The sequence below is a fragment of the Octadecabacter sp. B2R22 genome (assembly GCF_018861045.1).
GTDB lineage: Bacteria > Pseudomonadota > Alphaproteobacteria > Rhodobacterales > Rhodobacteraceae > Octadecabacter.
This window is the reverse complement of sequence record NZ_JAHKQJ010000007.1, coordinates 1-57,671: the sequence shown is the minus strand read 5'-3', so window position 1 is coordinate 57,671 and position 57,671 is coordinate 1. Positions and strand designations below refer to the sequence as shown.

Genomic DNA, 57,671 nt, shown 5'->3' with positions numbered 1-57,671 from the left:
CCATTTGTATCCGCAGCAGCAAAGCGTTCAGCCGCAAGTGTCTGCATTGCTGTTTCGATTTCTTCGAGCGTTACGCCGCCGTCTGCATTAACGTCGAGCTGTTCGAATGTTGGCATTTCCATACGCTGGCCACGGTCGTTGTCACGTGCATCTGCGGTTGCTGCTACTGTCGCGCCTGCTGCGATTGCTGCCACAAGAATAAAGGTCTTCATTTTTTAGTTCCAATCTTTGGTTTGTATAGAGCGACGTCTTGGCCGCTGATGTAAGTGAAACGGGTCAGCTCAGAGTTTCCGTCGCTTTTACGCAAAAAAATTGTGCAGCCTGTGAACCGCGACACTATCGCCCATAGTCTCTGGCGTTAGAAACAGGCCACAAAGAAGCAGATTTTGTTTTATGAGGTGACCAGATGTCCCAAGACGTCGCACAGACTGCCGAACGCCCGACCAAGCCCGCAATCTTGCGTGGGTTGCGTCGGCGCTGCCCGAATTGCGGCGAAGGGAATATTTTTGACGGGTATTTGAAGGTCGTAGATCACTGCCCTGTCTGCAACGAAGATTTGTCCCATAACCGAGCAGATGATGGCCCTGCCTACCTGACTATTCTTGTCGTCGGCCATGTTCTGGCGATCTTGATGCACCTCGGGTTCTCTCAGTTCCGACCTGATCCGCTGTTATTTGCTTCTGTGTTGACGGTGATCTGTGTTGGGTTGTCGCTCTTTCTATTGCCGCGCTTTAAGGGCATGATCGTCGCAATCCAATGGTCCCGCAGAATGCATGGGTTTGGCGGCACCACATAAGCCGAGAAAGCAAACTATTTGATGAGCGATCAAATCGACAAAACAGCGGTGCGCGATGCGGCAACCGTTATTGTGCTGCGTGATCGTGAGACAAAACCGCGTGTTTTGATGGGGCAACGTGGGGCATCTGCGGCCTTTATGCCCAACAAATATGTCTTTCCGGGCGGCGCGGTTGATACCGTAGACGGCGCGATAGACCTCTCGTTGCCAGCCACCACGCAGGCCAATCTAAGCGAAGACAGCACACGACCTGCGACAGCCCTTGCCGCCGCCGCGATACGGGAATTGTGGGAAGAAACGGGGCAGATATTGGGTCGAGCCGCCAATTGGCCAGACCCGCCCAAAGGCTGGCGTGGGTTTGCAGCATCAGGCCATTTGCCTGACGCATCTGCGCTTGATTTCGTCTTTCGAGCGGTCACGCCACAGGGCCGCCCCCGTCGTTTCGATGCTCGGTTCTTTGCGGTTGATGCGTCCCGTCTGGCCAGTGATCCCGATGATTTCACCCATGCAGAAGATGAATTGAGCCATCTGCACTGGGTTCCTTTGGATGAAGCCCGCGCCCTCGACCTGCCGTTCATCACGGAAGTTGTCTTGGCTGAAATTTCGGCATCTTTGCGGCGCGGTCCGGCGCCCAGTGTGCCGTTCTTTCGCAACGATGATGAGGCGCATTTGGTGACGCGGCTCGGCGGACGTAGCCCGCTGGACGTCTAGGTCACTAGGATCAACGCCAGAACCGATAGCATCAACAAGGCACCGCCCCAAAGTTCTCTCGCTGTGATCTTTTCTTTGAAAAAGAAAAGCGAAACCAACAGCGAAAACAACAGTTCCACCTGCCCCAAGGCCTTAACGTAGGCCACGGTTTGCAATGTGAACGCGACAAACCAACTGGCTGATCCGATCATACTGGTGATCCCCACCAGCCCCGCGATACGCCAATTCGCCACAACGCGGCTGATTTCCCCCACTTCACGCAGACGTAGATAGACGGCCATCGCGATGGTCTGCGCGGTCGTCACACAAGCCAGCGTCAACGTCGCGCGCAAAAACACATCCCCCGTTTCCAGCGAAAGCGACGCGCCGCGATAGCCAACCCCGGAACATGCAAACAATAAACCAGACGCCAGACCTAACCCCGTCGCACGATTTACGATCCGCTTGCGCCATGGATCACTGGATTCCGTTGGCGGATCAGACAGCAGCAACACACCAGCCACACCGATCAAGATGACTGCAAAACCCCAGCTCGAGACACCTTCGCCCAACACGATAAGGCCGACAAGAACAGCCAAAAGGGCTTCTGTCTTTTTGAACGTAATACCAACTGCAAAGTTACGGTGCGCGAACAGCGCCACGACGCACATCGTCGCCAAGATTTGCGCCAATCCACCTGCCAACGCAAAAGGCCAAAAACGCGCAGGAATTTCGGGCAGGTCTTGCCCCGTGAGGGCAGCGTAAATCAGGACGCCAATCGCGATCAAGGGCGCGGAATAGACAAACCGCGCAAACGTCGCACCCGCCGTGCTCAGCCGTGTGGCACGCAGTTGTTTTTGCAGCCCGAAACGGGCCGTCTGGGCCAAAGCGGCTAAAATCGTGACGTAAATCCAAGCGTCCATTCGCTACTCATGACGATTTTGACCACCAAAAGCCAGATAGGATTGGCCATAGCCATATAGGGACTATGTGTTGTTACGGCTTTGGATCGGGGTTTTCGGTATGGCCATCAACTGAAATCACCTGCCCTGAAACCCGCCCCGCGCCACTGGACGCCAAAAAGACAGCCATATCCGCGATGTCGGATGCACGAACAAAGGTCTTCATCGAGGTGCCTGCTGCGTAGCCATCATAGACAGCATCACGCGACATGCCCTTTGCAGCAGCTTCGCGTTCGAGCACGCCTTCCATGCGCGGACCTTCGACAGCCCCCGGGCAAATCGCATTCGCCCGAATACCAAACGGGCCAAGCTCCATCGCCAATGTCTTCATCAATCCAATAACGCCCCACTTGGCCGCCGCATAAGGGGCTCGGTTGGGATAGCCAAAGACACCAGCCGTGGATGACGTGAGCAAGATCGCCCCTGCCCCCGCCGTTTTCATGATGGGGGCCGCGTATTTCGCCGTGAGGAACGCGCCACCGAGAGTAACATCAACACAGGATTTCCAATCGTCCCACGCCACGTCTTCGACCTTCGCAGTTGGTCCTGCGACACCCGCATTTGCACACACGACGTCTAACGGCCCCGTGGCTGAAACCTCCGCAAACAGGGCCGACATGTCGCTTTCGGATGCCGCATCCACACGCCGCGTCGTCCAGTTATCCGGACACGCCGCGAGCGCCGCTTCATCAACATCGGTGACCCAAACGTCATAGCCAGCCGCCTCAAACGCCTGCCCCATCGCATACCCGATGCCAGACGCGCCTGCGGTGATCAAAACACGCATCAGCGTTTGCCGACAGCCGCGCCAGCCCCGTTTGGAAGCGCTAATTCAGCGTGTGCCGTCGCAAGTTCCGTAAGCGCCGCGGCCACCTGCGGTGCAGGATTGCTGGCCGCGCGCGTTTTCAGATCAACGTGGATAAGCATATGCTCACCCGTGGCCAAAGCGCGGTCCCCTTCATACATCGTATGGAACAGCTGCATTTTCTTACCCTCGCCAAGCAAAACCTGCGTCTCGACCCTGATCCGCGCCCCTGCGTGCACTTCATCCAGATGACGGATGTGCGTTTCGGCGGTGAAATAGCTCCCGCCCGACGCGATATAGTCTGGCGTGCAGCCCACAATCAGCATCAAACGATCTGTGGCGTCGCCAAACGCCTGCAGATAACGCGCTTCGTTCATGTGACCATTGTAATCGGTCCAATCCAGCGGCACTGCACGATCCACCGTTTTGACGGGCCGTGTGATATCCGCGACATCGGTCAGACAGTTGGGGATTACATTGTGCTCGTTCATGGTCTTGTCGTGGCCATTCAACACGGCACCTGCGCCCCAATCGCGTGCTTTTAGCGTGCGCATCATACCAACCAAGTTGGCGTCACGATGGCGTTCCAATTCGCGAATGCTGTACATGCCGGACTGAGCGTCCGACTGGTCCGCGATTTGGTCGATCAGCTCATCGGTAAGCTCGGGCACATCCATCAATTTGGTCCACGGCCAAGACAGGCACGGGCCGAATTGTTCGATGAAATGGCGCATTCCGGCCTCTCCGCCCGCGATACGGTAGGTTTCGAACAACCCCATCTGCGCCCAGCGCAACCCGAATCCCATGCGGATGGCTTCGTCGATTTCGCTTGTTGTGGCGACCCCGTCCTTGATCAGCCAAAGCGCCTCGCGCCAGACGGCTTCGAGGAAACGGTCCGCGATATGCGCATCGATCTCTTTTTTGACCACAAGGGGGAACATACCGATCTGTTCCAGTACCGTCTTTGCCCAATCCACGGCACGCGGGTCATTATTATCGCCCGGCACCAGTTCGATCAGCGGCAAAAGGTATACTGGGTTAAACGGGTGCGTGACCATGATCTGCGTCGGATCTTTGGCCCCTTGCTGAAGCTCGGAAGGTTTGAACCCAGATGTCGAAGACCCGATGACGGCCTCGGGATCAAGATGTGCCTGAATTTCGGCGAATACTTTGTGCTTTAGCTCAAGGCGTTCTGGCACGCTTTCTTGCACCCAAGACGCGTCTGACACGCACTCCGCAAGAGTATCGCAAAACGACAACTGGCCCTCGGCAGGCATCGGCATGTCATACAAGCCCGGCAAGGACGCCCGCGCGTTTTCAAGAACTTCACCGATCTTGCGCTGCGCCTCTGGGTCAGGGTCAAAAACCTTTACGTCCCAACCGTTTAACAGGAACCTTGCGGCCCAGCCGCCCCCGATTACGCCACCGCCGATGATTGCCGCTACTTGTGCCAAAGTCTGCCCCTTTAATGTCAAAAGCCCCGCTCATGCGAGGCTTTTTTAGGGGAGGCGTCAAGCCAAATAACGACCTATTGTGGCGTTAACCGTCTACGGCCTCAGCGACGTTGGCAGTCTGGGGAACTGGACTGTCTGGATGATCAAATTCATTGGCCGGAACAGGTTCGCGGCGCACACGCGGATCACATGCAATCATCGGACTGCCACTGTCGCGGATGATGATCCCACCACGAGAACGGCATTCCTCGAAGCCCATTGTGGACCCAAGCACGAGGAATTCCATCCGCCCGTTACTACCGCCAGTTGCCGCGCTCGCCATCGGGAACCCTGCGCCGCCGCCTGTTGGCATTGCGATCTCGTCACAGCCCATCAACGCCAAAGCGCACCCTAATCCTACAAATACACGATTCATCTTCTTACCTCTTGGAGTCGTGACACATCATAACCAAACCAATCCATAATGTCCCGCGCCGCAGTGATGCGATCCCCCCCTCCGGTCGGATTTTTATCCATGATCCAGCCAAATTCCCCCGTCGGAATGCCAATCGCCACCGTTCGGGTGTCAAAATCCATCCACATCACCCAGATTTCTCCATCAAACAAAACCGTTTGATCCCCTGCCGGCTTCCAACGACCAGGGCCAGCGGCTTCAAGTAAAACAAGGGATTCAACGTCTGCGCAGACACCATCGGCACAGCGAAACGATACCACATTCATCTGCAAAGCACCTTGCGGCAATGTGCTGATGGAAATCTCATGGGACGGCCCGGGTTGGCCAGCAAATCTTTGCCGAATGACCCAATCACCCGCCATTCTGTCAGGTGTTACGTCCGTTTGGGATGCAATTTGCGCGGATTGATCCCTGAACCGTTCTGTGACGATCGCACCTTCGGGAACCTGCGGTTCTTCAGCCAAACAAGCCGCCAAAGCGACAAACGGCAACGCCTTAATAATTCGCTTCATTTCACCCCTCGTCAGGGATCCATCAAGCAAAACGCGCCATCCGATCCCATCACAATACGCCCACCCAACCCGTTACAGGTGGTTTCCTCAACCATTGTCACACCAAAGGGTTCAGGCAAAGGGTCACCTGCGGGAACAGCTGTGCAGGCGGACATTCCCGCAAGCACGCTGACCCAAATAGCACAGATGACAGGTTTCAAGGGTGTTACCCTCGGGGCGCTTGCTTCACCAAGCCAAGGTTCTCACGGACTTCCGCTGGGCCAATGACCCGCGCACCAAGGTTTTCAATGATCCCATGAGCCCGTTCAACGAGTTGCGCATTGGTCGCCAGTACGCCCTTATCGAGCATCAAGTTATCCTCAAGCCCCACACGCACATTGCCACCCGCCAACACGGACGCCGCAACGAACGGCATTTGGCTGCGGCCAAGACCGAAGGCGCTGAAGGTCCATTCGTCCGGCACGTTATTCACCATTGCCATGAAGGTGTTCAGGTCATCCGGCGCGCCCCACGGCACACCCATGCAAAGCTGCACGAGCGCGTCCGGCTTTAGGATACCTTCGGCGACCAGTTGTTTGGCGAACCAAAGGTGGCCTGTATCAAAAGCTTCGATTTCGGGCTTCACCCCGAGGTCCGTCATCATCTGGCCCATCGCACGCAGCATGCCGGGCGTGTTGGTCATCACGTAGTCAGCCTCGGCAAAGTTCATCGTTCCGCAATCAAGCGTACAGATTTCCGGCAAGCACTCGGCAACGTGGGCAACCCGTTCGGTCGCGCCGACCATATCGGTCCCTGCGACGGTGGGCAGCGGGTTTTCAACGCCACCAAACACCATGTCTCCGCCCATGCCCGCCGTCAGGTTCAACACGACATCAACATCAGCGGCCCGAATCCGATCCGTGAGTTCGCGGTAAAGATCCAAGCGGCGGCTTGGCACACCACTTTCAGGATCGCGCACGTGACAATGGACCACGGCAGCCCCTGCCTTGGCGGCATCAATCGCTGACGCGGCAATCTGTTCAGGAGAACGCGGCACATGTGGGCTGCGATCTTGCGTACTGCCTGATCCGGTGATGGCAGCAGTGATGAAAACGTCGCGGTTCATGGTCAAAGGCATTGGGAATCTCCTGTATTTGCCAGAACCCTAGCCCCACCATCTTGACACGCAAGCCCTCAAAACGCCTCTTATGGCTCATGAACGACATCGCCCTCGCCACCCGTGACGACCTGCCTGCGCTCTATAACATGATCTGTGCGCTTTCGGCCTTTCATGGGGATGAATCGCAGGTCACGTTAGACCATTTGGATGACATCTTTTTTGGCCCTGCCCCGATGGGCATTGCGTTGATCGCCAAACAGGGCGGATCGCCCGTGGGTTATGCGGGTCTTACGCCAACAATGGTTCTGCACGAAGGCAAAATCCGCCTCGATATTCACCACCTGTTCGTCGTTGAAACCCACCGCAGCGCAGGGGTCGGCACCGCGCTGATCCTTGCCGCGAAATCCCACGCAAAAAAGATCGGCGCGACCCGATTAACCATCGGGACGGACCCGAGTAACAAGACCGCAATTGCGGCTTACCGCGCGATGGACATCCTCAAAGACATCACAGGCGCAGGCCCACGGTTCAGCGTTGATCTGACGACCTAATACGGCATCGGGTGCAGACGGTGCACGGCGTCAATATCGGCCTTTGCTTCTGCGGAGAGTTCAATGTCTTTACCGCCCAACAAAGACGCCAATTGCTCGGAAGTCGTTGCGCCGAAGATCGCGCTGACTTTGAACGGTCGTGATCGTTGAAATGCCATCGCCATATGTTCCAGTTTCATGCCGTATTTGTTGGCCACGTCTTGGTAGGCGTCTACGGCTTCAAAAGCACGAGGTGTGACCCGCCCGCCGAGTTTCGGCCCATGGGTCATGCGCGACCCTTCTGGAACCGCACCATTTTGGTACTTCCCGGTCAAAAGACCTGTGGCGAGCGGCGAATAAGAGAAACAAACGACGTCTTCGTTGACCGACATTTCAGCCATGTCGGTGTCGTAAAGACGGTGCAGAAGCGAATATTCGTTTTGCACGGACGCCATGCGCGGCGCACCGATATCTTCGGCAATATCAATCCACTTGGTCGATCCCCACGCGGATTCATTGGACATGCCGAACGCACGGATTTTACCATCCTGCTGCGCCTGTTTCAGCTTTTCCAGAACGCCGCCCATATGGTCGATCGTCTGCTGGCGGTTCTGTTTGCTCGGGTCGAACGACCAATTTTGACGAAACGCATAAGACCCACGCATCGGCCAGTGCAGTTGGTAAAGGTCAATGTAATCAGTCCCGAGACGTTGCAGATTGCCGTCCAAGATCGAGAGAATATTTTCGGGGCTATATCCTTCACCACCACGGATCATCTGGCTATCGCCGCCTGCTTTGGTTGCGATAATAGCATCCTTGCGGCGGCCTGTTTTGGCGATCCAGTTGGCGATGCATTTTTCGGAATCTCCGACGGTCGCTTTGCGGATCGGGTTCACTGGATACATTTCCGCGGTATCCATGAAATTGATCCCCGCATCGAGACACATGTCGATCTGGCGATGCGCGTCCTCTTCGGGCGTTTGGGTGGAAAATGTCATCGTGCCAAGGCACCAATCGCTGACGTTAATGCCTGTGCGGCCAAGTTCGATCTGTTTCATAGCGCCCTCACGTTTTCTAAGCGGAAACATAACCTTGGAACGGCGCTGCACAACCCGTAGTTCCCGAGATTTGGTCATGCCGGTGATAAATTCAACCGATACGACCTCCACGACACAATATGTCGAATTAACCCTAGCGCTGGCCCGCAGTTCTAGCGTTTATGGCCTTATGCGGATGTTCATCTCTTTTGCGGCCCTGTTCTTGGCGGCCCTTCTCTTACAGCTCTCTTCGGGGGCTGTTGGGCCACTGGATGCGTTGACCGGATTGGGAAGCGGTTTCAGCACGGGTGAAGTCGGATTTCTTGGCTCCATGCACTTTGTCGGGTTCTTTGTCGGCTGCTGGTGGGCGCCGCGTTTGATGGGCGACGTCGGGCATTCGCGCGCCTTTGCGGTTTTCACGTCCATGGGCGCGATTGGTATGGCGGGCCATATCCTTGTGTTTGATCCGACAGCTTGGGCTTTTTTACGTGTGATGTCAGGTGCTTGCATCGCGGGTTGCTACACCGTGGTCGAAAGCTGGCTGCAGGCGAAAGTCACCAATGAAAACCGTGGTCGCGCCATGGGGATGTATCGTGTTGTCGATATGGGGGGCAGTTTGATGGCGCAACTTCTGATCGGGAGCTTGGCCAGCATGGAAACCTATGTGGCGTACAATCTGCTGACGATCCTGTGCTGCGCGTCCCTTTTGCCGCTCGCTTTGACCCGCGTACCCCAGCCTGACACGCCAAAGGCACCGCGCCTACGCCCGGGCCTTGCGTGGCGTATGTCGCCGCTTGCGGTGGCTGGGGTTCTTGTGGCGGCCTTATCCGGTGCGTCGTTTCGTATGGTCGGCCCGATCTACGGTCAGGAAGTCGGCCTCGCGGCGAGCCAGATCGGCCTGTTCCTTGCGGCCTTTGTTGCGGGCGGTGCGGCAGCGCAGTATCCGGCAGGCTGGCTCGCGGACAAATTTGATCGCCGCTGGGTGTTGATCTGGCTGTCGGCGGCGTCCGTGCTGTCATGTGGCGTGACGGTCGCGGCATCGGGGCTTGGCACTATCGGCGTCATGGCCAGTGCGGCCTTCTTCGGGTTTACGACGTTCCCTGTTTTTTCGGTTGCTGCATCCCACGCTCATGACTTTGCGACCTCCGAAGAACGGATCGAATTGTCGGCCGCATTGATGTTCTTTTACGCAGTTGGCGCAATCGCGGCGCCGTGGGTGACGTCATTGTTAATCGAAAGCTTCGGCCCTTCCGCACTGTTCTACTTTATCTCAGCGGGACACATCCTGTTGCTGATCTTCGGTCTGAACCGGATGCGTGTGCGCGAAACACGAGAAGACAGAACCCCCTACGTTTACGCTCCGCGCACATCGTTTACGATCGGGCGACTGGTGGGACGCAGCCGCGATAAACGTTAAAGGATGAAATCATCCGAGGTCAGACCATCGACGCCGGACACAAGGATACGCATGTCCGCCGCCCCGTTGCCATCTGTATCAAGATACAAGTTCGTGTCGCCAGTGGCCCCAACCACCGCGCGGATTTCGGGTGCCGAACCAGAGAACCCTGACGACCCGATGAAATCAAACGCTGGGCTGCTCAGCTGCGATACGTTGATAAGATCCTCGCCTTGGGTGAAATCCCGAATGATATCGCGTGCAGCACTGTCCGGGCTTTCCAAAACATCGCTGAAAATAAACGTGTCGTTCCCAAGACCGCCATAAAACTGGTCCGTTCCCAGCCCCCCATAAAGCGCATCATCGCCCGCATCCCCGCGCAAGATGTCGTCACCGTCGCCACCAAACAGGATGTCATTTCCGTCCTTGCCATAAAGCTTGTCGTTTTGGGCTTCACCATACAGGACATCTTCGCCAAGACCGCCATCTAGGATGTCGTCGCCAGTGCCGCCAAACAATACGTCCTCTCCGTCCTTGCCGAAAATTCTGTCGTTGTCTGCGTGGCCACGCATGACATCATCACCCGAGCCACCGTCTAGTACATCGTCGCCCGAACCGCCGAACAGGGCATCGTTGCGTTCGCCACCACGCAGCACGTCATCGCCGTCATCGCCAATGAGTTCGTCTTCACCAATACCGCCGCTAATAATGTCATTACCGTCACCCCCTTCAATCGCGCCAGCCACAACGCCATTTACAATAGATCTGTAAATGTCAGCATCATCGCCAAGGAAAATATCACCATCAATCGCGCCAAAGTTACGAACCACATCCGCACCGCCACTCAGCGAAATATCCCCCAAAATGGTCCCAGTGTTCACGATCGTATCTTCAGCACTTGTACCTGACGACGTGATTTCACCATCCACTGTCCCTGAATTTTTCAAGGTCAAGTTGCCACTTGAAGACGTGATTGCATCTGCATTGGTTTGGATCAGTCCACTGTTTGAAATCGTAACGCTCTCCCCCACCGATGTATTAAGATCAAACCCGTTACTCACCCCAATAAGCGAACCGCTGTTCGAAATCGTAGCATTATTAGAGATCTGGAAAATATCGCTCGACACGGAGGTCACGGTACCGGAATTCATGAAAGAAAAATTATCACCGCTTCCGTTTATCGCGGCAATGGTTGATATATCAGTAAATAATCCTGTGATCGTGCCCGTATTGATAATTTCGGCGTTCTCACCTGCGAAATACAGCTGTCCTGAACTGATCGTTCCGAGATTGGTCAGATGCACGTCGTCGCCATTGGAATAGATGCCGAATTGGCTTTCGACAGCTGTAACGCTCCCTGTTGTGCCAATCAGGACGTGCACGTCAGTCGCATCGTCTAAACCCAAAGCCCGAGATGTACCAACGATCGCACCCAACACCGAGATATCAACACCTGCAGACCCCGAAGTTAAATCAATAACACTGCCAATAGTGCTGTAGTGCGAAACACCTGGAAGTAGATAGTATTCGTCGCCGGACCCTAGGTCGAGATTCGTCGTTTGATTGGTGTCGTAAATATAGGTCGTCATATCAATTCCCTTTTAGAAAAATCATTGGTGGTAAAGTTTTTGGCGCGTCAAGATAGTTGGTCGTTACGAATAGATGTCAGCCTCACAGGCGCATAAATTTCGCCTAAATCGACACTGGATATGGGGACTATCCAGCACCGGAACGCTCTTTGCAAGTTCTGCGGTGTTCCATTGCCGACGTAACCCCTTGGAACGACAAACCAATTGGCTGTTCGCACCCCACATCACACGCCGCTTAGTTCCTCAACGATTGGGCGGCTGCTGAGGCGCAGTCGCGACCGAAACTCATGAAAAAGGTATTGTTTCAAATACCGGGGGGGGTGTCCTTCCGCCGATGCCCTATGCCCCCCTTCTCTTGGCGAGATAAAATCCGCGGCTCGATACGGTTCATGCCCTAGCAAGGCGTCCCGCACGCCTTTTGGCCCTTGCGGAAAGTGTTGGAAGGTCTGGTAAGGTCCATGCACCCCTGATAAAGCGAAATTTCATTCAGATAATAGACGGTTTACATGGCGCGCCACCTTATCACCTCCGCAATTCCCTACATCAACGGGATCAAACATCTTGGTAACCTCGTGGGCAGCCAACTGCCCGCCGACCTGTATGCCCGCTACCTGCGTGGACGGGGGGATGAGGTTTTGTTTCTCTGTGCGACCGATGAACACGGCACCCCAGCAGAATTGGCAGCGGCCAAAGCAGGTAAACCCGTTGCAGATTACTGCGCTGAGATGTGGACCGTTCAGGCGGAACTCGCCGAGGGGTTCTCGCTGTCCTTTGATCACTACGGACGCTCCAGCAGCGAACAGAACCGCAAGCTGACTCAGCATTTCGCGGGCGTCTTGGCCGACAACGGGTTGATCGAAGAACGCATGGAAACGCAGATGTATTCCCATGCTGACGGCCGCTACCTGCCGGATCGCTATATTGAGGGCACCTGCCCCAACTGCGGATATGAAGACGCCCGCGGCGATCAATGCGACAATTGCGGCAAGCTGCTCGATCCGGTTGATCTGATCGAACCGCACTCCACGATCTCTGGGTCCACTGATCTGGAAATGCGCGAAACCAAGCACCTTTATCTGCTGCAATCCAAACTGAAAGACGACATCGACGCATGGATCGACAGCCAAGATGGCTGGCCGGTTTTGACGACGTCCATCGCCAAGAAGTGGCTCCATGATGGTGACGGGCTGCAAGACCGTGGCATTACGCGTGACCTCGATTGGGGCGTTCCTGTCAAAAAAGGCGACGAGGATTGGCCTGGGATGGAAGGCAAGGTTTTCTACGTCTGGTTTGATGCGCCCATCGAATACATCGCGTGTTCGCAAGAATGGGTCGATGCAGGCAAAGGCGACGATTGGGCGCGCTGGTGGCGCACCGACAAAGGCGCCGACGATGTGCGTTACACCCAGTTTATGGGCAAGGATAACGTGCCATTCCATACGCTGTCCTTCCCCGCGACCATCATTGGGTCGGGCGAACCATGGAAGCGCGTCGATTACCTCAAGTCGTTTAACTACCTGAACTATGATGGCGGCCAGTTCTCGACGTCGCGCGGACGCGGCGTGTTTATGGACCAGGCGTTGGAAATCCTGCCCGCCGATTACTGGCGCTGGTGGTTGCTCAGCCGTGCGCCAGAAACGTCGGATTCCGAATTCACGTGGGACCAGTTCCAAACGGACTGCAACAAAGACCTTGCCGATGTTCTGGGCAATTTCGTCAGCCGCGTCACCAAATTCTGCCGTTCTAAGTTCTCAGAGAACGTCCCATCGGGCGGAACCTATGGCGACGCCGAAACCCAGCTGATTGCCGATCTTCAGACCCGATTGACCAGCTATCAAGACGCAATGGACAAGATCGAAATCCGCAAGGCCGCCGCTGAACTACGCGCGATTTGGGCTGCGGGGAATGAATACCTGCAAGCCGCCGCGCCTTGGGCCGTGTTCAAAGAAGACCCAGACCAAGCTGCCGCGCAAATTCGCCTCGCGCTAAACCTGATCCGCATCTACGCGGTGCTGTCCGCGCCGTTCATCCCATCAGCATCCGCTAAATTGCTGTCTGCGATGAACACTCTGGACACGGAATGGCCGACGGATATGGCGGTGGCGATTGCCGCTCTTCCAGAAGGTCACGAATTCACGGTGCCTGACAACTTGTTTGCGAAAATCACAGATGATCAACGCGAAGAATGGACCGAGAAGTTCGCTGGGAAGCGCGACTGACCTTCGCACGCCCGAACAGAAAAACAGTCAATCGCAGCCGCCGACGCCGCGATGACCATTTCTTGTGACTTTTCACCAGGCGTTCAAAGTGTTCTTGTTCGTCTCTTGCATAGGTTTTTTGACCGTTTGGGCCCCAAGAAATAAGCGATATCATTTTTCACCTTTGGAACTGATGCGAATAGGTTCCAAACATAACCCCTTGATTGACGCCTAAAACTGCGCAATTTTCAAACATGGCTTTCAAAAATGAAATTAGCCTTGATGACCTCGCTCTCTTTCTTGCGGTCGTTGAAGCGGGCAACCTTACATCTGCTGGACAACGCATGGGGATCCCACTGCCAACGGTGTCACGCCGCATGCGGCACCTTGAAGCGGAACTTGGCAGAACCCTTCTGGACCGCAACGGACCATCCGTCGCCCTTACCGAGGACGGGCGTTCGCTGGCCGACGAAATAACAAGCCTCAACGAAGTGCGAAATCGCCTTAGGCGCTGGCGCAACAACACAGACCCTGCGCCTCTGGTTCGGATCACATCCGGCACTTGGACGCTCAAGCATTTGGCGCGTCACCTTCCGAACTCCCCTGATTGGCGCCCCGCATTCTTGGATACGATCAACCACCTAGATATTGCACGACGCGAAGCGGACATAGGAGTTCGAAATGCGCCTCCAGACCACCCTTGGCTTGCAAGACAAAAAGTTCGCCCTGTAGAGTTCGCGATTTACGGAACCGATCCATCAGTTAAGGGCTACATTGCCCCAGCCCCGAGCGATCATGCAGGGTCATCCCAACGTTGGTTGCTTCGCCACTATAGCGATCAGATCGTCGCAACGGCCTCAACGCCACAAATAGCGTACGAGCTGGCCAATGCTGGGTTTGGCCGTGCCATCCTGCCAACGTTTATAGGTGATCCGTCTGAAACCATGGTGCGGCTTTCCGACCCCATCCCACAGCTGTCCCATTCGCAGTGGCTTGTCACCCATCAGGACGCCCGCCAAGACCCCGCCATCCGCGCCGCGATCGATGTTATCGCAGATATCCTTTCTCTTTAATTGGCGATGCAACGCCGAAAAGAGAAAAGGCCTTGAAAACCTGACTACCCACTTGAACAAAACATGTTAGCTTCTGATCAACCATTCAATCGGAGTACTCTTAATGCGTTTCGTTCTTGCCGCCGCCTTTGCGGCCCTCGCCTCACCTACACTTGCCGCGCCTTGTGGCAACGACAGCAGCGGTTTTGCCGCTTGGAAACAAGCCTTTGCCGCCGAAGCCGCCGCTGCAGGTGTCGGGCAAGCTGGCCTGTCTGCCTTGGCCAATGCGCAATATTCGCAATCCACAATCAACGCTGACCGCAACCAAACGGGTGTGCGCTATGAGTTGAACGAGTTTATCCGCATCCGCCTCGGCAGCCTTGATAGCTTTGCTGGCCAAATGCGCCGTCAATACAATCAAAACGCCAACTTCTATGCCTCTCTCGAAAGCGCTTATGGCGTCCCAGCGGGCATCTTGCTGGCTATCCACGGCATGGAAACAGGGTTCGGGCGTACAATGGGCAACACACCAGTTGTCGATAGCATCACGACCGTCGCGTATGACTGCCGCCGTTCTGGGTTCTTCACACCACACGCGATTGCCGCGTTGATGTTGGTGGACCAAGGCGGGCTCGGCGCGAACCAGCGTGGCGCAGCCCACGGTGAAATGGGCCACACACAGTTCCTTCCAGGCAACGCGCTGCGCTATGGCGTCGATGCTGATGGCAATGGGCGTGTTGATCTCTATTCTGTAACTGACAGCCTTGCGTCCACAGCGAACTTCTTGCGCCAAAAAGGCTGGCAACCCGGACAAGGCTATCAAGAAGGCAGCGCCAACTTCCGCGTGTTGAACGAATGGAATGCCGCAACCGTGTACCAACAGGCCATCGCCCTGTCAGCAGCACGGATGTAACACATCAGCCGGCCGTCGGTTCATCGCTTTTGAGAAAGTGTTGGTACCCGCGGCCGGACTCGAACCGGCACGGCCATACGGCCAAGAGATTTTAAGTCTCCAGTGTCTACCATTCCACCACGCGGGCACACGGGTTAGGCAACGAGTGCGAACATAGGCAAATGTTGCGCGGCGTCTAGTCAGATATCGCTTTCGATTGACCCATCCAGCAAATGACGTTCCGCAAGCCAAGGATTGATGTCCAAAGCTTCACGCAAAACCACCTGTGCCTCGTCGTCGCGGCCTAATTCGATCAAGGTGCGCGCTTTGCCTGTTAGGGCGCCCAAGTGGACGGGCTGCAAATCTATCGCGATATCCAGATCAACCAATGCTGCCTCAAAATCAAAAGACAAAAACGCGGCATAGGCCCGTTGATTATACCCTTCGGCATAGGTCGGGCAGTACGCAATAAGCTCGCTCAAAACAGCGCGGCTTGCGTCGTAGTCACCGTATCGCTGCGTGGCCAAGCCCTCGTCCAGCATCGCCTGTGCCAGTTCATCGGGGGCATCCAACCAGATTTCCCACATTGCATTCGAAAACTGGCGCGCTGAGGCTTCGCTTGGCGCGTCGCGCATGTTTTCAACGATTTCTACAAGGGCTTCACCAACGCCTACGTCTTCGGGACACACAGCAAAGGCCGGTGAGACAAAGAACGGGCTCGCAGCAAGGCACAAATGTTTTAGCGCTTTCATGACCCCAAAGAATGGCCCAAAACTGCGCCGCGTCAACTCACGCCTTTGCGATCATCCAACTGGCGGAGCAACGGCTTCTTCTTTGACAGACTGCATGGCAACATAGGTCGACGTGTTCGCCAAATAAGGTAGCGTCGACAAACGTTCAGCCAAAACAACGCGGTAGCTCGTCATGGAGGCCGTACGGACCTTTAGCAAATAATCGAACGCGCCCGCGATCAGATGGCATTGTTCGATCTCAGGAATCTGCAACACCGCGTTGTTAAACTCAGCCAACGCTGCTTCTCGCGTATCGGTAAGCTTCACCTCAACGAACGCAACGTGGTCGCGCCCCAGCCGAATTGGGTCCAATAAAGCGCGGTACCCGCGCACAACGCCATTTTCCTCAAGCCGCCGCAGGCGTGCTTGGGTCGGGGATTTCGACAGGCCAATCCGCTTTGACAACTCGGTCACGCTGATTCTACCGTCAACTGCAATGACGTCGAGAATCTTGCGATCAAACCCGTCCATCTCAAAAGTTCGTTCGGTCACAAATTATCCCCACCTTTAATTAAAGCGCCTTCAATTTAAGCCACCTTAAGTCCATTTGATCCGACTATATAGGATATCAAAGGAAATAAATAAACCTAGTTTTTGGCATCAGGAGGCCCCAATGCCCCACCTTTCAGCAAACCGCTTTCGCCAACAGATCGACGCAACATACCTCCAAGACGAAACGGCTGCCGTTAATTCGCTTGTCGAGACGGCCAAGCTGTCACCACAAGATCGCGCAGATATTGCCGCGGCGGGGGCTGACCTTGTTAGCCGCATTCGGGCTGCGTCCGACCCTGGCTTGATGGAGGTCTTCTTGGCCGAATACGGGCTTTCTACAGATGAAGGCATCGCGCTGATGTGTCTGGCTGAGGCGCTTCTGCGGGTCCCTGACGCCGATACGATAGACGCGTTGATTGACGATAAGATCGCCCCATCCAATTGGGGCACCCACTTGGGCAAATCCGCCTCTAGCCTTGTGAACGCATCGACTTGGGCCCTGATGTTGACCGGACGAGTACTGGAAGATGATCGCGGCATGGCACAGCCTTTGCGCCGTGCAATCAAACGATTGGGTGAACCCGTCATCCGCACTGCTGTAGCCCGTGCCATGCGCGAAATGGGGCGGCAGTTCGTTCTGGGCGTAGACATTAATGCTGCAATGAAACGGGCCGCCGGAATGGAGGCGCAAGGGTTCACCTATAGCTACGATATGCTCGGCGAAGCGGCGCGCACAGATGAGGACGCAAAACACTATCATTTGGCCTATTCCCGCGCGATTTCATCCATTGCCGTCGCCTGCACCCATGGCACTGTCGCCGAAAATCCCGGGATTTCCGTCAAACTCTCGGCGCTCCACCCGCGTTACGAAGAAGCCCAGCGCGACCGTGTCATGGCCGAACTTGTCCCGCGTCTGCGCAGTCTCGCCATGCTGGCCAAATCGGCGGGTCAGGGTTTCAATGTAGACGCAGAGGAGGCCGACCGCCTTTCGCTCTCACTTGACGTGATCGAGGCCGTGGTCAGCGACCCTGCCCTTGCGGGATGGGATGGCTTTGGCGTAGTTGTTCAAGCGTTTGGTCAACGTGCGGGTCATGTGATTGACAGGCTTGCGGACTTGGCCCAACGCACGGATCGCAAACTGATGGTGCGGCTTGTAAAGGGGGCCTATTGGGACGCCGAGATTAAGCGTGCCCAAGTTATGGGGTTAGATGGCTTTCCTGTCTTCACATCAAAAAACCACACAGATGTGAGCTATATATCTAACGCACGCAAACTCCTCACACTCACTGATCACATCTACCCGCAATTTGCCACGCATAATGCCCATACAGTTTCCGCAATCTTGCACATGGCGCGCGACACACCGAAAGACACCTTTGAGTTCCAGCGTCTGCACGGCATGGGTGAAACACTGCATAAGATTGTGCTAAAGGATAACGACACCCGCTGCCGGATTTATGCCCCCGTTGGTGCGCACGAAGACCTGCTGGCCTACCTTGTACGACGCCTGCTGGAAAACGGCGCAAATTCATCGTTCGTCAACCAGATCGTCGATGAAACCGTCCCGCCCGTAGTCGTCGCAGCCGACCCATTCGAGGGCATCGGAAATACGCCCGACCTTCCAAAAGGACCGCAGCTGTTCCGCCCCCATCGTGCCAATTCACGCGGTTGGGACATCACGCATCAACCCACACTTGATGCGATCGAGGTGGGTCGCAAACCTTTTGAAACCCATCAATGGCGTGCAGCGCCCCTGACGTCTTCAGACCCGTCGTCATCCACCCCACACCCTGTGCGCAATCCCGCCAAACCTGATGACATTGTCGGGCATATTACATGGGCCAGCATTGATGACGCACAATTCGCAATGGGCGCGGCAACGCCGTGGAATATCCCTGTTAAAGATCGCGCCACTGTTTTGCGCGCCATTGCGAAATCTTATGAAGACAATGCAAATGAACTCTTTGGCCTGCTGCACCGCGAAGCGGGAAAGACCATGCTCGACTGTGTCGGGGAACTGCGTGAAGCCGTTGATTTCTTGTACTATTACGCCGCAGAAGCCGAAGAACGCGGCCCAACTCCACGTGGAATCTGGGCCTGTATTTCGCCGTGGAACTTCCCTCTCGCGATTTTCACGGGACAGATTGCGGCGGCGCTTGCGGCTGGGAATGGGGTCCTTGCAAAGCCCGCGGAACAAACCGGCCTGATCGCGCATCGCGCGGTGCAGTTGATGCACAGCGCTGGCGTTCCGACCGAAGTGTTGCACCTGTTGCCGGGTGGCGGCGATATCGGGGCGGCTGTTACAGCTGATGCGCGGCTGGGTGGCGTTGCCTTTACCGGATCGACCGCCACCGCGTTGAAAATCCGCGCGGCCATGGCTGACACCTGCAAACCCGGCACACCGTTGATCGCTGAAACTGGCGGGCTAAATGCAATGATCGTCGATTCCACCGCCCTGCCCGAACATGCCGTGCGCGATATCTTGCAATCAGCGTTCCAATCCGCGGGTCAGCGGTGTTCGGCGTTGCGCTGTCTGTATGTCCAGGAAGACGTCGCCGACAAAGTGCTGCACATGCTGAAAGGCGCGATGGATGAGCTGCGCATGGGCGATCCTTGGATGTTGTCCACAGATGTTGGCCCTGTCATCGACGAGGCGGCGCGGAAAACGATCCAAGACCACATTGACGTGGCTGATGCCGAAGGCCGAGTGCTGCACGCACTGCCCACCCCTGGTGATGGCACCTTCGTCGCGCCAACCGTCATCAAGGTAGATAGCATCGCCGATCTGAAACGCGAAATCTTTGGCCCTGTGCTGCACGTGGCCACCTACAAGGCCCGCGATCTGAACAAGGTGATCGAGGACATCAACGCCACCGGATACGGACTGACCTTTGGCCTGCATACCCGCATCGATGACCGCGTCGAACAAGTTTTGGACCAAGTTGACGCCGGCAACATCTACGTAAACCGCAATCAAATCGGCGCAGTCGTCGGCAGCCAGCCCTTCGGCGGAGAAGGACTTTCTGGCACGGGGCCAAAGGCAGGCGGACCGATGTATATGCCGCGCTTTGCTGAACACGTAGACGCCCCTACACCACCCGCAGCGCCCGTGGATTTGCCCGGCCCGACGGGTGAATCTAATCGGTTGTCCTCGCATCCGCGCGGGCCGATCCTGTGCCTTGGGCCAGATCGACAAGCGCAGGCGGATCAAGTGCTCGACCTTGGTGGGATACCGATGCTGCTGAACGACACAGCGCCCGACCTCGCACACGTGAACTGCGCTGCAGTGGTTTGGAACGGCGATGACGCCTCGGCGCGTGTCTTTGAACAGGCGCTGGCGAAACGCACAGGCCCCATTGTTCCGCTGATCACAGGTGCGCTGGATGCGGGGCACGTGCTGCACGAACGCCATATCTGTGTCGATACAACCGCAGCGGGCGGTAATGCGGCGCTTCTGGCGGAAGTGGGCGCATAATTCCTTGACCGCCCGTCGTGATTGGCGGACGGTCACACGATGTTACCTATTCGAGATCACAACCCGTCCGAACGCACGCCATATGTCACCTACGCTTTGATCGCGATCAACATCGCAGTCTTTGCGTGGCAATATGGCGTTCTCACGAATGTCAGCAGCTCAAATCAGTTCCTGATTGACTACGCTTTCTGGCCCGTACTGTTTGAAAGCGGTGATGGCTACACAGGCATGTTTACCCATATGTTTCTGCATGGCGGCCTCATGCATATCGCTGGTAACATGCTGTTTTTGTGGATTTTTGGCGACAATATGGAAGAAGAGTTCGGGCATGTCCCGTTCTTGATTTTCTACATCGCCAGCGGGCTTGCCGCCGCTTACCTGCAATACCTTCCCAACACAGGAAGCCAAATCCCGATGGTCGGTGCATCCGGCGCGATTGCTGGCGTTATGGGGGGCTATTTGCTGTTGTTCCCAAAGGCGCGGGTCGACATTTTCTTTTTCTTTGTGATCTTCTTTCGCATCTTTTCCCTGCCATCGTTCGTCGTGTTGGGCGTCTGGATGGCGTTGCAGGTGTTTAACGGCCTCGGCAGTGATCTCAATGGCGGCGGCACAGCCTACTGGGCACATGTTGGCGGGTTCATCGCTGGCATGGTGATTACAATCCCGATTTGGTTGCGCCGCGGGGCCACCAAATATTGGGATCGCACCCACGGCCACCCGCCACACCCTGAGACCCATTACCCGACTTCCAATGTCCCGATTGTGCGGAGAAACCGATGACCAAAGTGACATGCCACTGCGGCGCTGTTGAGCTGAAGGTCACGCTGGCGGATGGTCTGAACTCTGCGCGGCGGTGCGATTGTTCGTTTTGCAGGCGCCGTGGTGCCCCAGCCGTCACCGTGAATGTCGGCGATCTGGAAGTGGTAAAGGGTGCCGAAAACTTGACGCTTTATTCCTTTAACACCGGCACAGCAAAACACCATTTTTGCAAGACCTGCGGGATTTACACGCACCACCAACGTCGCTCCAACCCCAATGAATACGGGGTCAATATGGGCGGCATCGATGGTGTGAACCCTGCAGAGCATGAACCCATCGCATGGAATGACGGGGTTAATCACCCCTCTGATCGAAAGGCCTGACATGATCCGATTAGATGCCGTGGCGGTTTCCTCGAAAGATATGGCCAAAACGGTCGCGTTCTACGAATTACTGGGGTTTGAATTCCCTAAATGGGGCGCGGAAGATCAGCACGTTGAACCCATAACCAAGCCGGGCGACGTACGTTTGATGATCGACACCGCCGCTTTGATGGAACAGTTAACGGGGCATGCGCCCGTGCCGCCCAATCATTCCAGTTTCGCAATGCTCTGCGATACCCCTGCCGAAGTTGACGCGGCGGCTGCGGCGCTAAAGGCCGCAGGTCATACCCTGACGGTTGAACCTTGGGATGCGTTTTGGGGTCAACGGTACGCCACGGTCAAAGACCCTGACGGATATCAGATCGATCTTTTTGCTGAACTTTAATCCGCACGTTTAGTTGCGGATGACTTTCGCGAACTGGTCAAAGATTGGTTCTGCGGCACAAATCACGGCTTTGTCGCCCATGATGTCACCACCGACAGTCAACGGCTCAACGATGCCACCTGCCTCGCGCACGATCAGAAGACCCGCAGCCATGTCCCACGGGTGCAGACGACGTTCCCAGAACCCGTCGTAACGGCCAGCTGCAACATAGGCCAAATCAAGCGCAGCTGCGCCCCAACGGCGCACACCGGCACAGGTTGGCAAGATACGTGCAAGGTCTTGCAACGTTTCTGGCAAATCAGATCGGCCCGCAAACGGCAGACCCGTTGCGAACACGCTTTCGATCATCTTGTTGCGGCCAGACACGCGCATGCGCTTTTCGTTCATCCATGCGCCTGACCCTTTTTCCGCAAAGAACAACTCGTCCTTAACAGGGTCATAAATCACACCGATGACGATCTCGCCTTTGTGCTCAAGCGCGATCGAAACAGCCCAGTGCGGCATGCCGTGCAAGAAGTTGGTTGTGCCGTCCAGCGGGTCAACGATCCAACGACGTGTTGGGTCCTCGCCTTCGACTTCTGTGCCTTCTTCGCCCAAGAACCCGTAGGTTGGACGCGCTTCCATCAACGCTTCTTTGATCATGTATTCCGCGTTGCGATCTGCGCGGCTTACAAAGTCGCCCGGTCCTTTAGTGGAGACCTGCAAATTCTCGACCTCACCGAAGTCCTTAAGCAACGCGCGACCTGCGCGGCGCGCGGTTTTCATCATCACGTTTAGATTTGCACTTAAAGCCATGGTGGTCTCCTTTGTACGATCGGGCCGCATTGCCCACGCACTCATTCGAAGCGGCGTATAGGGGAGTGCAGTTAAACCGACAAGGGGCAGCAAGATCGATATTGAACGGTTTTAGCCCACTGCGACTGGAATTTGGACGATCATGCTGTCTAAACGATATCTGGCCGTTGAAGTTTCACCGCTTCTTGACGGGCATTTCGCACAAGATGCGCCACATATGGCAGGTCTGCTTCTTCTTCGCGTACCGCTGCATAAAGGCGTCGGGTCAGCCCTTTTTCCGTCAACGGGCGCGTGATGTAGTCCGACCCATATGAGGTTTGCCGCACTACCCAATCAGGCAGAACAGCAACGCCGCGATTGGACGCGACCAACAGCAGGATCACCGCAGTCAGTTCAACTTGGCGCAGGTCTTTTGGTGCGACCTTCGCTGGGGTCAACAATTGTGAAAACACATCAAGCCGTGCCCGTTCGACCGGATAGGTGATTAAGGTTTCATTACGAAAATCTTCCGCGTCGATCCATTCTTTCGCTGCCAATGGATGATTGGTGGCGGCCACGAAAATTGGTTCGTAGTCGAACAGCGGCAGGAACGTGACACCCGGTATGTCCTCAGGGTCCGAGGACACGACCAAATCAACCTCTTCTTTGCGCAATGCAGGTAAGGCATCAAACGCCAAACCCGGGCGGATATCGACATCTACATCAGGCCAAGCTTTACGGAACCCTTCGAGAACGGGAAACAGCCACTCAAAACAGGCATGACATTCGATCGCAATATGCATGCGCCCTGCCCGTCCTTGCACCAATCCGGTAAATTCCTGCTCTAAAGCGGCCACCTCGGGCAGGATCCGTTCGGCCGCAGCCAACATCCGCAATCCGGCTGCCGACAGCTTCAGAGGCTTGGAGCGGCGCACAAATAATTCCACGCCCGCCTGATCCTCAATCCCTTTAATTTGATGGCTCAACGCAGATTGCGTGATGCCCAAGGTCTCGGCGGCGCGGGCCAATCCGCCTGTGTCATGAATCGCCTTGATGGTGCGCAGATGACGGAACTCAATGTGCATATCGCAACGATCCTCATGATCTTATTGAAGGTTATGAATTTGCTTCACATACACCGATCCGCGATAAAGGCGCAACCTTCAGGAGAATCCCATGTCCACCCCGTCCGTATCCTTCGAATTCTTCCCGCCCAAATCCCTGCAAGCCTCCTTCCGGCTGTGGGACTGCGTGCAGGTCTTGGCACCGTTCGCGCCTGAATTCGTATCTGTGACCTATGGTGCTGGTGGCACGACCCGCAAACTCACCCATGAGGCTGTGGACACAATCGGCACAACGACGGATCTCACCGTGGCCGCGCACCTGACCTGCGTTGACGCCACACGCGAAGAAACCTTGTCTATCGCGGACAGCTATAAAGCGGCTGGCGTAAACCACATCGTTGCATTGCGTGGTGACCCGCCAAAGGGCAGCGGCGGCTTCACGCCTGCTAAAGATGGCTTTTCCGGTTCGGTTGAATTGACACGGGCCCTTGCTGACAAGGGGTTTGATGTGACCGTGGGCGCCTATCCCGAACCTCACCCTGACGCCACAAACCCGCAAGCCTGCATCGATCACCTCAAGGCCAAGTTTGATGCTGGTGCAACGCAGGCTATCACTCAGTTCTTCTTTGAGCCGGACACGTTCTTGCGGTTCCGTGATGCTTGCGCAGATGCGGGCATTACCGCGCCCATCCTGCCCGGCATTCTGCCGATCGAAAACTGGACTGGCATCCAAAAGTTCGCCGCAAGCTGTGGCGCCGCGATCCCCAAGGTCCTCTCGGATGCATTCGGCCATGCCGACACACAGGAAACGGCTGATCTCCTCGCCGTGGCGCAAGCCAGCGAACTCTGCGACGATTTGCTAAACGAAGGTGTCGAACACCTGCACTTTTACACGCTTAACAAACCAGAACTCAGCCGCGACATCTGCCGCGCTTTGGGGCTGACACCACAAGTTCGGCTTGAAAAAGTAGCCTAACAGCGAGCGCGAGCGCCCGAGATTGGCTCAGCTTTACCAAACGCGCCAATGAAAACAGCAGCCGCCAAAGGCGGCTTCAATTTGGCAATGGCACGCGACGGATGCGTGTTTTGCGACCAAGTAGGGATGGGTGCAGCCGTTCCGAAGGGTCGCGCCCCACCACACGGGCTTTGCGCGCCAAAAACAATTTGGACCAACCCTTCCAGCGGCCAATCGAAGGGGCCGTTTGATCCGTCGGAAATCGACCCAGCCAGCTTTCGGGCAAAGGCAAGCCACAGGCTTCCAAACGGTCCAACATCCAAACCAGCGACATGTTTGAGAGCGGGCGAACCGCGTCCACGCCGTCAATCTGTCCGCCAACATCGCCGTGGGTCCCAGGGAACCAAAGCTGTTCAACACGCCCTTCCCAGCCTGGGGGACAGGACCACAAAACCGGCGTGTACGCCTCCCTCGTTTCATCAATGGCCAAGGCATGAAACCCGTTCTTCACCGAAGCGCCCAGCGCATGGTTGTGGAATTCATGATCGACAAGCGACCAACGCCACAGAATCGGCAGCCGCATTCCAAGGGCTTTGACCGTATCCCACACAGCGACCGCTTCGATCTCGACGTCTGTATGGCACATGCGTTTACGAAAGGCTTCGGCCGCCGCACCGCGCCCGCCACGGCGATAATGCCGATATGCCAGTTGAATGTTTCGCTCGGTTGCACAGTCAGATTTCACAAGTCCGACCATATCCACAACGCCCGCCAACGACCGCACAGCATAAGCCCCGCGTGAATACCCCGCCAACACAATCGTATCACCAACACGGTAGCGCGATGCCAACACACCATAGGCGCGCTTGATCTGCCGGTTGATGCCACGCCCTTGCATGACGTCCAATGTCGCGCGCCATTCTTTCCATTGGATGCCCGGTTCGTAGTAGACCGTCAGGTTCGCTCCGGTTCCAGCCTCGCGCAACAACTTATACAGCTGGCCGGCGTGGGTTTCATACCCATCCTCGAGCGATGACATCGTCCCATCCAGAATGATGACATGGGTGGCTGCTCCGCGTTTGCGGATGCCCCCTGTCTCACTGTGGCCGTGCCGCCCGAACAGGGATCGCATAAACCTCGTCAGAGACATAAACGCCCCCTGTGCCGTGTAAGTTCCGATCCTTGTAGCGCAAGTATGGTTACTACTCCGTTCATAAAGCTAGCATCCCCCAAGCAGACTTCACTGTCCATCAACGAAACCGCGAACACGCCATCATTCCTAACGGGCCAATTTCATTGCGCCAGATCGCGCCCCTCGCCATGATGAACGCAATTGCACTTACGGCAAGTTGCACGCACACAAAAAGAGGCCCCATATGGATCGTGTAAAGTTCACCCAAATGAAAGACGGCGACGCCGAAGACTACGCATTTTTGACGAAACACGAAGTCGAATACACCAAGGGCACCGCGGACCGCCTATTGACCGCGCTGGTCAGTTTGGACGAAAGCCTGTCGGGATATCAGATCACCCGCCTTGGGCACTCCTTGCAATCCGCAACCCGCGCAGAGGCCGATGGCGCAGATATCGACTGGATTGTCGGCACGCTCCTGCACGACATTGGCGACATCTTCGCCCCTTACAATCATGACGAATACGCGGCGACGATCCTGCGCCCCTTTGTGCGCGAGCAGGTCACATGGGTCGTCGAAAAGCACGGTGATTTCCAGCTGGTATATTACGGCGAACATGTCGGCGCAGACCCTGAAAAACGCCAAGCCTACGCAGGCCACCCCTATTTCGATGACTGCGCGACCTTCTGTGAACGCTGGGATCAGTCGTCATTTGACCCCGACTACCCGCACAAGCCTATCGAATATTTCACCCCCATGGTGCACACGGTCTTCGCCCGCGAGCCCTATGACCCTGCCGTTATTCGCGTCGGGGACCGTGAACCGCTCGGCAGGCGGTAACCCCGAGCCGGGAGGCGGCAAAACAGGGGTCATGCGTAGACGGAATTTCTGGGTAAGTGGTGCCTACATACGGGTCGATAGGAACTCGTATTAACATGCACCCTGTTTTGCGGGGTTGCAGCCCATCCCGCTGCATCCCCAAGTTAATTTTGCAACGCGAAGTACTAACAAACCGTTAACATCTGTTCATATTCCATTAACCGGCGCCAATTTTCGTGGTTTCCGCCCGCAGCCGCTTTCCCTTTCCGTCCCCTTTGGCTATTTCATGCCCAACTTGATGAAAGGCACACCCCCATGCCCATGGAAAAGAAATTTGACGCACACGAGGCTGAAGCCCGTATCACTGACCGCTGGTTGTCCGCTGACGCCTTTAAGGCCGGTGCCAATGCCAAACGTGATGACACTTATTGTGTGATGATCCCTCCGCCAAACGTCACGGGCGTTTTGCACATGGGCCATGCCTTCAACAACACGCTTCAAGACATCCTTGTGCGCTGGCACCGCATGCGCGGGTTCGACACCCTTTGGCAGCCGGGGACCGACCACGCGGGCATCGCCACGCAAATGGTTGTGGAACGTAAGCTTGCCGAAAACGGCGAACCCAAACGCACCGAACTTGGGCGCGAAAAATTCTTAGAAAAGGTCTGGGAATGGAAGGGTGAATCCGGCGGCCAGATTATCAACCAACTCAAACGCCTCGGCGCGTCCTGCGATTGGGCGCGCGAAGCCTTCACCATGTCCGGCGCCCCCGGTGCCCCCGCAGATGCGCAGGGGAATTTCCACGACGCCGTGATTAAGGTGTTCGTTGAGATGTACAACAAAGGCCTCATCTATCGCGGCAAACGTCTGGTCAATTGGGACCCGCACTTTGAGACTGCGATCTCAGATCTTGAAGTCGAGAACGTTGAGGTCGACGGCCACATGTGGCATTTCAAATACCCGCTCGCGGGTGGGGCGACCTACACCTACGAAGAGAAAGATGAAGACGGAAACGTAATACTTAGCGAAGAGCGCAACTATATCTCTATCGCGACCACGCGCCCCGAAACCATGCTGGGTGACGGCGCAGTTGCGGTGAACCCGCGGGATGAACGTTACGCCCCAATCATCGGAAAACTATGCGAAATTCCGGTTGGCCCGAAAGAGTCCCGTCGCTTGATCCCGATCATCACCGACGACTATCCAGACATGGAATTCGGCTCTGGTGCGGTGAAAATCACCGGTGCCCACGACTTCAACGACTACATGGTCGCCAAACGTGGCGGCATCCCGATGTACTCCCTCATGGACACCAAAGGCGCGATGCGCGCCGACGGTAAGCCCTACGTTGAGGAAGCTGCAACCGCCCAAGCTATCGCCAATGGCGAACAGGAATTCGACGAGTCGATGATTGCCGCGATGAACCTTGTCCCCGATGCCTACCGCGGATTGGACCGGTTTGAGGCCCGTGAAAAAGTGATCGCTGACATCACCGCCGAGGGGTTGGCCGTCATGCACGACGTCACCCGCAAAGTGAAAAACGACGACGGTGAAAAAGTCGACGTGACCGAGACCGTTCCGATGGTCGAAAACAAGAAAATCATGCAGCCGTTTGGCGACCGATCCAAGGTCGTCATCGAACCCATGCTCACGGACCAATGGTTCGTCGAGACCGACAAAATAGTGAAACCTGCGTTGGACGCGGTTAAGGACGGGACTGTGAAAATCCTGCCCGAGTCCGGCGAGAAAACATATTATCACTGGCTCGAGAACATCGAACCATGGTGCATCTCCCGCCAGCTGTGGTGGGGCCACCAGATCCCGGTTTGGTACTACCCGGGCCAGAACGACTGGTTCTCGGTTTGCGCAGCAACCGAAGAAGAAGCCATCGCGAAAGCCATGGCACAGAACGTCGACGGCACAGAGTTCCGCATTGTGGCTGATGTCCTTGAGGCGACCGCCGTCCTTGAAGAGCAGCTCAAATTGCTCGACACGCGCGACGAAGGGACAATTCGCACATTCGAAGGCCCGATGCAGTTGCCTATGTTCCGCGACCCCGACGTCCTCGACACATGGTTCTCCTCCGGCCTTTGGCCCATCGGTACGCTCGGCTGGCCCGAAGAAACCGACGAGCTCGCCAAATACTTCCCAACATCCGATCTGATCACAGGGCAGGACATTCTATTCTTCTGGGTCGCGCGGATGATGATGATGCAGCTCGCTGTTGTTGGCGATATCCCGTTTGACACGATCTACCTCCATGGCCTCGTGCGCGATGCCAAGGGTAAGAAAATGTCCAAATCCACGGGCAACGTCATCGACCCGCTCGATATCATCGACGAATACGGTGCCGACGCGTTAAGATTTACCAACGCGGCGATGGCCTCTTTGGGCGGCGCACTCAAGCTCGACACGCAGCGCATCGCCGGATACCGGAATTTCGGCACAAAGCTTTGGAATGCCTGTCGATTTGCCGAAATGAATGGGGCCTTCGGGGCAGATCGCGCCCATACCGGACCCATATCGGACCCATACCCGACCCATATCACGCAATCCGTGAACAAATGGATCATCGGAGAGACCGCGACGGCACTGGCAGATGTCAACGCCGCGCTTGATACTTACCGTTTCAACGACGCAGCCGACACGCTGTACAAGTTCGTTTGGGGCAAGGTTTGCGATTGGTACGTAGAGCTGTCCAAGCCATTGTTGATGGATGGCAGCGACGCCGAGAAACTAGAAACCCAACAGGTAATGAACTGGGTCTTGAACCAGTGTCTGATCCTGATGCACCCGATCATGCCGTTCATCACCGAAGAACTGTGGGCCCTGGATGGGAACACCTCCCTTCTCGTTCATCAGGACTGGCCTGAGTACGGGGCAGACCTGATCGACGCGCAAGCCGACAGCGAGATGTCTTGGGTGATCCAGATCATCGAAAACATCCGCTCAACCCGTGCGCAGATGAACGTTCCAGCTGGCCTATATGTGCCGCTGATCCAAACAGAGGCCGATGACGCCGCAAAAGCTGCTTGGGCGGGCAATGAAGCCCTGATCAAACGTCTTGCGCGGGTTGATAGCCTGACTGTTGGCGCGGCCCCTAAAGGATCCATGATGGTCGGAACCAAAGGCGCGACCTTTGCGCTGCCATTGGCCGACATCATCGACGTGGACGCCGAAAAAGCGCGTATCACCAAGTCTTTGGGCAAGGTTGAAAAAGAGGCTGGCGGTTTGCGCGGGCGCTTGGGCAACCCCAAGTTCGCCGAAAACGCAACGGCTGAAGTGGTCGAAGAAGCCAAGGCAAACCTTGCGCTGCGGACCGAAGAAATCGCGCAGCTGTCTGCTGCTTTGGCTCAGCTCAACGAAATCTAAACGACAGGGTGGTTCCTAGTGAACCACCCGTTCCACCGCGCGCATCATGCCGAGCGATTTGTCGTAAACCAGCGTCAAAATTCGGCGGCCAGAACCGCTCCGCGCGAGTGGTGTAACGCCACGCACCCCTAAGGCTGCACCAGATGTGGCAAGAAATCCGCGTCGTGTAAGTTTAGGCATATTTATTCTCCTAAATTATAGGTGGTCTCTGTGTTAACTCTTTTCAAAGGGGAACAGACGGACCAAACTCCCCCTATGTCCCGTAGCTCAGACAATGACCCGCGCCTGACCGCCCTTGCCGCTCGCCTTCCGGCGACGGTTCCTTTTGTCGGACCAGAAGCGCAGGAACGCGCTGCGGGTGTTCCATTCAAGGCTAGGCTTGGCGCGAACGAGAACGCCTTTGGTGCGTCGCCCGAGGCGGTCCGTGCCATGCGAATGGCCATCAAAGAGACGTGGATGTATGGCGACCCCGAAAGCCACGATCTACGAAATGCATTGGCCGTAAAACATGGCGTTGCCGCTGATGAGATTGTGGTTGGGGCCGGTATTGACGGTTTGTTGGACAGCCTTGTGCGCCTCACCGTGACCGAAGGCACGCCCGTTGTGACCAGCGCTGGCGCCTATCCGACGTTCAATTATCATGTCACGGGCTATGGCGGAGTGATCCACACAGTCAACTACACAGCAGATCACGAGGACCCCGATCACTTGGTCGCAAAGGCCCGCGAGGTTGGCGCGAAACTGATTTACCTGTCCAACCCAGACAACCCGATGGGGACATGGCACACGGCTGGAACACTAAAACAAATGATCCAGAGCATCCCTGACGGCTGTCTTTTGGTGCTGGACGAAGCCTATGTTGAACTTGGGCCCAACGGGATCGCGCCGCCGATCAATACCGCGGACGAACGCGTCATCCGCCTGCGTACCTTTTCAAAGGCTTACGGCATGGCGGGCGCGCGGGTCGGTTATGCGATTGGCCCTAAACGTCTGATTTCCGCCTTCAACCGCGTGCGCAACCATTTCGGCATGAGCCGCGTCAGCCAAGCTGGCGCTCTTGCCGCGTTGGAAGACGTGGATTGGCTTGAAAAGATGCGCGAGAAGGTCTTACAGGCGCGCGCGACCCTTTATCAGATTGCTGAAGACAATGACCTAAAGGCGGTCCCATCGGCCACCAATTTCGTAGCGATTGATTGCGGCGGTGACGGTGATTTCGCGCGAGCTGTGCTTGCATCCCTGATCGAACAAGGAGTTTTCGTCCGCATGCCTTTCGTTGCACCACAAGATCGCTGCATCAGGGTGTCGTGTGGGCCGAACAAGGACATGAAACTGTTCGCCAAGGCGCTTCCCAAGGCATTAGTCGCCGCAAAAGACAGTGCACAAAAGGTTTAAGTGATTTTTCAGGTCACCGCGCTAAGGTGGAGTCACCAACCTAGCCGGAGGATCAAAATGAGCCGCCCAATTCAACGCGTCGAAAACTACACCAACGCCTTTTTGGTAACGGCGGGGGTAACGCTCTTTATGGCGTTTTTCACACTCGCAGCCATCAAAGGCATTGTTTGGGTCATGCTATCCGCAGCATTTCTCGACGGGCTTATCCACATTCGAGCGGCTCGTATCGGCGCCCGCTAGATCGGCCAGAACAGCGGATGCGGCCTCAAGCGCGCCTTTTCCGTGAGGAATGCCCAGCGCCTTTAGCCCCGCATCAATGGTCCCCAAAAAGCCCATGACCATGTGGCCATTTACGTGGCCCATGTGACCCAATCGGAAATACGCACTTGCGGGTGCACGGCCCAGACCGATCCCCAACGTCACACCCATCTTGTCTTCGCACCATTCCCTTAAGGAATCGCCCTGCCCTTCGTCCAACTTAACAGACGTCACAGCGCGCGACCGTTGTGATGGTTCAGCTACATTTATCTCAAGCGGGCCATCTGCCCCCCACGCATCAGCCGCAGCCCAAATCGCACGCGCCAAGCCATCGTGGCGGGCCCAGACGTTCGACAGACCTTCCTCATTGATCATATCGAGGGCTTCGCGCAGCCCATAAAGGTGGTGCGTCGGCGCCGTGCCATTAAAGTACTGATAGTATTCTTCAACGGACGTGCGCGGCCGCCAGTCCCAATAGCGGGACACGCGTTTCATGTCGCCCCGCACAGCATCGGCTTTGTCATTAAACCAAACGAAGCCAATCCCTGGCGGTGTCATCAGGCCCTTTTGGCTTGCGGCGACGGCAATATCGACGCCCCAATCATCCATATGAAATTCGTCACAGCCCATGGATGCGATACAATCCACCATGAATAACGCGTCGTGCCCTACCGAATCAATTGCGCCACGTATTCCATTGATATCATTTAAAACACCAGTGGATGTATCCACCAAGACAGTCATGATGGCTTTAATCTTACCTTCGGTATCCGCCTTTAGTGCGGCTTCGACCTGCGCGACATCGACTGCGCTGCTCATGCCGAAATCAAGCGTTTCAACCTTCGCGCCAAGGCCATCCGCCATTTCGCCCCAACCGACGCAGAAACGACCCGTTGCAAGCACAAGAACAGTATCGCCTTCGCCAATCACGTTGGACAAAGCTGCTTCCCAGACGCCATGCCCGTTCCCGATATAGATAGCGACATTGTGTTTGGTTCCGGCGACGGCCTTCAGATCAGGGATCAAGCTGCGCGTGACGTCGTGCAATTCGCCCGTGTATATATTCGGCGCGGGCCGATGCATTGCGCGCAACACGCGGTCAGGCATCACTGAAGGTCCCGGAATAGCGAGATAGGGCAGACCATTGGCAAACATGCGATACGTCCTTAACTGTGAAATATGAGGTGTCTTTAGGGCGACATTATCCACACCGCGCGCCGCGTCAATGCCAGTAATCGTGCCACACCTTCCCCCCCCTCACGAATGCGCGTAGACCGTATGAAACAAGGCAACGGAACCCAAATGACCAACACCACTTTAAACCAAGACCGCACCAGCAAGGCCATGTTTGGCTGGCTGTGGCACGGCTACCTCAAAAAACAGTCCAAATGGCTCGTCGTTGCGACGATCTTGATGATGTTTGAGGGCGCCACCTTTGGTTCCCTGAGCTATATGATGCAGCCCATGTTCGATAATGTGTTCGTCGGTGGCGACCGCGGAAGCATTTGGATCGTGGGTCTTTTGATCTTTGCAATCTTTGCAGCGCGTGCGGTGACCGCCTTGGCGCAACGTGTGATCATGAAATACGTGTCCGCAAAATGCGCCGCAAAGATGCGCAGTGACTTGATGTCCCACCTGATGCGGTTGGATTTGTCCTTTCATCAATCCCACCCACCGGGCCAGTTGATCGAACGTGTGCAAGGCGACGTACAGGCCTTGGGGCGGGTTTGGACCAGCTTGCTAACGGGCGTTGCGCGCGATTTTATCGCTGTGACGAGCTTGTTTCTTGTTGCCGCGATGATTGACTGGCGCTGGATGCTGATCGCATTGGTCGGCATTCCGGTGGTCGTGTTGCCTTCTTTTGGATTGCAGACCTTCGTGCGCCGCAAGGCACTGGCATCGCGTAAGGTGTCAGCGGACATGTCGACGCGCCTTGACGAAGTCTTTCACGGGATTTCCCAAATCAAACTGAACAGCATGGAAGCCTACCAATCCAAACGTTACGCGGGCCTGATCCGCCGACGCATCAGTTCAGAAACCGAAGCCGCGGCCGGACAAGGATTGATGTCCAGCACCGTCGATATCATGGCGGGTTTGGGGTTTCTCGCTGTGATCCTATATGGCGGTTCCGAGATCATTGACGGTGAGAAAACCGTCGGTCAGTTTATGGCGTTCTTTACGGCTATGGCGATCGCGTTTGATCCCCTTCGACGGCTGGCCAGCATCGCAGGCCTTTGGCAAGCAGCCGCCGCGGCGATTGACCGCCTGCTTGATCTGTTTGACGAACAACCGACGCTGCTGTCCCCCGACACACCTGTCGCCGCACCAACGGATGCACCCACGATCACATTTGACAACGTGTCCCTGAGCTACGGCGATCTGCCTGTCTTGAACGGAGCAAGCTTTGTCGCGCAAGCTGGACAAACCACGGCATTGGTTGGCGCATCGGGAGCGGGCAAAAGCACGCTGTTCAATGTTCTGACGCGCCTTGTTGAACCACAATCTGGCGCGGTGACCTTGAACGGTACTTCTATTGATGCGCTGGCGCTGACGGATTTGCGCGGAATGGTCTCGACGGTGTCCCAAGACGCTGCCCTGTTTGACGAAACCCTGCGCGATAACATTTTGCTGGGCCGCGAAGACGTCAGTGATGACGCGCTAAAGAAAACGTTGTCTGACGCACACGTTATGGATTTTCTCGACAAAATGCCTGCTGGTTTGGACAGCCCCGCCGGACCGCGCGGGTCCAACCTGTCGGGCGGTCAACGTCAGCGCGTCGCTATTGCCCGGGCCTTATTGCGGGACACACCGATCCTGCTGCTCGATGAGGCAACCAGTGCGCTTGATACGAAGTCCGAATCCATCGTTCAAAGCGCACTGGATCGGCTCGCAGAGGGTCGCACAACACTGGTGATCGCGCACCGCCTGTCGACAATCCAGAACGCCCATAAGATCGTCGTTCTCGACAAAGGGGCTGTGGTGGATCAGGGCACGCACGCAGAATTGTTGGCACGCGGGGGGCTTTATGCTGACCTGTACCGCCTGCAATTCCGCGATGGAAAGCAGGTCGTGGACGACACAAACCGCCCAGCGCACGTAGCCGCACCTCAGTCGGCAATACCGACAAAGGGAAGCTGGCTAACACGCCTGTTCCGTCGCGGAGGACCACAGTGATGAACGATCGCAGCCTTATCCAATTGTCTGGCGAAGACAGCCGTGACTTTCTTCAGGGATTGATCACCAACGACGTGACCAAGACGTCTGATGGTTTGGTCTATGCGGCGTTGCTGACGCCTCAGGGTAAATTCATCGCGGATTTCTTTGTGCTCGAGGACGGGGATGCTTTGGTGCTGGATGTGGCCTCGTCCCATGCGGCCAATCTGGCGCAACGGCTGGCAATGTATCGGCTGCGCGCCAAAGTCGACATTGCAGAAAGCTTCAATGTGGTGTCGCGCGGCACGGGCCCTGCCCCCGACGGCGCCTTTGCTGATCCGCGCGATTCAAACATGGGATGGCGCGCCTACGAGACCAAAGACATCAGTGACGAGACCGATTGGGATGCCCTGCGCGTGGCCCACGTTATTCCAGAAACGGGGATCGAGCTGACCCCCGACACCTATATTCTTGAGGCCGGGTTCGAGCGCCTCAATGGCATCGACTTTCGCAAAGGCTGCTACGTCGGCCAAGAGATCGCCGCACGTATGAAGCATAAGACAGAGCTGAAAAAGGGGCTGGTTCAGGTTGAGATCGAAGGGCATGCGCCCGTCGGAACCGAGATCACGGCGGACGGCAAATCTGTTGGAACCCTATACACGCAAAGCGGCAATCACGCGCTTGCGCATCTTCGGTTTGGTCGTGCCACCGAAGAGATGCAGGCAGGCACAGCAACCCTGCGCCTGCCCTAGACGACGCGCTTAGGCGCGTTCGACGTATTCCATTGTTTCCGTGCTTACGATGATGTCTTCGTCCTGACCGACGAACGGCGGCACCATAACACGCACGCCGTTATCAAGGATTGCAGGCTTGAACGAATTCGCTGCCGTCTGACCTTTGACCACTGGCTCGGTCTCAACGATCTTGCAGGTCACTTTTTGTGGCAACTGCATGTTGAGGGCTTCTGCCTCGTGGAATTCGACAACTGCGATCATACCGTCCTGCAAAAAGGGGCGACGTTCGCCCAGCAGCTCGGCCGGAAGCTCGATCTGCTCGTAGGTTTCGGTGTCCATGAACGTCAACATTCCGTCTGTTTCGTAGAGGAATTGTTGATCTTTTTGCTCCAAACGGACCTTCTCGACCTTATCGGCGGACCGGAAGCGTTCGTTCAACTTCGACCCGTTGCGAAGGTTGCGCATTTCGACTTGTGCGAATGCGCCACCCTTACCGGGTTTCACATGATCCGTTTTTACTGCGACCCAAAGGCCACCATTATGCTCCAGCACGTTACCGATGCGGATTTCATTGCCGTTGATTTTTACCATGGGCCAAATGTGTCCAAATAATGTCAAAAGGTTGAAGGAAGGTTGACGCGCCCTATATCTTGGGTGGTGACCCCGTGCAAGCCAACCAAATACTGTTCACGAAATGGGAGAGGTATGCATAAAACGCATAGCTGATATTCCAAATTAAGAACCCCGAATCGGATAAGAATAGGCATATTGCCTCCTACGCCCGATACAAGACTAAAAACAAAGAAGGATCCAATATGCGTGATTTCGTCGACGGCACAGCGTTTAACAATGAACAAGGCAACCGCGCGCGGAAACTCTTCGCTGCTGTGGTACTGGCTGCATTGGACGACGCAATTGCAGACGACAAGAAATACGGCAACGGCCCCGAACAGATCGCCCGCTGGGCGCGCTCTCGTGATGGCCGCGAAGTATTGTCCTGCGCTGGAATCGACCCGAACGAACGTGTTGTAACCGGCCTGATGGATTTTGTCGGCAAAGGTGTACGTACATCTGTTGCGCTCTCTCGCGAAGAAAGTGAACGCCGCGCTGTTGCAGAAGCTGCCGAGTTAGAAACCCGCGCCGCTTAAGCAAACCCAGTTTTGACTGCCAGAAAACGCGATCCTCTGCTCGGGGTCGCGTTTTTCTTTTGCCCAGCCCCGTTCGCGCGAGTGAGGTGACAGACAGCCCCCCACGATGCGCCAAAGAACAACCGACGGGGCGTTCATTGCTCTTCCCTCGGGCGGTATGGCTGTTAGGTAAGACCATGGAGGACCTCTCATGGCGAAGGCAATCATGATCCAAGGTGCAGGCTCCAACGTGGGGAAATCCATGTTGGTGGCAGGGCTGTGTCGCGCTGCTGTGCGACGCGGGTTGTCTGTTGCGCCGTTCAAGCCGCAAAACATGTCCAACAATGCCGCTGTAACCGCGAATGGCGGTGAGATTGGCCGCGCACAGGCGCTCCAGGCCCGCGCATCACAACTCGACCCGCATACGGATATGAACCCTGTCCTTCTCAAGCCCGAGAGTGACATTGGTGCGCAGGTGATCGTTCAAGGGCAACGGTTCGCCACGATGAAGGCCCGCGAATACGGAAGCCGCAAAGCAGAGCTGATCCCGAAAGTTTTGGAAAGCTACCACCGGCTCGCCGCAAATCATGATCTTATCCTGATCGAGGGTGCAGGATCGCCAGCCGAGGTCAATCTTCGGGCCGGCGACATCGCCAATATGGGGTTTGCAGAAGCCGCTGACTGTCCAGTCATCTTAGTTGGGGATATCGACCGTGGCGGGGTCATTGCGCAACTGGTTGGGACCGATGTTATCCTGCCGCCCGATGACCGATCTCGCATTAAGGCCTTTGCGATCAATAAGTTCCGCGGAGACCCTACGCTTTTTGCAGATGGCATGACGGCAATAGCCGAGCATACGGGCTGGGCTGAATTGGGGATCGTTCCGTGGTTTGAAGACGCTTGGAAACTTCCTGCCGAAGACGTGATGGATGTCGCAACCCGCAAGGGCGGCGCGATCAAGGTCGTCGTTCCACGACTCAACCGCATCGCTAATTTTGATGATCTTGATCCGCTGGCCGCCCAGCCGGACGTCACTGTAGAAATTATCGAAGCCGGGCGTCCCCTGCCCGCAGACGCAGACCTTGTGTTAATCCCCGGGTCAAAATCCACGATTGCTGATCTGGCCCATTTCCGCGCCCAAGGCTGGGACATCGACCTGCATGCACATGTTAGGCGCGGCGGGCATGTCTTGGGTATCTGTGGCGGCTATCAGATGCTCGGACGCACGATCGCGGACCCCGACGGCATCGAAGGCGACGCGACAAGCGTGGATGGTTTAGGCCTGCTGGACGTCACAACGACCATGACGGCGCAAAAGCGTGTCGCGTTGAGTGATGCGCGTTACGACGCCACAGGAGACGTTCTGACAGGCTATGAGATCCATTTGGGTGCAACCACTGGCCCTGACATGGAAAACAGCTGGCTTACCCTGAACGGACGGCCAGAAGGCGCCGCAAGTCGCACTGGCCGCGTTAAGGGCTGTTATTTGCACGGGTTGTTTGCAGCTGACGGGTTTCGCTCCGCTTTTATGGCGGCACTCGGGGCCCCTATTGAGGCGATGTCATATGACGCGGGTGTGGAAACGACTTTAGATGCGCTTGCCGCACACCTTGAGACCTGTCTGGATGTAGATTTATTGTTTGAATTGGCCGAAGATATCCCGCCAGGGCCATGAAAGACGGGACCATGAAAACCGAGCGCCGCCTAAGTCCGGTCGGTTAATCGAATTCTTGGCTCGACAAGACGCGATAAATCTCGCGGCGGACCAGCTTGCGCACGTTGCGGGTAATACGTTCCCCCAAAGGCCCTGAAAGTTCTTCGCGCACAACATCGGACACCAAAGCGCGCAATGCTTCTTCGTCCAACGCCACGCCGCCTGCTTCGAGAAGACCATCAAGATCATCGTCCGCGTAAACATCGGCTTCGGTATCTGGTGCCTCCGGCTTGCTGTCATCGCTGGCTGGATCAACGTTTTCATCGTTTGAAACGTCTTCCATCGCGGCTTCGTCTTGATCAGCTACGGACACCAGATCGTCGACGGCTTTGTGATGAAACTCCATGACCTTGTCATCGTCGTCAATACTTGCGACGTCGTCTTCATCCAAGGTCTCAGCAGTTTCGGCATCTCGTATCTGTTCGGCGGATCGCGCAATCGTCCCCGGCCAAGCGATTGTTTTAGCCATATGTTCGCTTACATCAATCTCACTGCCGTCTGGTTCGTAGTCGTCTTCACCACTGCTGATCGCTGCCTCTAGCTCAGCGATGGTTGCCACCAACTCGGAGCGATCCGGCGTTTCGACTGCAACGTGGACACCGTCGTCGCCGTCGTCTTCAAAACCATCGTCGTCCTGTTCGTGTGCGTCGTCCCAAACCATGTCCGTCAATTCCAACGGAACAACATCGTCGTCATCGTCTGAGGCGTCTGCAAACTGATCCGCAAGATCGGCTTCACCTTCATTTGCGGCTTCAACTTGGTCGCCCTCACCCTCATCTTCGGGGGCTTCCGATTGCTCAGTGCTGCCCCCAACAAGGAAGGCGGGCGTGAGGACCAATTTGTCAGGCAGCGCCGCGCTGTCCGATTCGGGAGTGTCATTGTCCGAAGACGGGACCGCAAGGACCGCCTCGAGTTCGGCTGCAATTGGGGCAGTGTCACGCGTACGGGCCTTATCTCCATCACTCACCAGGCGGCGGATAGACGTCAGGACATCCTCGATTTCTACATTGGTTACCGGTTCGGACATTGCTGATCCCGCATTTTTACTACTGTTGCCTCAGCGATGACTTTAACCTGACACCGTGTTTCAAACAACAGATAGTCGGGATTTGAGACACTAATCCTTAGCCTACCACTCACCACCTAAGCGCGGGACTTCGCCTTCATGCCGATTAGTCGCCGATCGACTGCAACACACGATCCAGCGCCTGCCCCTGACGGGAATGCGTCGCCGGTGCTTCGCGCACGAGGTTATAGTAGGCTGCAGGGTCATAAGACTGAACACCAAGGTTCAAATGATCCGCGGTCAAAAGCCCCATCGTGGCCAGCACACGGTAGCTTGCGACCACCTCATCGGCTTGAGCCGAAATCTGGCTGGCTTGCGCATCAAGCAATTCCTGCTCTGCGTTCAAGACATCAAGTGTTGTGCGCGCGCCAAGCGTTGCCTCTTCGCGAACGCCGCGGAAAGCTGTGCGCGACGCGGTGATTTGCAGACCGGCGGCTTCGCGGCTGGCGCGAGCCACACGCAGGATAGCATAGGCGTTGCCAACGTTCTGGTTCACCGCCTGCGTTGTCACAAGCAGGCCGGAGCGCGCTGCATCACGGCGGGCTTGTGCCTGCCGGATCAAGGATTGCAATTGGCCGCCTTGGTAGATCGTGCCGCCATACGTGAGGCTAAGCTGGCGCGTAACGTCTCCGTCTTCATCAAGGGATACGCCGCCGCCCAAGGTCAAATCCGGCTGTAAGCCTGCTTGTGCGCGACGAATGTTAAGTTCAGCCGATGCAACACCATGCTGCGCCCCAATCACATCAGGGTGGCGACGCATGGCAAACGCCCGCGCTGTTTCAATATTGGATTCGACGCTTGCGGGATTAACCACATCAAGACGCCCCGGTGCGCGCCCTACGGCAGCGCGGAATTCTTCATTCGCCTGTGCGAGGTCCCCTTCCGCGGCAGCCAATAGGCTTTGAGCGGCAGCCAAACGTGCCTCAGCAAGAGACACATCGGTGCGTGTCACTTCACCCACCTCAAACCGGTCCCGCGCAGCACGCAGTTCTTGGTTGATTACCCCAACGTTGCTGCGACGCAACGCAAGGAATTCGGACGCACGGCGGACTTGCATATAAGCCTCAACCGCGCGGAAAAGGATCTCCTGTTCAACCTGAACAAGGCCTTCGCGTGTTTGCAGCACCAATTCCTTTTGCGATTCTGTTGCCAGCGCACTGGCCCCGCCATCAGCCAACAGCAAGCTCAGTGAAATAGAAGCAGACGCCGTGATGTCATCAGACAGACTGGTAGAGCCGCCGCCTGTCTCGGAATAGACAGCCTGTGTTTGCCAAGTCACGATAGGGCGAAGCGCGGCCAAAGACTGTGCAACATCTTCATCAGCCGCCCGCAACAACGCACGGTTCTGATCCAGTAGCCCTGAATTGTGATAAGAATCCCGCAACGCATCAGCCAAGCTTTCGGCCCGCGCGGGTGAAACCAGCATAGCGCCCATGAGGCAAATGGCGGTGATCAGTTTGATAGCTGGCATTTCAACGGTCCTTCGATGCTCTCGCAACTCAATATAGGTCGTAAGACGGCTGCAATTTTTCGTTCCTAGAACGCAAACGCCGCCGCTTTTTCAAAACCGGACAGGACCGGTGCAGTCGCATTGAATGCCATGCGCCAATTCATCACGCCATCAATCTTGCGTCCGACGCGGACCACGCCCAATGCACCTTCTGCAAAAATTGCAACGATGCGGCCGCCCTCTTTGATCTGAGACGTAAGATCATCAGGAATTTCTTCAACGGAACCTTGCAGCAGAACCAGATCATATGGACCGTTTTTGGCGGCCCCTTGCGCAAGCGGCCCTGCGAATACAGCAGCGTTGTCCACACCATGGGCCGACAGGTTCTGCTGGGCCTCTTCTGCGCGGGCTTCGTCATCTTCGACGGCCACGACGAATTCGGCCATATGGGCCAGAACTGCAGTTGAATATCCCAAACCACAGCCCAAATCGAGAACCACATCGGTTTTCTGCACATCTGCTGCATCGAGAATCTTTGCCAAGGTACGCGGTTCAAGCAAAACGCGCCCTTCACCAAGGTCGATATTTTCGCCGATGTAAGCGGCATCGCGCAATGCGTCCGGCACGTATTCTTCACGCGGAATATCCAGCAACGCATCGATGATCGGGAATTTGGTCACATCTGAAGGACGCACCTGCGTATCCACCATCAATGTCCTGCGGTTTTGAAAGTCAGTCACGAGCTAAACTCTTTCGTTCAGTATCTGTTGCCCCAACATGCCACAGCCCCCGAGGCGGAGCAACGGCCATTGCGCACAACTCCAATGCATTGATGCAAAACGGACTATTGAACCTGCCGGACAACGCGGCTAAACGACCACTCAGACCACAGGCGGCGAGTTGGCGGAGTGGTTACGCAGCGGATTGCAAATCCGTGTACACCGGTTCGATTCCGGTACTCGCCTCCAACGTTTTCAATAACTTGAGCCACGCCACACCTCCTAAATTTCAGTTCTTGAAACAAGCGTTGAAACATTCATGTTTCGGTCTTACTGCGTTCCATGAGGTTTAGTGCGTTCTGCGCGCGAGTCGCGAGTTCTCGTTGTTGGACGTCTGCACCGTCTTTTTAAGTATCCCGAGCCCAGAGTGCCCGTGACAGCCCTGACCCATGGTCATGTCCGGAGCGTTGCTACCGCGGGCACAAGTAAGTTACCCCTGTGCAATGGAGTTACGAAGTTGGTCGAACAACAACGGCGCTTGACCTCGTGTCACAGGGGATAGGGGTCGCGCTTTTACCTAAAATGGCTCTGGCCGGCGTGGTTTTGGGTGGTCTAGCGTGGCGCGCTGTGACCAATCCCACTGTCATACGCCCCATCGGACTGCTGTCTCGGCTCGGCGTAAGCGTTGCAACCGGCCCTCATTTTAGAGTCTTCTGGCATCAACAACCAAGGCCTATATTGGCGGTACGCCAATACGGAAGCAAAATTTTGGGCATTCTCGGCCCAGAGCGGACATTCGCGAGTTGAACAGATGCTGCGGTGCAGCTTCCCCGAAGCGGACATTGATCGATCGCGCAGCATTTTGATGGAGCCGATGACTGCAATGCGGACTTTCCCGACCTTCGCTGCAGCTTCACCAATGGCTGCTTTTAGCTCTTGTCGTGTGCTCTCGTGACTGAATTGCCAATCAACCACTATCTGAATAGTCAAATCGTCCTAATGCCGAGCTTATCGATGATCGTGTCTAAGCAATTTGCCAATTGTGTGGTGGTTCTAGCGGTCGCTGCAACATAAAAGTCGGGGCGCACGATCATGTATCGCGCATCGATCTCTCGCGCCCAATCGGCATATGTGGCGTCTTTTGTGATGACATCGTATCCAACGCCATCCGGCCCAACCGACAGTAACTGGCCATCAAGCTTGGCGAGTGCAATCTGATGCACGTGGTTCAACACGCCTTCAGTTGCACACTCCAACGCCAGCACCATCCAGCCTTGCCCGACAGCCTGATCAAACCGGTCCTGTCTACCGTCAAACCGCACGATACCTTGGGGGGAAAGCTCTCCTGCGCCGGGGCTATCGTCGCACCACACTCCTGAGCCGAGCTTTACCAAATCCCCTGTGATCGGCTTGTGGTCGCGTGCCGCGAGATTCTCCATCATCCGCGCATCGCGTGCTGCAGCTTTGTCGGGATCGGCGATGCAGATAATCTCGCCAAGGTCTTGGCTAAACTGAATGTAATGTTTGGCGTGGGCGATGCGTTCGCTTTCATAGCTGTCTAGCACCTTCGCGGAGAATCTTCCGTCAAGAATACCAGATAACCGCCATCCCAGTGCCACAGCATCGCGCAAGCCTGCACACATCCCCTCGCCCGCAAAGGGGGGCATCAGGTGTGCGGCGTCCCCTGCTATCATGCAGCGCCCCGCCAGCCATTGATCTGCGTATTGGGCTTGGAAACGGTAGACAGCACTGCGTTCCAGTTCCGCAGTTTCAGGTGTCAGCCCCCATGGCTCCAACAGGCGCCACGCAGTTTCTGGCTTGGCCATGTCGTCCGTGTTCTCGGACGGCAACACCATGAATTCCCAACGCCGACGGCCAGGGCCGCCGGGCACAATGGTTGTGGGGCGTTTGGGATCGCACAACTGCCACTGTGCAGGCGAGGTTTTATACCCCGCATGCGGGATCATATCGAGGATGAGCCAATCGAAAAAATAGCCTTTGTCGATCACCGGTAACCCAAGACTGTCACGCACAAAGCTATTGGCCCCGTCCGCCCCAACAACAAACTGCGCAGTCAGGGTTTTGCGGCTTTGATTGGTGGCTGTATCTTGAGTGATAACCTGCACACGGTCGTTGTCCTGCGAAAGATCCACAGCCGTCCACCCACGCAAAAGCGTCACGGTGGGCAATGTCTCAACCATCTTGATCAGGCGTGCTTCGAGTTCGGGCTGGTTGAACCAATAGGTGACATGCCAGCCACACGGCGCGAGGCTTTCCCAGTCGACAATTTGCAAGTCCTGTAGGTCCGCGTTCTTCCAGTAATACAGCTCTTTGTGGTTCTCGAAGGCGGGATCGGTGTCGCAATCAATGCCCAAAGTGGCAAGGATACGTGCTACTTCCGCATCCATCGTTACGGCGCGGGGGCGCTCATAGATGTGGGGCCATTTTTCGGCTATGGTGACGGACTTACCGGCGCGGCCTAACAATATCGCCAACAGCAAGCCAACCGGTCCGGCCCCGACGATCGCCACATCTGTATCTATCTCGGACGTCACGCTTGTATCAGCCCTTGCCTCTTCGACGTTGCATGCCAAACAATCATGATCACGGCGCCCGTGATACCCGCAACCTGAAGAGTTGTATTGAACGACATGATTGTCACGGCCAGACCCAAGCGCATAAAGATTTCCCAACTCGCCAGCTTGCGCTTGTCAAATCCGGCAAGCGAGCTTGCCAGTAAATAGAGCGCGAGGGCGGTCTTGCCAAGGATGAGGGCGAGCGCTGTCCAGTTCGTCTCACCGTCATACCCGGCCAAGTAGATTTGCGCCCCACTGGCGCTTTTGACCGGATCGATAACGGCTGCTTCGATCAGTAGAATTTCTGGATAAAGCGCAAAAATGAACGGGATCACGAACATGACGATGCCCGACTTTACAGCAGAAAATCCAGTGGCCATCGGACCTGCGCCAGTGATGGACGCGGCGGCAAATGCGGCCAAGGCTATGGGCGGGGTTATCGCGCTGGCGACTGCGAAATAGAAGATGAACATATGCGCAGTAAAGGTCGCAATCCCGAGCCCCGCCAGAACCGGGCCCATCAACAACGCGACGTTGATGTAGGCAGGAACAGCGGGCATGCCCATGCCCAGCAAGATCGCGATGAACATCGTGACAAACAGCGCGAGCAGCTGGAAACCGACGGACCCGTCTTGTCCAAGGTTCAGCGAATTGAGCCACCCCAAGACGTCCAGAGAAATAAAGTTCGGCAGGCCCGTGAATTGTAGGCAGAAGTCGATAACGGAAACGGCCAGAAACATGAGATAAAGCGACGACACCAGAATGCCGGCATCTGACAATGCATCGACAATCTTGGCGGGCTTTTGGCGCACGTTCGGATCCAAAAACAACAGCGCGATCAGAAGGATGACCGCCCACCACCCCGCACTCCCAGCGTCTCCGGCAGCATTTTGGACGGTCTGTTGAAACCATGACAGGCTTTGGACCACGCAGGTGCCATCCACAAAGCTCCGCTCCGCACCCAAAATACCACCCAGTACCCCGCAGCCCACCGTATCTTTCGTCGCCAGCAGCAAGGACAAGATCAAAAGAATTGGCCCGAATATCATGGTCAGGTTCAATATATCCTGCGGCGACATGCGCATATCATCGGTCAACTCACCGATCGCTTTGATGTTCTGTTTGCGGGCTTGAAAGACGACCGACAGGAACAAGCAAAAGAAGTAAGCAACGGCTGGAATAATCGCAGCAATGATGACCTGCGAGTAAGGAACGACCGTGAGAGACGCCAATACAAATGCCGCAATCCCCATGATAGGTGGCATGATTGATCCACCTGATGACGCGGCCGCCTCAACGCCTCCGGCAAACACTTTAGAATAACCACGCTTGACCATCATCGGGATCGTCAGAACACCCGTCGACAGAACGTTGACGATTGGCCCGCCAGAAATGGTCCCGAACATCGCCGAGGAAACGATCGCGGCATGGGCTGGCCCGCCGCGTAACCTCCGCGTCCAACGAAACGCGAGTTTGATAAGCGACTGCCCTCCGGCAGAGGCACCGAACAGCGATCCCAGTACGAGATAAGGGAATATCGTATTGAGCATTATATCCATGAACCGGCCCATCAGGCCGGATGCATTATTGACCAGAATGTCGTGCACACGCGGTCGCCCGTCTGACAGAAGGCGAGGCTCTCCAGCAAGTTTGGTCATCAGGTATTTATTGATGTCTTCAGGGCCATGAAAATACCAAACAAGGACCGTGACGATGGTGTAAAGCGCCACGGCAAGGGCCACCAGAACAAGGGCCAGACCCCAAACGCGGATATTGTAGGCCAGAAAAATCAGAACCGTCAGGCCAACAATCAGAACCAACCAGCCACCCGTATTACCGACACAACTGGGGTCTTCGACGGTTGAGGGTGGAGGAAGGCCCATGGTCGTGGCGATCTCGGTTTCGATCCTCAGCGCCTCTGCGGTTAGGCGTGCCCTCTCGCCGGTGATCTGATCGATCAAACAGATCGATTCAATTTCAACGACGTAAGTGACGGAGACTGTGAAGGCCGCGGCGACCATCGCGATATCCATCAGCAACCCAAGGCGGCGTTTACCGGTGGGTTCGTTTTCCCATGATTTCCATGCTGAATGCTTCAACACGACGCACAGCATCATGCATGCAAAGGCAAACGGGTAAAACCACTCTGTCGGGAATTTGCGGATCTTGAGCCAATCGAGCCCGGTCAGATTGCGCAATCCGTCGTCCAGTCCGGGAACCCCGGGGATCGCATTCGTCAATCCTGCGACAACGATAAACAAGGATAGCCAAAACAGAACCCCGCGCGGCTTTGCCTCCAGATGGGTATCAGGACTTGAAGTCTGGTTCATATTGCCGCCTGCGCCAAGAATTTGGAGAGAGCGGCAAAATTGCCGCCCTCATTTTTCAGACCCTTATGGCAGCGCGCATTCGGGCAACACATAGCCTGCTTCTTCCCACGCACGAACGGCACCTGGATGGTATTTCAGGGGATTTGGACCACACATTCCGGTCATGGCGATGTCCGTTTCGCCCAACCAGCCACTGGCCATCGCAGGGGTTCTTGCGGTGATCTGTTCCAACCCGTCAAGGAAGGTCTTGGTGAGTTGATAGGCCAGTTCTTCGTCCATCGATACGTTCACAACGTCCCCACCAATGTCGGCATAGCCGCGAAACATTCCGTCCTCGGACACGATGCGAATGTTGGGTCCGACAAGATCATCGACGATTGGCTCAACCACGGCAGCGTTGCCCGGCGCATTGCTAAAGTTTGTTCCTGCTTCCCCCTCAAAGATTTCCTTTGGGAAGGAATAAACAACCATTCCACCTGAAGATGCAGCTTGCGCATGACGTGCATCCGGAAAGTTTACGGGCAGAATATGCGCATCTGCTGACCCTTCGGTGATCGTGGACACCATCTGGCCCCAGTTGACCTGAATACCGGTGTAGCCTTCGCCGTCGTCCAATCCTGAAACAAGGCGGGCCATCGCCCGTGCCTTATTCAAGGCCGCGCCACGTGGTGGGCCATTGTAGATAGTCGCGCCTTCGATCGAATCCCACCCGCCAAAATTGCTACTTTCATAGGAAGACAGTGCGAACACCGAAAGCTGATAAGTATAAAGAACCGAAAGGTTGGACGCCAATTCGGCACCAGCCTCTGGCCCAACGCTGGCGTAGGGTCCAGCCCCTCTGGACAGCAGGAACGGCAAAACAAATGGTGCCGCTGCGATGTCCGTTTTACCTTCTGCGACGTTCTGAATTGAGTTGGTCAGTGTTTGACCCGTCGCAACCTGAATATTGGCAAGGCCCGAAGCTGCCGCAAGTTCGGCGACCCCTAACATTGCCTGCGCTGCGGTTTGCGTCGCAGGCGTTGTCTCTCCCGTCAAGTTTGCCTGCGCATGCGCCCCCGTCGTTAATCCCAAGGCCAGTAAGGCCCCCGTTATCGTGGTTTTCTTAGACATAATGTTCCTCCCAAACAGTCTGTTTATCCAATCGTGTGGTTGGGCAAAGTCCTCCCTTCGCCCTCAAGTTCTTCCTTGTCCCGAAACCCGATGAGAATACCGGGGGGTTCCTTGTTTGCGGCCATCTTGTTGACGGCCTCAGCTGTGCGCGTAATCCGGTTGTGGTGGCGGCGCGTCCATTCAAAGTGAAGCGCCTGAAGCCGCGCGACCTCGCCCGCAAAGTCGGGATCAGTGCCCAGATCTCTCAGCTCGCCCGGATCATTTTGCAGATCGAAAAGCATTGGGTCCATTTTCTCGACGTATGTGTATTTCCAACGTCCATCAAAGATCATCGTCAGGCGCGCATCGGACTGATCGACGCCAACGTCCTGCCTCGCGTCACGCGTGGAGTAATCATATTCGGAGACGGCAAAGCTGCGCCAGTCTGTGTCTTGACCGTGCAGCAGTGGCGTAAGAGAGCGGCCTTCCATGATGTGCGGCTTGGCTTGCCCGCCCATGAACTCAAGGAAGGTCGGGGCAAGATCAATTGCTTCGACCAAGGCGTCCGTGCTTGTTCCACGCGTCGCGTCTGCCTCAGCGCGCGGATCATAAACCAAAAGCGGAATGCGCGCTGAGCAATCGTAGAACAGGTCTTTCTCACCCAGCCAATGATCGCCCATGTTGTCGCCATGATCAGAGCAGAACACGATCATCGTGTCCTCCATGCGACCACTTTCGCGGAGGTAAGCAAAAAGGCGGCCCATTTGATCGTCGAGCTCTTTTATTAGGCCCATGTAACAGGGTGCCACCAAATCGCGCACCTCGTCTTTGGACATGGTTTGGCAGACCCGCATGTTCATCCACGCTTGCATCAAGGGATGCGTGGCGTCACGTTCTTTAGCGCTGCGATTGACGGGCGGAAGGTCTTGTGCCGTGTACATATCGTTGTAAGGCGCGGGGGCCAAATAGGGCCAGTGTGGTTTGATGTAACTCAGGTGGCATAACCAAGGTTGATCGCCCTGTTCTTCAATATATTCGATGCCCCGTGTCGTCAGCCACGCGGTTTCAGAATGCTCTTTCGGGACGCGGGCGGCCAGTGGCGCGTTGTCCAAAAGCCAGCCAGACCGCATTTTCCCATCAGGTCCAATCGCGGTGTTGGCCCATTCCTCCCAAGGATTTTCGCCGTCCATACCGTGATCGCGCAGGTACTGATCGTAATCCTGTCCATGGCGACCCGGATAGGCAGAATTATTGGTGCCGTCGTCACGCACCTTCACGTCAAATCCGCATTCAGACACGAGGGCGCCGATGGTGCTTTCGGGTGAAATCCCCAATCGTTTCATACCTTCGCGATCCGGCGTCATATGCGTCTTGCCCACAAGTGAACATTTCGCCCCGATCTCGCGCAGGTGATCGCCCAAAGTCGGCTCACCAATCCGCAACGGAAATCCATTCCAGGTCGACCCGTGCGAGCGGACATATCGCCCTGTGTAAAAGCTCATGCGGCTGGGTCCGCAGATCGGGGATTGCACATAGGTCTTGTTGAACCTGACCCCCTGAGAGGCCAACCAATCCAGATTGGGCGTGTCGATGTGGTCTGCGCCGTAACAGCTCAGGTAATCCCAACGCAGTTGGTCAGCCATAATGAAAAGAACGTTCTTGCTGCTCTTAGACATAAGCACACAACCGCGACACGTTTCGCGCGTCGGCGCGCGGACCACCCCAAGTGTCGCCATTAAGTTTCACGACCGTGCTCCTCCCCGAACAAATGCGTTTAAAACTGCTGGCGTTTAGCTTTGACGCCCAAAACATATCTGTCTAGTCATGATTCAACAACTTAACTTGCGATTTTGATATGAACATCGACCCCAGACATCTTGAGCAGCTTGCGGCCATCCTTGAGTTCGGCACGTTCAATGAGGCTGCCAAACGCCTAGGCACATCGCAGTCCGCGCTCAGCCGTATGATCACGGACCTCGAAATCAGAATCGGCACCCAGCTATTTGAGCGCAGCCGCCGCCCGTTGATGCCAACCGAGGTGTGTAAAAAACTGGCCAATCATGGGCGCACTATAGACGCCACGCGTCGCCGCGCGCTGGAAGATATACAGATTGTTTTGGAGGGCATGAGCGGAGAGCTCAAGATCGGCGCACCGCCGTTCTTGTGTCAGCGGTTGGTCGGCGAAGCCATTTCAAGTTTCTTGCAACATCGACCCGAAATTGAGGTGAAGCTTGTCTCGGAGTATTTCCCGCAACTTGAGCGTCGGATTCTCTTGAACCAGTTGGACGTCATTATTTGCCCCTTGCGTTTGCTGACAGCATCCATTGATGACTTAACCGTCGCGCCGTTGTTCCAAGACGCTCATGTTATTGCAGGGCGCGCTGAACATTGGTTGCTTAAACAAAGCACGATCACTGCGGACGACCTTGAAAAAGCCACTTGGGTCAGCCACGCAGACGAAAGCCAGTTACAGTCAGACATGGCCGCGGCGCTGACGTATCTTGGTGTCAGAAATCTGAAAATTGCGTTTCAAAGTGGATCCGCCGGAGCCATATTAGAGATGCTCCGCCACACCGACTTTTTGACCGTACTGCCGAGGTACGCACTGCGTCACCGAGGGGAGAACAGCAGGTTGGCCGAGCTCCCAGTGCAACTCACGCTTTCATCCACGTCTGTCGGAATGGTATCATCAAGCAATCGACTTGAAAGCCCATTGCTCGCTGCATTCACGGCACACATGCGCGAATACGTTGCCAAAGAATCTCCGGCTTTGCACTTGGCAACGCCAACTGAGGAATAGACACGGACAGCTATCCTAGTTTCATAGGGCCGCTCTTCCCGCTTGAATTCACTCGAATGGGTGGGCTGCAAAAAATTCAACAGCCGAAAACGTTCTGGAAAAGCAAGTCATCAGACTGTGGGCCGAACAGATTTTGCATACAATTTCTAAATACTGGGAGGGCCAGAATCCCAAAGGTCAATTCGTTAGTGCTTATTAAACCCGACATTCGCTGCGGCACAGAAAGATGACATATTGGGCTCGAAGCGGACTTTAGCTGCACGTACCAACAGTTCGAGTGGAATTTTGACAGCCTAAGGTCGGCTTGAGGGACAATCCAAATTTTCCCTGCGGCAGCGCCAAGGGGCCGCTTTCGGTGGAAATACCAAAAGCGGCCCAGTTTTGACTAGTCAGAGTTAAATTACTCGCCTGCAGTACGATGGCTCCACGTCTGGCTAGCCGCGCTGTCTTCACTGCAGGCCTCTAGTGCGAGTTCTTTGATCTGGTTGGTGTCGCTGCGGCCCGTCCGAGTGTCTTCGGCAAGCGTCAGGCACATTTCGGGCGCCGATGCGGGAACAATCTCGCCTTCGCCAGAGAAGACGAAGTCTTGTTTCACGTCATCACTGCAATCGGCCAAGCCGACGGTCGCGCCAGCTTCGGTTGATGAAACTTCGGCGCAAACATCAAATTCCGGCATGTAAAGTTGGCCGTCGGCGAACCGTTCGGTGTCAAAACCTTGGTCCACGAAGATCTCGCCCGACGGGCTGTAGCAGGTATGACCCTGAAGTCCGTTGCTTGGGTCGGCTTGCGCCCCCTGACCACCCGAAATGTCGAGGCAATATCCGTCTTGCGTATTGTCGAGCATATCGATGAGGTTGATCTCAACTGTATCGGCTTGGGCGACTGCGGCTGACAGAAACAAGGCGGCTGTGGCAAGTGTGAAGGTCTTGGTCATCGGTGTTTTCCTTTATGTAAACGAAGGGGGTGTGGTCCTATTCCACAGTGAGGCGGCACAGGACGATGTTGCTTTGTTCAAGGTCCGGCCCCCAGATAAATTCCGCGCCCGAGGACCATGTGACATCGTCGTAGCCCATCTTTGGATCGACTTGTGCCGAGGTGTAGACGTCGGCCATTGGCCAGCCTGAGGCGTCGAAATCAGCGGTATCCCAACCGTCTGGCTCTGCCGAAATGTCGAAGGTACAGGAGCCTTCTCCCGCGACCGGATCGCTTTCATCCTCGCAATTTTTGTCGAGGGGCGCGGTGTGGGTGACGAGGCACTGCCAATCAGAATTGCTGACCACGACGGTTTCCCCAGCCGCATCTTTGATCTGGAAAATCACTCCGCCATCGCCCATCTGTTGGCGTCCGGTCCTGATGTATTCAAGGCCGGTGTCGTTTTCGATGAAGTCCTTTGCCACCAGCCCGATGACAAAGGGGCGCTCTGCTTCAAATGTGAAGCTTTCGGCATTGAACGACCGTTCGGTTGTGATGGGTACGCTGTCTTCGGCGACTTGTTCGCCGTTAACGCGCATTTCAAACCAATTGTCGGCCCATACATCTGCCGAAAAAGTGTCGGCTGTGGCAATAGCGGGTAGAACGAGCATTAGGGCCGTTGGGGTGAATATTCTGGGCATGTTGATTCCTTTAGCGTCTGGTTAACCTGAGATATGTCCTGACACATTGGAGACAGAATGAAGAGATTGTGCAGGAAAAACGAAGGCGACTTCCCGCCGAAGCTAGACCCGTTCAACCAAACCCTAACCTTCGTATGCGTAGCCCACCCCATAAACCGACCGGATCGGGTCCCAGTCGCTGTTTGAACTGATCTTGCGACGGATGTTGCGAATGTGACTGTCGATTGTCCGATCAAACACCTCCGCACTGTCGGGAAACGCCAACGTCAGGAGTTGATCGCGTGAAAACACCCGGCCCGGGCGCTTGACCAGCGCTGCCAGCAAGGAAAGTTCTCGCCGTGTGAGTTCCAGATCAACCCCGTCCAGCTCGGCCTTCCAGCTGTCCGCGTCTATTTGGAGTCCCGCGTTCGTTTCGACCTTGGGGGCCAGCCCTGCGGGGGGGCGGCGACGCAGGACGGCACGCACACGCGCGACCAGCTCGCGGGGTGAATAGGGTTTGCAGACATAGTCGTCCGCGCCAAGTTCAAGCCCGAGGAGCCGGTCGATTTCCTCGACCCGCGCCGTTGTCATTATGATGGGTACATCGGATTTCTGGCGCAGTTCGCGGCAAATGGTGAGGCCGTCAACACCCGGAAGCATGATATCGAGAATGATAAGGTCATAGGCCGTGCCGAAGGCAGTTTGCACCGCGTGTGTGCCCTCAGCCAGCATGTCCACCTCCATCCCATCCGCGAGGAGATAGTCGCGGACAACTTCCGCAAGGGCCATTTCATCCTCGACGATCAAAATTCGTGGTTTGGTCATTTCCGCTTCTCCGGTAGCGCAATAGTGATATTCAAGCCGCCCAGATCTGACGTCGCGGCTGTGATCGTTCCCCCATGTGCCTCGACAATTGCCTTGCAGACAGACAGGCCCAATCCCGAGCCACCGAGGGCACGCGAACGCGATTCTTCTGCACGGCTAAAACGGTCGAAAATCCGAGGCAGCGTTTCGTGAGGTGGCGTTGGCGGCGTGTCGTCAATCGCCAAATGTGCAAAGCCATCGCTGAGCCAGATCCGCAGCCGCACCTTGCCGGGCGCATCCGTATAGCGACGCGTGTTCTGCAACAGGTTGTCGATGATCTGAGCAATCCGAAGCCTGTCGCAGCCCAGCAGAAGGGTTTCGGGAAAAACGCATTGAATGTCGATGCCTGCCGCCTCAAGGGCGGGCCGTGCGGCCTCCGCGGCCTCGGAAGCGATTTCAACCAGATCTTCGCTGCCCATGTCGGTGGCAAGGTTGGACTCTCGAGAATACGACAGAATCTTGAGGTCCTGCACAAGCCGCGACAAACGCATTTGCGCCGCGTGCATTTCAGCCAGTGTGGCTTCGTCGGGTTTGCGTACCCCGTCCTGCAGGGCCTCGATCTGTGCGCGCAGGACGGCAAGCGGGGTTTGCAATTCATGCGAGGTGTTCGATATCCATTCCCGCTCTGCCTGCGTGGTCTGCGCCAGCGATCGCGCAAGCGCATTGTAATGCGAAATCAGGTCGCCCAACTCGTCGGTTCGATCTTGTGTGATCCGCGTTTCGTAGTCACCTGAAGCAAGCGTTTTCGCCCCGACTTCCAGCCGCTTGATCGGGGTCAGGATTTGCCGTGCGATCAAGTACGCAGCCGCCGCAGAGACAAACAGGGCAATCAATGCCGAATAAACCAGCGATGCGTATTGTCCTTTGAGGAAGAAGGCATCACGCGCAACTTCGGCCTGTAGAGGTGCGTTCAAGCGAATATAACCAAGTCCGTCGCTACCGTAACAATGGCGGTCTAAACAAATGGGCCGCCGCTGAGAGACGGCAGTGCGCTCCGTTGTGCCAGCAATGTAGCGGCCTGATCCATCAAGCAAAGCAAGGCGATCCCCGATCATCAAGGTATCGGCATTGACGTTGTCTTGATCCGTGCCTCCGGGCGGAGTGAAATGCGCGCGCACAAAGTCGTTCCATGCGTGTGGGTCGTCCGCCAGATCAGGCCAACCGGGTGCCTCGGGATCGTGGGACTGCGCCAGTTCTTGCACCAGTTTGTCAAACCGGATCAATTCTCCTCGGAGCAAATATTGCGAGAACCCGTCGCGCATCGACAAGGCCACAAGCAACGCCATCGTCCCGATAACCAAGGCGGCAGTTGCTGCGATGGCGAGGAAAATCTTGATGGTTAATGAACTGCGCAATCGCTCCATTTCTCCTTCATGACACAGCATTGTGCAGAGATCATGCAGATAGTGGTAATGGGCCCTAACTCCGAAAATCCCTTTAAGCCTCTGACAGTATTAACATAAATGCGCTTTCCTCGTGACGTGCGATAAAGCCGACGGCGTGTCGTTGGCTGCACAATTCCCCGCCAGAATGATCACCAAATCGAATCTGCGAGGACAACGGTCATGTTAAGGAATATCAAAATCTCTCTTTGGGGACTCATGGGTGGGCTTACAGCGCTGTGGCTTATTGCCAACCTGCCATTGCCCGAAATCCTAAGTATTATGAATTCCCGCAACCTGCTTTTGCAGCTTTCCGGCGTGATCGCCATGGGCGCAATGAGCGTGGCGATGATCCTTGCTGTGCGGCCCGTTTGGCTAGAGCCTTGGCTGGGCGGTTTGGACAAATCGTACCGTTTGCATAAATGGCTCGGTATTGCGGGTTTGGTGACCGCGATTTTCCACTGGGTGGTGGTAAACGCGCCTAAATGGGCCATGACGCTCGGTCTTTTGGCGGCCCCCGAGCGGGGCGAGCGCCCTGCCGGTGAAGCAGTGGACACCGTTACGATTGAATCGTTCCTGAATGGCTTTCGTGAACCAGCCGAAGGGCTTGGTGAAAAGGCGTTCTATGTCGCGGTTCTTTTGATCGCATTGGCGCTGATCAAGCGCTTTCCGTACCGGCTTTTTGCAAAGACCCACCTGTTCATCGCGGTGGCCTATCTCGTCCTCGTGTTCCACTCCGTTGTGTTGATGGATTTCGCATCGTGGACGCAGCCTGTCGGCATCGTCACGGCGCTTTTGCTGGTCGCCGGAACGGTTTCGGCTGTGATTGTTCTGACACGACAGGTCGGAAAAAAGCGGAAGGTCAATGGCACCGTAGAGGCACAGCACAGCTTTGGTGAAATGAAGGTGCTCGAAACAACGATCCGGCTGGATGACGGATGGAAAGGCCATAAAAGCGGTCAGTTTGCCTTTGTCACCTTTGACAAGAAAGAGGGCGCGCACCCGTTCACGATGGCCTCTGCCTGGGATGCCAGTGATCCCTGCATCACGTTCATTACCAAGGGGTTGGGCGACTACACGGACCATCTACCCGAACAAGTAGAGGTTGGTCGCAAGGCGATCGTCGAAGGGCCTTACGGCGGGTTTACCTTTTCCGACACGGCCCCACGTCAAATTTGGATCGGCGGCGGGATCGGCATCACGCCCTTCATCGCACGGATGAAACAGCTTGCCAGAACGCCCAATGCGCAAAAGGTAGATTTGTTCCACACCACGACAAAGCTTGCCCCCGAAGCGCGCGAGAAGCTGGTGGCGGATGCCAAAGCGGCTGGTGTGAACCTGCATGTATTGGTCGATGATCAAGACGGGTTTCTGACACCTGACAAACTGCGCGCCGCTGTTCCCGATTGGAAAACCGCAAGCGTCTGGTTCTGCGGCCCAGCTGGATTTGGTGACGCGCTGCGCCGTGATCTTTCAGCCCACGGACTGCCCCGCAAAGCCTTCCATCAAGAACTGTTCAACATGCGCTAAGCGCAATCACCCAAGGAGAAAAACAATGACGAAAAGATCACTTTTCACTTCCGTTTCACTGGCACTGCCGACTTATGCAATTGCTGCAAGCGTTGCACTGGCCGAGGCCCCGTTCCCGATCCCTGACACGATGCAGTCCACCTGCTATGATGCCACGCAGGCCATCGATTGCCCCGCAGCGGGCGAGGCGTTCTTTGGTCAAGACGCGCAGGTCGCCGACACGCAAACCAGCTATACCGACAATGGCGACGGCACGATCACTGACAACATCACAGGATTGATGTGGGCGCAGACGCCGGACATGAACGGCGACGGGGACATCCTTGCCGAAGACAAGATGAGCTATGAAGACGCCCTCGCAAGTGCGCAAGACTATGATCTTGGCGGGTATGACGACTGGCGCGTCCCGACGATCAAAGAGATGTATTCCCTAATGAATTTCGACGGCGTTGATCCGTCGGGTTACGAGAGCGAAGACACCTCTGGCCTGATCCCCTTTATTGATCGCGATTATTTCGATTTTGCCTATGGCGACACCGCCGCAGGTGAACGGATCATCGACAGCCAGATGGTTTCAACCAACCTTTATGTCTCCGGAACCAACGCGACGAACGACGCGACCTTGTTTGGTGTGAACTTTGCTGACGGTCGGATCAAAGGCTACGGGCTGACGCTGCATGGTCAACCCAAGCCATTCTTCGTGATGTATGTGCGCGGTGACACGGGCTACGGCGTGAACGATTACACGGACAACGGTGATGGCACAGTGACAGACGCCTCTACTGGTTTGATGTGGTCACAAGCCGACAACGGCGAAGCGATCTCTTGGGAAGCGGCACTTGCTTTTGCGCAAACTGCCAACGCGGAAAGCTACCTCGGTCACGACGACTGGCGCCTGCCCAACATCAAAGAATTGCAAGGCATCGTAGATTACACCCGTTCGCCTGACACGACGGACTCACCTGCGATTGATCCCGTCTTTGAAAGCACACAAATCACCAACGAAGCTGACCAGGACGACTTTGGCTGGGTTTGGTCATCGACCACCCATTCCAACTGGACGGACGAACCGGGCAGCGCCGGCGCCTACATCAGTTTCGGTCGCGCGATGGGGTATTTCGACGACGTCTGGACAGACGTGCATGGCGCAGGGTCACAGCGGTCTGACCCAAAGCTCGGCGATGCGGCAGACTTCCCAGAAGGCAACGGCCCGCAAGGTGACGCGCAACGTATCAACAACTTCGTGCGTCTTGTGCGCGACGTTGAATAGATAGCGAGGACGCGTTGACCACTTGGGCAACTCTATCCGATGGCGACAGGCCATACGCTCGCCCGATCATCGATATTTTGATGATCGGGGTGCTGTGGTCTGTTTCATCATTCGGATATTATGAAATCAAGGATGCGGCGGGTCTACCCAACGGCTACAAGGATGCGCCGCTCCTCTTCTCTGCTTACTATCTTGGTTTCACAGTCTTGGCGGCCCTGCTGTTCCAGCACCGCTTGCGCAAGTGGCAGCCACTTGCCCATGGCGTCCTTCCGATCCTCGCGGTGATTGGCATGATGGCCGTGTTTACCCTCGTCGTTCTTCCGGCATTGCCAGAGATCGACCTGTCCATCGCGCCTCTTGATCCCCCAGAGTTCGTGTTTGCAAATGCCGTCTATTACGTGCCCAAATCCTTTGAGATCCTCTTTCAGCAAGTCCTGATCCTTACGATTGTTTTGCTGTTTTCCGCACTTGGGTGGCAAACACCGCAAATCGGCGTTCTGACGGCGATCCTGTTTGGACTGTTTCATTTGTCGTTGATATTCAACGACGTCACAGCCTTTTACGTCGCGCGTTTTACGATTGCTGCCATCTGTTTCGGCGCAATTGTACCGAGCCTCATGCTCGCAACACACAACGGCGCGACACTCTCATACGGGCTACATTGGGGGTTCTATGTAGCTGACAACATCTTCACTCATTTGATACTGTCCTCATCGTCGTGAGTTTTCACCTGCAACGTATCAGACACGTGTCCGGT

Annotated in this window: 53 protein-coding genes and 2 tRNA genes (1 of these 55 running past the window's edge); 25 read left to right on the top strand and 30 right to left on the bottom strand. The window is 56.0% G+C overall.

The genetic code is table 11. The features are described from left to right. A protein-coding gene (locus tag KO486_RS05640; protein ID WP_216036283.1) for an EF-hand domain-containing protein crosses the window boundary here: on the bottom strand, window positions 1–212 show its beginning. It extends 319 nt beyond the left edge of the window; the window shows 212 of its 531 coding nt (coding positions 1–212); it begins with the start codon at window positions 210–212; its stop codon lies off the left edge, out of view. A 194-nt stretch (window positions 213–406) separates the two neighbouring features. Between KO486_RS05640 and KO486_RS05635 the strand changes: the two genes are divergently transcribed. Together KO486_RS05635 and KO486_RS05630 are read left to right on the top strand one after the other, a co-directional pair. Beyond that, complete coding sequence (locus KO486_RS05635; RefSeq protein ID WP_216036282.1) at window positions 407–796, top strand: DUF983 domain-containing protein; 390 nt, start codon at window positions 407–409, stop codon at window positions 794–796. Between the two features lie 21 nt (window positions 797–817). Then, window positions 818–1,507, top strand: a complete 690-nt coding sequence (locus tag KO486_RS05630; RefSeq protein WP_216036281.1) for an NUDIX hydrolase — start codon at window positions 818–820, stop codon at window positions 1,505–1,507. Here KO486_RS05630 and KO486_RS05625 read toward each other — a convergent pair. The 7 genes from KO486_RS05625 to KO486_RS05595 form a co-directional block, all read right to left on the bottom strand. Then, a complete protein-coding gene (locus tag KO486_RS05625) occupies window positions 1,504–2,409 on the bottom strand; it encodes an EamA/RhaT family transporter (RefSeq protein ID WP_216036280.1) in 906 nt (301 codons plus the stop codon). The two genes, KO486_RS05630 and KO486_RS05625, sit on opposite strands and share 4 nt — an antisense overlap. 73 nt (window positions 2,410–2,482) lie before the next feature. After that, window positions 2,483–3,235, bottom strand: a complete 753-nt coding sequence (locus tag KO486_RS05620; RefSeq protein ID WP_216036279.1) for an SDR family oxidoreductase — start codon at window positions 3,233–3,235, stop codon at window positions 2,483–2,485. Then, window positions 3,235–4,707, bottom strand: coding sequence for a carnitine 3-dehydrogenase (locus KO486_RS05615; protein ID WP_216036278.1), 1,473 nt, complete (start codon window positions 4,705–4,707; stop codon window positions 3,235–3,237). The genes KO486_RS05620 and KO486_RS05615 overlap by 1 nt, the downstream gene beginning before the upstream one ends. Window positions 4,708–4,792: 85 nt before the next feature. Further along, window positions 4,793–5,122: a hypothetical protein gene (locus tag KO486_RS05610; protein ID WP_216036277.1), complete on the bottom strand. Its 330-nt coding sequence runs from the start codon at window positions 5,120–5,122 to the stop codon at window positions 4,793–4,795. Then, the gene (locus KO486_RS05605) at window positions 5,119–5,673 is read right to left on the bottom strand and encodes a lipocalin family protein (protein WP_216036276.1); all 555 of its coding nucleotides are present in this window, start codon (window positions 5,671–5,673) and stop codon (window positions 5,119–5,121) included. Before KO486_RS05605 ends, KO486_RS05610 begins: the two co-directional genes overlap by 4 nt. Window positions 5,674–5,684: 11 nt before the next feature. Then, complete coding sequence (locus KO486_RS05600) at window positions 5,685–5,873, bottom strand: hypothetical protein (RefSeq protein WP_216036275.1); 189 nt, start codon at window positions 5,871–5,873, stop codon at window positions 5,685–5,687. A 5-nt stretch (window positions 5,874–5,878) separates the two neighbouring features. Then, on the bottom strand, window positions 5,879–6,790 hold the full coding sequence (locus KO486_RS05595) for a 3-keto-5-aminohexanoate cleavage protein (protein ID WP_216036274.1): 912 nt from the start codon (window positions 6,788–6,790) through the stop codon (window positions 5,879–5,881). Between the two features lie 77 nt (window positions 6,791–6,867). On the opposite strand from KO486_RS05595, the gene KO486_RS05590 reads away from it, so the two are divergent. Then, on the top strand, window positions 6,868–7,323 hold the full coding sequence (locus KO486_RS05590) for a GNAT family N-acetyltransferase (RefSeq protein ID WP_216036273.1): 456 nt from the start codon (window positions 6,868–6,870) through the stop codon (window positions 7,321–7,323). On the opposite strand, the gene KO486_RS05585 is transcribed toward KO486_RS05590, so the two are convergent. Then, window positions 7,320–8,360, bottom strand: a complete 1,041-nt coding sequence (locus KO486_RS05585; protein WP_216037508.1) for an aldo/keto reductase — start codon at window positions 8,358–8,360, stop codon at window positions 7,320–7,322. The genes KO486_RS05590 and KO486_RS05585 overlap by 4 nt on opposite strands. Window positions 8,361–8,529: 169 nt before the next feature. Between KO486_RS05585 and KO486_RS05580 the strand changes: the two genes are divergently transcribed. Then, complete coding sequence (locus KO486_RS05580; RefSeq protein ID WP_216036272.1) at window positions 8,530–9,756, top strand: MFS transporter; 1,227 nt, start codon at window positions 8,530–8,532, stop codon at window positions 9,754–9,756. On the opposite strand, the gene KO486_RS05575 is transcribed toward KO486_RS05580, so the two are convergent. Then, complete coding sequence (locus KO486_RS05575) at window positions 9,753–11,324, bottom strand: calcium-binding protein (RefSeq protein ID WP_216036271.1); 1,572 nt, start codon at window positions 11,322–11,324, stop codon at window positions 9,753–9,755. The two genes, KO486_RS05580 and KO486_RS05575, sit on opposite strands and share 4 nt — an antisense overlap. 506 nt (window positions 11,325–11,830) lie before the next feature. On the opposite strand from KO486_RS05575, the gene metG reads away from it, so the two are divergent. From metG to KO486_RS05560, 3 genes are all read left to right on the top strand, one after another. Continuing rightward, on the top strand, window positions 11,831–13,543 hold the full coding sequence (gene metG / locus KO486_RS05570) for a methionine--tRNA ligase (RefSeq protein ID WP_216036270.1): 1,713 nt from the start codon (window positions 11,831–11,833) through the stop codon (window positions 13,541–13,543). A gap of 233 nt (window positions 13,544–13,776) precedes the next feature. Then, window positions 13,777–14,595, top strand: coding sequence for a LysR family transcriptional regulator (locus tag KO486_RS05565; RefSeq protein ID WP_216036269.1), 819 nt, complete (start codon window positions 13,777–13,779; stop codon window positions 14,593–14,595). A gap of 103 nt (window positions 14,596–14,698) precedes the next feature. Beyond that, complete coding sequence (locus tag KO486_RS05560; RefSeq protein ID WP_216036268.1) at window positions 14,699–15,487, top strand: lytic murein transglycosylase; 789 nt, start codon at window positions 14,699–14,701, stop codon at window positions 15,485–15,487. Window positions 15,488–15,528: 41 nt separating this feature from the next. Here the strand turns inward: KO486_RS05560 and KO486_RS05555 are convergent. The 3 genes from KO486_RS05555 to KO486_RS05545 all read right to left on the bottom strand — a co-directional run bounded on the left by KO486_RS05555 (window position 15,529) and on the right by KO486_RS05545 (window position 16,749). Further along, window positions 15,529–15,614: transfer RNA gene (locus KO486_RS05555), tRNA-Leu, on the bottom strand. Window positions 15,615–15,666: 52 nt separating this feature from the next. Further along, window positions 15,667–16,218, bottom strand: a complete 552-nt coding sequence (locus tag KO486_RS05550) for a hypothetical protein (RefSeq protein WP_216036267.1) — start codon at window positions 16,216–16,218, stop codon at window positions 15,667–15,669. Window positions 16,219–16,269: 51 nt separating this feature from the next. Beyond that, window positions 16,270–16,749, bottom strand: coding sequence for an Lrp/AsnC ligand binding domain-containing protein (locus tag KO486_RS05545; protein WP_216036266.1), 480 nt, complete (start codon window positions 16,747–16,749; stop codon window positions 16,270–16,272). Between the two features lie 121 nt (window positions 16,750–16,870). On the opposite strand from KO486_RS05545, the gene putA reads away from it, so the two are divergent. Genes putA through KO486_RS05525 form a run of 4 tightly spaced genes read left to right on the top strand, consistent with a single transcriptional unit; the run spans window position 16,871 to window position 21,751 of the window. Beyond that, window positions 16,871–20,224: a bifunctional proline dehydrogenase/L-glutamate gamma-semialdehyde dehydrogenase PutA gene (putA, locus tag KO486_RS05540; protein ID WP_216036265.1), complete on the top strand. Its 3,354-nt coding sequence runs from the start codon at window positions 16,871–16,873 to the stop codon at window positions 20,222–20,224. A gap of 39 nt (window positions 20,225–20,263) precedes the next feature. After that, window positions 20,264–21,004 carry a rhomboid family intramembrane serine protease gene (locus tag KO486_RS05535; protein WP_216036264.1) on the top strand — a complete coding sequence of 247 codons (741 nt, stop codon included), beginning with the start codon at window positions 20,264–20,266 and terminating at the stop codon, window positions 21,002–21,004. Beyond that, window positions 21,001–21,366, top strand: coding sequence for a GFA family protein (locus tag KO486_RS05530; protein ID WP_216036263.1), 366 nt, complete (start codon window positions 21,001–21,003; stop codon window positions 21,364–21,366). Before KO486_RS05535 ends, KO486_RS05530 begins: the two co-directional genes overlap by 4 nt. A gap of 1 nt (window position 21,367) precedes the next feature. Further along, entirely contained in the window at window positions 21,368–21,751 is a 384-nt protein-coding gene (locus KO486_RS05525; protein ID WP_216036262.1) for a VOC family protein, read from the top strand. 9 nt (window positions 21,752–21,760) lie between these two features. On the opposite strand, the gene KO486_RS05520 is transcribed toward KO486_RS05525, so the two are convergent. Continuing rightward, window positions 21,761–22,546, bottom strand: coding sequence for an inositol monophosphatase family protein (locus tag KO486_RS05520; protein ID WP_216036261.1), 786 nt, complete (start codon window positions 22,544–22,546; stop codon window positions 21,761–21,763). 149 nt (window positions 22,547–22,695) lie between these two features. Beyond that, window positions 22,696–23,610, bottom strand: coding sequence for a LysR family transcriptional regulator (locus KO486_RS05515; protein ID WP_216036260.1), 915 nt, complete (start codon window positions 23,608–23,610; stop codon window positions 22,696–22,698). Window positions 23,611–23,701: 91 nt separating this feature from the next. On the opposite strand from KO486_RS05515, the gene metF reads away from it, so the two are divergent. Then, a complete protein-coding gene (metF, locus tag KO486_RS05510; RefSeq protein ID WP_216036259.1) occupies window positions 23,702–24,565 on the top strand; it encodes a methylenetetrahydrofolate reductase [NAD(P)H] in 864 nt (287 codons plus the stop codon). A gap of 76 nt (window positions 24,566–24,641) precedes the next feature. On the opposite strand, the gene KO486_RS05505 is transcribed toward metF, so the two are convergent. Next, a complete protein-coding gene (locus tag KO486_RS05505) occupies window positions 24,642–25,694 on the bottom strand; it encodes a DUF2235 domain-containing protein (protein ID WP_216036258.1) in 1,053 nt (350 codons plus the stop codon). A gap of 226 nt (window positions 25,695–25,920) precedes the next feature. Between KO486_RS05505 and KO486_RS05500 the strand changes: the two genes are divergently transcribed. Both KO486_RS05500 and KO486_RS05495 read left to right on the top strand, forming a co-directional pair. Beyond that, window positions 25,921–26,517 carry an HD domain-containing protein gene (locus KO486_RS05500; RefSeq protein ID WP_216036257.1) on the top strand — a complete coding sequence of 199 codons (597 nt, stop codon included), beginning with the start codon at window positions 25,921–25,923 and terminating at the stop codon, window positions 26,515–26,517. Between the two features lie 294 nt (window positions 26,518–26,811). Further along, complete coding sequence (locus KO486_RS05495) at window positions 26,812–29,868, top strand: valine--tRNA ligase (protein ID WP_216036256.1); 3,057 nt, start codon at window positions 26,812–26,814, stop codon at window positions 29,866–29,868. Window positions 29,869–29,883: 15 nt separating this feature from the next. On the opposite strand, the gene KO486_RS05490 is transcribed toward KO486_RS05495, so the two are convergent. Beyond that, the gene (locus KO486_RS05490) at window positions 29,884–30,048 is read right to left on the bottom strand and encodes a Tat pathway signal protein (RefSeq protein ID WP_216036255.1); all 165 of its coding nucleotides are present in this window, start codon (window positions 30,046–30,048) and stop codon (window positions 29,884–29,886) included. 75 nt (window positions 30,049–30,123) lie between these two features. On the opposite strand from KO486_RS05490, the gene KO486_RS05485 reads away from it, so the two are divergent. Then, window positions 30,124–31,260, top strand: a complete 1,137-nt coding sequence (locus tag KO486_RS05485; RefSeq protein ID WP_216036254.1) for a pyridoxal phosphate-dependent aminotransferase — start codon at window positions 30,124–30,126, stop codon at window positions 31,258–31,260. 177 nt (window positions 31,261–31,437) lie between these two features. Here KO486_RS05485 and KO486_RS05480 read toward each other — a convergent pair whose 3' ends face one another. Continuing rightward, window positions 31,438–32,673, bottom strand: a complete 1,236-nt coding sequence (locus KO486_RS05480; protein WP_216036253.1) for an aminotransferase class V-fold PLP-dependent enzyme — start codon at window positions 32,671–32,673, stop codon at window positions 31,438–31,440. A gap of 147 nt (window positions 32,674–32,820) precedes the next feature. Between KO486_RS05480 and KO486_RS05475 the strand changes: the two genes are divergently transcribed. Together KO486_RS05475 and KO486_RS05470 are read left to right on the top strand one after the other, a co-directional pair. After that, complete coding sequence (locus tag KO486_RS05475) at window positions 32,821–34,692, top strand: ABC transporter ATP-binding protein (protein WP_252734597.1); 1,872 nt, start codon at window positions 32,821–32,823, stop codon at window positions 34,690–34,692. Continuing rightward, window positions 34,692–35,423, top strand: coding sequence for a folate-binding protein (locus KO486_RS05470; protein ID WP_216036252.1), 732 nt, complete (start codon window positions 34,692–34,694; stop codon window positions 35,421–35,423). Before KO486_RS05475 ends, KO486_RS05470 begins: the two co-directional genes overlap by 1 nt. Window positions 35,424–35,432: 9 nt before the next feature. Here KO486_RS05470 and efp read toward each other — a convergent pair whose 3' ends face one another. After that, window positions 35,433–35,996 carry an elongation factor P gene (gene efp / locus KO486_RS05465; protein WP_216036251.1) on the bottom strand — a complete coding sequence of 188 codons (564 nt, stop codon included), beginning with the start codon at window positions 35,994–35,996 and terminating at the stop codon, window positions 35,433–35,435. A 224-nt stretch (window positions 35,997–36,220) separates the two neighbouring features. On the opposite strand from efp, the gene KO486_RS05460 reads away from it, so the two are divergent. Both KO486_RS05460 and KO486_RS05455 read left to right on the top strand, forming a co-directional pair. Then, complete coding sequence (locus KO486_RS05460; RefSeq protein ID WP_216036250.1) at window positions 36,221–36,553, top strand: DUF6280 family protein; 333 nt, start codon at window positions 36,221–36,223, stop codon at window positions 36,551–36,553. A 190-nt stretch (window positions 36,554–36,743) separates the two neighbouring features. Further along, on the top strand, window positions 36,744–38,207 hold the full coding sequence (locus KO486_RS05455; RefSeq protein WP_216036249.1) for a cobyric acid synthase: 1,464 nt from the start codon (window positions 36,744–36,746) through the stop codon (window positions 38,205–38,207). A 43-nt stretch (window positions 38,208–38,250) separates the two neighbouring features. Here KO486_RS05455 and KO486_RS05450 read toward each other — a convergent pair whose 3' ends face one another. The 3 genes from KO486_RS05450 to KO486_RS05440 all read right to left on the bottom strand — a co-directional run bounded on the left by KO486_RS05450 (window position 38,251) and on the right by KO486_RS05440 (window position 41,502). Further along, window positions 38,251–39,273 carry a hypothetical protein gene (locus KO486_RS05450; protein WP_216036248.1) on the bottom strand — a complete coding sequence of 341 codons (1,023 nt, stop codon included), beginning with the start codon at window positions 39,271–39,273 and terminating at the stop codon, window positions 38,251–38,253. A gap of 145 nt (window positions 39,274–39,418) precedes the next feature. Beyond that, window positions 39,419–40,783 (bottom strand): TolC family outer membrane protein, encoded by a 1,365-nt coding sequence (locus KO486_RS05445; protein ID WP_216036247.1) that lies wholly within the window; start codon window positions 40,781–40,783, stop codon window positions 39,419–39,421. 65 nt (window positions 40,784–40,848) lie between these two features. Then, on the bottom strand, window positions 40,849–41,502 hold the full coding sequence (locus tag KO486_RS05440; RefSeq protein WP_216036246.1) for a protein-L-isoaspartate O-methyltransferase: 654 nt from the start codon (window positions 41,500–41,502) through the stop codon (window positions 40,849–40,851). Window positions 41,503–41,656: 154 nt separating this feature from the next. On the opposite strand from KO486_RS05440, the gene KO486_RS05435 reads away from it, so the two are divergent. Together KO486_RS05435 and KO486_RS16580 are read left to right on the top strand one after the other, a co-directional pair. Next, window positions 41,657–41,730: transfer RNA gene (locus tag KO486_RS05435), tRNA-Cys, on the top strand. A 249-nt stretch (window positions 41,731–41,979) separates the two neighbouring features. Next, window positions 41,980–42,288, top strand: a complete 309-nt coding sequence (locus KO486_RS16580; protein WP_354667488.1) for a hypothetical protein — start codon at window positions 41,980–41,982, stop codon at window positions 42,286–42,288. A gap of 179 nt (window positions 42,289–42,467) precedes the next feature. Here KO486_RS16580 and KO486_RS05430 read toward each other — a convergent pair whose 3' ends face one another. The 4 genes from KO486_RS05430 to KO486_RS05415 form a co-directional block, all read right to left on the bottom strand. Beyond that, complete coding sequence (locus KO486_RS05430; protein ID WP_354667487.1) at window positions 42,468–44,036, bottom strand: bifunctional 3-(3-hydroxy-phenyl)propionate/3-hydroxycinnamic acid hydroxylase; 1,569 nt, start codon at window positions 44,034–44,036, stop codon at window positions 42,468–42,470. Next, the gene (locus KO486_RS05425) at window positions 44,033–46,387 is read right to left on the bottom strand and encodes a TRAP transporter fused permease subunit (RefSeq protein ID WP_216036245.1); all 2,355 of its coding nucleotides are present in this window, start codon (window positions 46,385–46,387) and stop codon (window positions 44,033–44,035) included. The genes KO486_RS05430 and KO486_RS05425 overlap by 4 nt, the downstream gene beginning before the upstream one ends. Window positions 46,388–46,450: 63 nt before the next feature. After that, window positions 46,451–47,497, bottom strand: coding sequence for a C4-dicarboxylate ABC transporter substrate-binding protein (locus KO486_RS05420; protein ID WP_216036244.1), 1,047 nt, complete (start codon window positions 47,495–47,497; stop codon window positions 46,451–46,453). A 23-nt stretch (window positions 47,498–47,520) separates the two neighbouring features. Beyond that, window positions 47,521–49,152, bottom strand: a complete 1,632-nt coding sequence (locus tag KO486_RS05415; protein ID WP_216036243.1) for an alkaline phosphatase family protein — start codon at window positions 49,150–49,152, stop codon at window positions 47,521–47,523. Window positions 49,153–49,331: 179 nt separating this feature from the next. Here KO486_RS05415 and KO486_RS05410 point away from each other — a divergent pair, with 179 nt between their 5' ends. Next, entirely contained in the window at window positions 49,332–50,276 is a 945-nt protein-coding gene (locus KO486_RS05410) for a LysR family transcriptional regulator (RefSeq protein WP_216036242.1), read from the top strand. Window positions 50,277–50,676: 400 nt separating this feature from the next. Here KO486_RS05410 and KO486_RS05405 read toward each other — a convergent pair whose 3' ends face one another. The 4 genes from KO486_RS05405 to KO486_RS05390 all read right to left on the bottom strand — a co-directional run bounded on the left by KO486_RS05405 (window position 50,677) and on the right by KO486_RS05390 (window position 54,087). Beyond that, window positions 50,677–51,210 carry a ricin-type beta-trefoil lectin domain protein gene (locus KO486_RS05405; protein WP_216036241.1) on the bottom strand — a complete coding sequence of 178 codons (534 nt, stop codon included), beginning with the start codon at window positions 51,208–51,210 and terminating at the stop codon, window positions 50,677–50,679. Window positions 51,211–51,247: 37 nt separating this feature from the next. Continuing rightward, complete coding sequence (locus KO486_RS05400; RefSeq protein ID WP_216036240.1) at window positions 51,248–51,889, bottom strand: PEBP family protein; 642 nt, start codon at window positions 51,887–51,889, stop codon at window positions 51,248–51,250. A gap of 123 nt (window positions 51,890–52,012) precedes the next feature. Beyond that, on the bottom strand, window positions 52,013–52,693 hold the full coding sequence (locus KO486_RS05395; protein WP_216036239.1) for a response regulator: 681 nt from the start codon (window positions 52,691–52,693) through the stop codon (window positions 52,013–52,015). Further along, on the bottom strand, window positions 52,690–54,087 hold the full coding sequence (locus KO486_RS05390; protein WP_216036238.1) for an ATP-binding protein: 1,398 nt from the start codon (window positions 54,085–54,087) through the stop codon (window positions 52,690–52,692). The genes KO486_RS05395 and KO486_RS05390 overlap by 4 nt, the downstream gene beginning before the upstream one ends. A gap of 210 nt (window positions 54,088–54,297) precedes the next feature. On the opposite strand from KO486_RS05390, the gene KO486_RS05385 reads away from it, so the two are divergent. From KO486_RS05385 to KO486_RS05375, 3 genes are read left to right on the top strand one after another with little or no spacing between them, the layout of a single operon-like run. Beyond that, window positions 54,298–55,644 (top strand): ferric reductase-like transmembrane domain-containing protein, encoded by a 1,347-nt coding sequence (locus KO486_RS05385; RefSeq protein WP_216036237.1) that lies wholly within the window; start codon window positions 54,298–54,300, stop codon window positions 55,642–55,644. 25 nt (window positions 55,645–55,669) lie between these two features. Further along, the gene (locus KO486_RS05380) at window positions 55,670–56,914 is read left to right on the top strand and encodes a DUF1566 domain-containing protein (protein ID WP_216036236.1); all 1,245 of its coding nucleotides are present in this window, start codon (window positions 55,670–55,672) and stop codon (window positions 56,912–56,914) included. A gap of 14 nt (window positions 56,915–56,928) precedes the next feature. Beyond that, the gene (locus tag KO486_RS05375; protein ID WP_216036235.1) at window positions 56,929–57,636 is read left to right on the top strand and encodes a hypothetical protein; all 708 of its coding nucleotides are present in this window, start codon (window positions 56,929–56,931) and stop codon (window positions 57,634–57,636) included. Window positions 57,637–57,671: the final 35 nt, after the last annotated feature.

Bases quoted from the DNA above. Each gene is read 5' to 3' on its own strand.
- KO486_RS05635 (WP_216036282.1), top strand. From the start codon at position 407: ATGTCCCAAGACGTCGCACAGACTGCCGAACGCCCGACCAAGCCCGCA.
- KO486_RS05630 (WP_216036281.1), top strand. From the start codon at position 818: ATGAGCGATCAAATCGACAAAACAGCGGTGCGCGATGCGGCAACCGTT.
- KO486_RS05625 (WP_216036280.1), bottom strand. From the start codon at position 2,409: ATGGACGCTTGGATTTACGTCACGATTTTAGCCGCTTTGGCCCAGACG.
- KO486_RS05620 (WP_216036279.1), bottom strand. From the start codon at position 3,235: ATGCGTGTTTTGATCACCGCAGGCGCGTCTGGCATCGGGTATGCGATG.
- KO486_RS05610 (WP_216036277.1), bottom strand. From the start codon at position 5,122: ATGAATCGTGTATTTGTAGGATTAGGGTGCGCTTTGGCGTTGATGGGC.
- KO486_RS05605 (WP_216036276.1), bottom strand. From the start codon at position 5,673: ATGAAGCGAATTATTAAGGCGTTGCCGTTTGTCGCTTTGGCGGCTTGT.
- KO486_RS05595 (WP_216036274.1), bottom strand. From the start codon at position 6,790: ATGCCTTTGACCATGAACCGCGACGTTTTCATCACTGCTGCCATCACC.
- KO486_RS05590 (WP_216036273.1), top strand. From the start codon at position 6,868: ATGAACGACATCGCCCTCGCCACCCGTGACGACCTGCCTGCGCTCTAT.
- KO486_RS05585 (WP_216037508.1), bottom strand. From the start codon at position 8,360: ATGAAACAGATCGAACTTGGCCGCACAGGCATTAACGTCAGCGATTGG.
- KO486_RS05580 (WP_216036272.1), top strand. From the start codon at position 8,530: ATGCGGATGTTCATCTCTTTTGCGGCCCTGTTCTTGGCGGCCCTTCTC.
- KO486_RS05575 (WP_216036271.1), bottom strand. From the start codon at position 11,324: ATGACGACCTATATTTACGACACCAATCAAACGACGAATCTCGACCTA.
- metG (WP_216036270.1), top strand. From the start codon at position 11,831: ATGGCGCGCCACCTTATCACCTCCGCAATTCCCTACATCAACGGGATC.
- KO486_RS05565 (WP_216036269.1), top strand. From the start codon at position 13,777: ATGGCTTTCAAAAATGAAATTAGCCTTGATGACCTCGCTCTCTTTCTT.
- KO486_RS05560 (WP_216036268.1), top strand. From the start codon at position 14,699: ATGCGTTTCGTTCTTGCCGCCGCCTTTGCGGCCCTCGCCTCACCTACA.
- KO486_RS05550 (WP_216036267.1), bottom strand. From the start codon at position 16,218: ATGAAAGCGCTAAAACATTTGTGCCTTGCTGCGAGCCCGTTCTTTGTC.
- putA (WP_216036265.1), top strand. From the start codon at position 16,871: ATGCCCCACCTTTCAGCAAACCGCTTTCGCCAACAGATCGACGCAACA.
- KO486_RS05535 (WP_216036264.1), top strand. From the start codon at position 20,264: ATGTTACCTATTCGAGATCACAACCCGTCCGAACGCACGCCATATGTC.
- KO486_RS05530 (WP_216036263.1), top strand. From the start codon at position 21,001: ATGACCAAAGTGACATGCCACTGCGGCGCTGTTGAGCTGAAGGTCACG.
- KO486_RS05525 (WP_216036262.1), top strand. From the start codon at position 21,368: ATGATCCGATTAGATGCCGTGGCGGTTTCCTCGAAAGATATGGCCAAA.
- KO486_RS05520 (WP_216036261.1), bottom strand. From the start codon at position 22,546: ATGGCTTTAAGTGCAAATCTAAACGTGATGATGAAAACCGCGCGCCGC.
- KO486_RS05515 (WP_216036260.1), bottom strand. From the start codon at position 23,610: ATGCACATTGAGTTCCGTCATCTGCGCACCATCAAGGCGATTCATGAC.
- metF (WP_216036259.1), top strand. From the start codon at position 23,702: ATGTCCACCCCGTCCGTATCCTTCGAATTCTTCCCGCCCAAATCCCTG.
- KO486_RS05505 (WP_216036258.1), bottom strand. From the start codon at position 25,694: ATGTCTCTGACGAGGTTTATGCGATCCCTGTTCGGGCGGCACGGCCAC.
- KO486_RS05500 (WP_216036257.1), top strand. From the start codon at position 25,921: ATGGATCGTGTAAAGTTCACCCAAATGAAAGACGGCGACGCCGAAGAC.
- KO486_RS05495 (WP_216036256.1), top strand. From the start codon at position 26,812: ATGCCCATGGAAAAGAAATTTGACGCACACGAGGCTGAAGCCCGTATC.
- KO486_RS05490 (WP_216036255.1), bottom strand. From the start codon at position 30,048: ATGCCTAAACTTACACGACGCGGATTTCTTGCCACATCTGGTGCAGCC.
- KO486_RS05485 (WP_216036254.1), top strand. From the start codon at position 30,124: ATGTCCCGTAGCTCAGACAATGACCCGCGCCTGACCGCCCTTGCCGCT.
- KO486_RS05480 (WP_216036253.1), bottom strand. From the start codon at position 32,673: ATGTTTGCCAATGGTCTGCCCTATCTCGCTATTCCGGGACCTTCAGTG.
- KO486_RS05475 (WP_252734597.1), top strand. From the start codon at position 32,821: ATGACCAACACCACTTTAAACCAAGACCGCACCAGCAAGGCCATGTTT.
- KO486_RS05470 (WP_216036252.1), top strand. From the start codon at position 34,692: ATGAACGATCGCAGCCTTATCCAATTGTCTGGCGAAGACAGCCGTGAC.
- efp (WP_216036251.1), bottom strand. From the start codon at position 35,996: ATGGTAAAAATCAACGGCAATGAAATCCGCATCGGTAACGTGCTGGAG.
- KO486_RS05460 (WP_216036250.1), top strand. From the start codon at position 36,221: ATGCGTGATTTCGTCGACGGCACAGCGTTTAACAATGAACAAGGCAAC.
- KO486_RS05455 (WP_216036249.1), top strand. From the start codon at position 36,744: ATGGCGAAGGCAATCATGATCCAAGGTGCAGGCTCCAACGTGGGGAAA.
- KO486_RS05450 (WP_216036248.1), bottom strand. From the start codon at position 39,273: ATGTCCGAACCGGTAACCAATGTAGAAATCGAGGATGTCCTGACGTCT.
- KO486_RS05445 (WP_216036247.1), bottom strand. From the start codon at position 40,783: ATGCCAGCTATCAAACTGATCACCGCCATTTGCCTCATGGGCGCTATG.
- KO486_RS05425 (WP_216036245.1), bottom strand. From the start codon at position 46,387: ATGAACCAGACTTCAAGTCCTGATACCCATCTGGAGGCAAAGCCGCGC.
- KO486_RS05420 (WP_216036244.1), bottom strand. From the start codon at position 47,497: ATGTCTAAGAAAACCACGATAACGGGGGCCTTACTGGCCTTGGGATTA.
- KO486_RS05415 (WP_216036243.1), bottom strand. From the start codon at position 49,152: ATGTCTAAGAGCAGCAAGAACGTTCTTTTCATTATGGCTGACCAACTG.
- KO486_RS05410 (WP_216036242.1), top strand. From the start codon at position 49,332: ATGAACATCGACCCCAGACATCTTGAGCAGCTTGCGGCCATCCTTGAG.
- KO486_RS05405 (WP_216036241.1), bottom strand. From the start codon at position 51,210: ATGACCAAGACCTTCACACTTGCCACAGCCGCCTTGTTTCTGTCAGCC.
- KO486_RS05400 (WP_216036240.1), bottom strand. From the start codon at position 51,889: ATGCCCAGAATATTCACCCCAACGGCCCTAATGCTCGTTCTACCCGCT.
- KO486_RS05395 (WP_216036239.1), bottom strand. From the start codon at position 52,693: ATGACCAAACCACGAATTTTGATCGTCGAGGATGAAATGGCCCTTGCG.
- KO486_RS05385 (WP_216036237.1), top strand. From the start codon at position 54,298: ATGTTAAGGAATATCAAAATCTCTCTTTGGGGACTCATGGGTGGGCTT.
- KO486_RS05380 (WP_216036236.1), top strand. From the start codon at position 55,670: ATGACGAAAAGATCACTTTTCACTTCCGTTTCACTGGCACTGCCGACT.